The sequence below is a fragment of the Pseudomonas sp. B21-047 genome (genome assembly GCF_024748775.1).
Lineage (GTDB): Bacteria > Pseudomonadota > Gammaproteobacteria > Pseudomonadales > Pseudomonadaceae > Aquipseudomonas > Aquipseudomonas capeferrum.
On record NZ_CP087169.1, the window covers coordinates 1,878,626 to 1,936,017 of the forward strand.

The 57,392-nt window shown below is 63.9% G+C and carries 49 protein-coding genes and 1 pseudogene (2 of these 50 running past the window's edge); 18 read left to right on the forward strand and 32 right to left on the reverse strand.

The genetic code is table 11. The features are described from left to right. From glgX to LOY26_RS08645, 7 genes are all read right to left on the reverse strand, one after another. A protein-coding gene (glgX, locus tag LOY26_RS08615; protein ID WP_033696687.1) for a glycogen debranching protein GlgX crosses the window boundary here: on the reverse strand, positions 1 to 1,016 show its start. 1,138 nt of this gene lie to the left of the window's left edge; 1,016 of the gene's 2,154 nt are visible here — the first part of the coding sequence; it begins with the start codon at positions 1,014 to 1,016; the stop codon falls past the left edge of the window. A 103-nt stretch (positions 1,017 to 1,119) separates the two neighbouring features. Then, positions 1,120 to 1,368 carry a DUF2934 domain-containing protein gene (locus LOY26_RS08620; RefSeq protein WP_033696691.1) on the reverse strand — a complete coding sequence of 83 codons (249 nt, stop codon included), beginning with the start codon at positions 1,366 to 1,368 and terminating at the stop codon, positions 1,120 to 1,122. A 14-nt stretch (positions 1,369 to 1,382) separates the two neighbouring features. Then, positions 1,383 to 4,157 carry a malto-oligosyltrehalose synthase gene (locus LOY26_RS08625; protein WP_258714599.1) on the reverse strand — a complete coding sequence of 925 codons (2,775 nt, stop codon included), beginning with the start codon at positions 4,155 to 4,157 and terminating at the stop codon, positions 1,383 to 1,385. Next, complete coding sequence (malQ, locus tag LOY26_RS08630) at positions 4,154 to 6,223, reverse strand: 4-alpha-glucanotransferase (RefSeq protein WP_156310074.1); 2,070 nt, start codon at positions 6,221 to 6,223, stop codon at positions 4,154 to 4,156. The genes LOY26_RS08625 and malQ overlap by 4 nt, the downstream gene beginning before the upstream one ends. Further along, on the reverse strand, positions 6,220 to 7,962 hold the full coding sequence (gene treZ / locus LOY26_RS08635; protein WP_033696694.1) for a malto-oligosyltrehalose trehalohydrolase: 1,743 nt from the start codon (positions 7,960 to 7,962) through the stop codon (positions 6,220 to 6,222). Before treZ ends, malQ begins: the two co-directional genes overlap by 4 nt. A 14-nt stretch (positions 7,963 to 7,976) precedes the next feature. Beyond that, a complete protein-coding gene (glgA, locus tag LOY26_RS08640; RefSeq protein WP_033696695.1) occupies positions 7,977 to 9,536 on the reverse strand; it encodes a glycogen synthase GlgA in 1,560 nt (519 codons plus the stop codon). A 542-nt stretch (positions 9,537 to 10,078) separates the two neighbouring features. Next, on the reverse strand, positions 10,079 to 10,246 hold the full coding sequence (locus LOY26_RS08645; protein ID WP_077068354.1) for a DUF6026 family protein: 168 nt from the start codon (positions 10,244 to 10,246) through the stop codon (positions 10,079 to 10,081). Positions 10,247 to 10,411: 165 nt separating this feature from the next. Here LOY26_RS08645 and gnd point away from each other — a divergent pair, with 165 nt between their 5' ends. From gnd to LOY26_RS08675, 6 genes are all read left to right on the forward strand, one after another. Further along, positions 10,412 to 11,434, forward strand: a complete 1,023-nt coding sequence (gene gnd / locus LOY26_RS08650; protein ID WP_258714893.1) for a phosphogluconate dehydrogenase (NAD(+)-dependent, decarboxylating) — start codon at positions 10,412 to 10,414, stop codon at positions 11,432 to 11,434. After that, positions 11,431 to 12,936: a glucose-6-phosphate dehydrogenase gene (zwf, locus tag LOY26_RS08655; protein WP_047581814.1), complete on the forward strand. Its 1,506-nt coding sequence runs from the start codon at positions 11,431 to 11,433 to the stop codon at positions 12,934 to 12,936. The genes gnd and zwf overlap by 4 nt, the downstream gene beginning before the upstream one ends. Before the next feature lie 143 nt (positions 12,937 to 13,079). Continuing rightward, a complete protein-coding gene (locus LOY26_RS08660; RefSeq protein ID WP_047581816.1) occupies positions 13,080 to 14,876 on the forward strand; it encodes a glycoside hydrolase family 15 protein in 1,797 nt (598 codons plus the stop codon). Between the two features lie 60 nt (positions 14,877 to 14,936). Continuing rightward, positions 14,937 to 15,293 carry a VOC family protein gene (locus LOY26_RS08665; protein WP_047581818.1) on the forward strand — a complete coding sequence of 119 codons (357 nt, stop codon included), beginning with the start codon at positions 14,937 to 14,939 and terminating at the stop codon, positions 15,291 to 15,293. Continuing rightward, positions 15,293 to 15,913 (forward strand): TetR/AcrR family transcriptional regulator, encoded by a 621-nt coding sequence (locus LOY26_RS08670; RefSeq protein ID WP_033696704.1) that lies wholly within the window; start codon positions 15,293 to 15,295, stop codon positions 15,911 to 15,913. The genes LOY26_RS08665 and LOY26_RS08670 overlap by 1 nt, the downstream gene beginning before the upstream one ends. A gap of 1 nt (position 15,914) precedes the next feature. After that, entirely contained in the window at positions 15,915 to 16,310 is a 396-nt protein-coding gene (locus LOY26_RS08675) for a DUF4440 domain-containing protein (RefSeq protein ID WP_052040622.1), read from the forward strand. A 101-nt stretch (positions 16,311 to 16,411) separates the two neighbouring features. On the opposite strand, the gene preA is transcribed toward LOY26_RS08675, so the two are convergent. The 3 genes from preA to hydA form a co-directional block, all read right to left on the reverse strand. Then, a complete protein-coding gene (gene preA / locus LOY26_RS08680; RefSeq protein WP_033696706.1) occupies positions 16,412 to 17,686 on the reverse strand; it encodes an NAD-dependent dihydropyrimidine dehydrogenase subunit PreA in 1,275 nt (424 codons plus the stop codon). Then, the gene (locus LOY26_RS08685; protein ID WP_258714600.1) at positions 17,687 to 19,054 is read right to left on the reverse strand and encodes an NAD(P)-dependent oxidoreductase; all 1,368 of its coding nucleotides are present in this window, start codon (positions 19,052 to 19,054) and stop codon (positions 17,687 to 17,689) included. Between the two features lie 106 nt (positions 19,055 to 19,160). After that, on the reverse strand, positions 19,161 to 20,600 hold the full coding sequence (gene hydA, locus LOY26_RS08690; RefSeq protein ID WP_047581823.1) for a dihydropyrimidinase: 1,440 nt from the start codon (positions 20,598 to 20,600) through the stop codon (positions 19,161 to 19,163). Between the two features lie 616 nt (positions 20,601 to 21,216). On the opposite strand from hydA, the gene LOY26_RS08695 reads away from it, so the two are divergent. Further along, complete coding sequence (locus tag LOY26_RS08695; RefSeq protein WP_033696709.1) at positions 21,217 to 22,707, forward strand: NCS1 family nucleobase:cation symporter-1; 1,491 nt, start codon at positions 21,217 to 21,219, stop codon at positions 22,705 to 22,707. A 45-nt stretch (positions 22,708 to 22,752) separates the two neighbouring features. Further along, on the forward strand, positions 22,753 to 24,036 hold the full coding sequence (locus LOY26_RS08700) for a Zn-dependent hydrolase (RefSeq protein WP_033696711.1): 1,284 nt from the start codon (positions 22,753 to 22,755) through the stop codon (positions 24,034 to 24,036). A 120-nt stretch (positions 24,037 to 24,156) separates the two neighbouring features. On the opposite strand, the gene LOY26_RS08705 is transcribed toward LOY26_RS08700, so the two are convergent. From LOY26_RS08705 to nhaB, 5 genes and pseudogenes are all read right to left on the reverse strand, one after another. Beyond that, positions 24,157 to 25,116 carry a ribonuclease Z gene (locus LOY26_RS08705; protein ID WP_258714601.1) on the reverse strand — a complete coding sequence of 320 codons (960 nt, stop codon included), beginning with the start codon at positions 25,114 to 25,116 and terminating at the stop codon, positions 24,157 to 24,159. 17 nt (positions 25,117 to 25,133) lie between these two features. Beyond that, on the reverse strand, positions 25,134 to 25,580 hold the full coding sequence (locus LOY26_RS27015; RefSeq protein WP_050506093.1) for an NUDIX hydrolase: 447 nt from the start codon (positions 25,578 to 25,580) through the stop codon (positions 25,134 to 25,136). Further along, positions 25,575 to 25,874 (reverse strand): annotated as a pseudogene (locus LOY26_RS27020) (NIPSNAP family protein); the annotation flags it as partial. The pseudogene LOY26_RS27020 and the gene LOY26_RS27015, both read right to left, overlap by 6 nt. An 81-nt stretch (positions 25,875 to 25,955) precedes the next feature. Continuing rightward, the gene (locus tag LOY26_RS08715) at positions 25,956 to 26,507 is read right to left on the reverse strand and encodes a lipocalin family protein (protein ID WP_077068357.1); all 552 of its coding nucleotides are present in this window, start codon (positions 26,505 to 26,507) and stop codon (positions 25,956 to 25,958) included. A 172-nt stretch (positions 26,508 to 26,679) separates the two neighbouring features. Continuing rightward, positions 26,680 to 28,182, reverse strand: a complete 1,503-nt coding sequence (nhaB, locus tag LOY26_RS08720) for a sodium/proton antiporter NhaB (protein ID WP_258714602.1) — start codon at positions 28,180 to 28,182, stop codon at positions 26,680 to 26,682. A gap of 151 nt (positions 28,183 to 28,333) precedes the next feature. Between nhaB and LOY26_RS08725 the strand changes: the two genes are divergently transcribed. Continuing rightward, on the forward strand, positions 28,334 to 29,146 hold the full coding sequence (locus tag LOY26_RS08725; protein WP_186663856.1) for a crotonase/enoyl-CoA hydratase family protein: 813 nt from the start codon (positions 28,334 to 28,336) through the stop codon (positions 29,144 to 29,146). A 34-nt stretch (positions 29,147 to 29,180) separates the two neighbouring features. Continuing rightward, the gene (nudC, locus tag LOY26_RS08730; RefSeq protein WP_258714603.1) at positions 29,181 to 30,011 is read left to right on the forward strand and encodes an NAD(+) diphosphatase; all 831 of its coding nucleotides are present in this window, start codon (positions 29,181 to 29,183) and stop codon (positions 30,009 to 30,011) included. Here nudC and LOY26_RS08735 read toward each other — a convergent pair. The 13 genes from LOY26_RS08735 to LOY26_RS08795 all read right to left on the reverse strand — a co-directional run bounded on the left by LOY26_RS08735 (position 29,979) and on the right by LOY26_RS08795 (position 45,123). Next, complete coding sequence (locus LOY26_RS08735) at positions 29,979 to 30,758, reverse strand: TSUP family transporter (protein WP_033696718.1); 780 nt, start codon at positions 30,756 to 30,758, stop codon at positions 29,979 to 29,981. The genes nudC and LOY26_RS08735 overlap by 33 nt on opposite strands. A gap of 143 nt (positions 30,759 to 30,901) precedes the next feature. Then, positions 30,902 to 31,732 carry an alpha/beta fold hydrolase gene (locus LOY26_RS08740; RefSeq protein WP_047581828.1) on the reverse strand — a complete coding sequence of 277 codons (831 nt, stop codon included), beginning with the start codon at positions 31,730 to 31,732 and terminating at the stop codon, positions 30,902 to 30,904. Between the two features lie 112 nt (positions 31,733 to 31,844). Next, the gene (locus LOY26_RS08745) at positions 31,845 to 33,191 is read right to left on the reverse strand and encodes a glutamine synthetase family protein (protein WP_186663901.1); all 1,347 of its coding nucleotides are present in this window, start codon (positions 33,189 to 33,191) and stop codon (positions 31,845 to 31,847) included. Between the two features lie 15 nt (positions 33,192 to 33,206). Continuing rightward, complete coding sequence (locus LOY26_RS08750; protein ID WP_033696721.1) at positions 33,207 to 33,758, reverse strand: helix-turn-helix domain-containing protein; 552 nt, start codon at positions 33,756 to 33,758, stop codon at positions 33,207 to 33,209. Next, positions 33,751 to 35,040, reverse strand: coding sequence for an FAD-binding oxidoreductase (locus tag LOY26_RS08755; protein ID WP_258714604.1), 1,290 nt, complete (start codon positions 35,038 to 35,040; stop codon positions 33,751 to 33,753). Before LOY26_RS08755 ends, LOY26_RS08750 begins: the two co-directional genes overlap by 8 nt. Positions 35,041 to 35,148: 108 nt before the next feature. Next, positions 35,149 to 37,107, reverse strand: coding sequence for a DNA topoisomerase III (locus tag LOY26_RS08760; protein WP_186660204.1), 1,959 nt, complete (start codon positions 37,105 to 37,107; stop codon positions 35,149 to 35,151). A 155-nt stretch (positions 37,108 to 37,262) separates the two neighbouring features. Then, positions 37,263 to 37,697: a GNAT family N-acetyltransferase gene (locus LOY26_RS08765; protein ID WP_033696724.1), complete on the reverse strand. Its 435-nt coding sequence runs from the start codon at positions 37,695 to 37,697 to the stop codon at positions 37,263 to 37,265. Beyond that, on the reverse strand, positions 37,690 to 38,856 hold the full coding sequence (locus tag LOY26_RS08770) for a cupin domain-containing protein (RefSeq protein WP_186663854.1): 1,167 nt from the start codon (positions 38,854 to 38,856) through the stop codon (positions 37,690 to 37,692). The genes LOY26_RS08765 and LOY26_RS08770 overlap by 8 nt, the downstream gene beginning before the upstream one ends. Positions 38,857 to 38,937: 81 nt before the next feature. Beyond that, a complete protein-coding gene (purB, locus tag LOY26_RS08775; protein WP_033699922.1) occupies positions 38,938 to 40,308 on the reverse strand; it encodes an adenylosuccinate lyase in 1,371 nt (456 codons plus the stop codon). A 189-nt stretch (positions 40,309 to 40,497) separates the two neighbouring features. Continuing rightward, the gene (gene hflD, locus LOY26_RS08780) at positions 40,498 to 41,124 is read right to left on the reverse strand and encodes a high frequency lysogenization protein HflD (protein ID WP_186660163.1); all 627 of its coding nucleotides are present in this window, start codon (positions 41,122 to 41,124) and stop codon (positions 40,498 to 40,500) included. After that, complete coding sequence (gene mnmA, locus LOY26_RS08785) at positions 41,121 to 42,245, reverse strand: tRNA 2-thiouridine(34) synthase MnmA (protein WP_186660161.1); 1,125 nt, start codon at positions 42,243 to 42,245, stop codon at positions 41,121 to 41,123. Before mnmA ends, hflD begins: the two co-directional genes overlap by 4 nt. 59 nt (positions 42,246 to 42,304) lie before the next feature. Next, positions 42,305 to 42,745 (reverse strand): NUDIX hydrolase, encoded by a 441-nt coding sequence (locus LOY26_RS08790; protein ID WP_186663853.1) that lies wholly within the window; start codon positions 42,743 to 42,745, stop codon positions 42,305 to 42,307. A 152-nt stretch (positions 42,746 to 42,897) separates the two neighbouring features. Continuing rightward, entirely contained in the window at positions 42,898 to 45,123 is a 2,226-nt protein-coding gene (locus tag LOY26_RS08795) for an NADP-dependent isocitrate dehydrogenase (RefSeq protein WP_095064360.1), read from the reverse strand. Positions 45,124 to 45,537: 414 nt separating this feature from the next. Between LOY26_RS08795 and icd the strand changes: the two genes are divergently transcribed. Further along, complete coding sequence (gene icd, locus LOY26_RS08800) at positions 45,538 to 46,794, forward strand: NADP-dependent isocitrate dehydrogenase (RefSeq protein WP_033696730.1); 1,257 nt, start codon at positions 45,538 to 45,540, stop codon at positions 46,792 to 46,794. Positions 46,795 to 46,863: 69 nt separating this feature from the next. Here the strand turns inward: icd and cspD are convergent, their stop codons facing one another. Continuing rightward, complete coding sequence (gene cspD, locus LOY26_RS08805; RefSeq protein WP_033696731.1) at positions 46,864 to 47,124, reverse strand: cold shock domain-containing protein CspD; 261 nt, start codon at positions 47,122 to 47,124, stop codon at positions 46,864 to 46,866. Positions 47,125 to 47,354: 230 nt separating this feature from the next. On the opposite strand from cspD, the gene clpS reads away from it, so the two are divergent. Both clpS and clpA read left to right on the forward strand, forming a co-directional pair. After that, entirely contained in the window at positions 47,355 to 47,717 is a 363-nt protein-coding gene (gene clpS, locus LOY26_RS08810) for an ATP-dependent Clp protease adapter ClpS (RefSeq protein WP_003251220.1), read from the forward strand. A 30-nt stretch (positions 47,718 to 47,747) separates the two neighbouring features. Beyond that, positions 47,748 to 50,018 (forward strand): ATP-dependent Clp protease ATP-binding subunit ClpA, encoded by a 2,271-nt coding sequence (gene clpA, locus LOY26_RS08815; RefSeq protein WP_186660157.1) that lies wholly within the window; start codon positions 47,748 to 47,750, stop codon positions 50,016 to 50,018. Between the two features lie 155 nt (positions 50,019 to 50,173). Here clpA and infA read toward each other — a convergent pair whose 3' ends face one another. The 3 genes from infA to aat form a co-directional block, all read right to left on the reverse strand. Further along, positions 50,174 to 50,392, reverse strand: a complete 219-nt coding sequence (gene infA / locus LOY26_RS08820; protein WP_002553999.1) for a translation initiation factor IF-1 — start codon at positions 50,390 to 50,392, stop codon at positions 50,174 to 50,176. Positions 50,393 to 50,494: 102 nt separating this feature from the next. Beyond that, on the reverse strand, positions 50,495 to 51,202 hold the full coding sequence (locus LOY26_RS08825; RefSeq protein WP_033696734.1) for an arginyltransferase: 708 nt from the start codon (positions 51,200 to 51,202) through the stop codon (positions 50,495 to 50,497). A 57-nt stretch (positions 51,203 to 51,259) separates the two neighbouring features. After that, entirely contained in the window at positions 51,260 to 51,940 is a 681-nt protein-coding gene (gene aat, locus LOY26_RS08830) for a leucyl/phenylalanyl-tRNA--protein transferase (protein WP_047581837.1), read from the reverse strand. Between the two features lie 361 nt (positions 51,941 to 52,301). On the opposite strand from aat, the gene LOY26_RS08835 reads away from it, so the two are divergent. From LOY26_RS08835 to serS, 5 genes are all read left to right on the forward strand, one after another. Beyond that, entirely contained in the window at positions 52,302 to 54,770 is a 2,469-nt protein-coding gene (locus LOY26_RS08835) for a DNA translocase FtsK (RefSeq protein ID WP_258714605.1), read from the forward strand. A gap of 61 nt (positions 54,771 to 54,831) precedes the next feature. Continuing rightward, the gene (gene lolA, locus LOY26_RS08840) at positions 54,832 to 55,455 is read left to right on the forward strand and encodes an outer membrane lipoprotein chaperone LolA (RefSeq protein WP_033696739.1); all 624 of its coding nucleotides are present in this window, start codon (positions 54,832 to 54,834) and stop codon (positions 55,453 to 55,455) included. Between the two features lie 12 nt (positions 55,456 to 55,467). Continuing rightward, positions 55,468 to 56,793, forward strand: coding sequence for a replication-associated recombination protein A (locus LOY26_RS08845; RefSeq protein WP_033696740.1), 1,326 nt, complete (start codon positions 55,468 to 55,470; stop codon positions 56,791 to 56,793). Beyond that, on the forward strand, positions 56,790 to 57,164 hold the full coding sequence (crcB, locus tag LOY26_RS08850; RefSeq protein WP_033696741.1) for a fluoride efflux transporter CrcB: 375 nt from the start codon (positions 56,790 to 56,792) through the stop codon (positions 57,162 to 57,164). The genes LOY26_RS08845 and crcB overlap by 4 nt, the downstream gene beginning before the upstream one ends. Before the next feature lie 30 nt (positions 57,165 to 57,194). Further along, positions 57,195 to 57,392, forward strand: the start of a protein-coding gene (gene serS / locus LOY26_RS08855; protein WP_033696744.1) for a serine--tRNA ligase. The gene runs 1,083 nt beyond the window's last position; only the first 198 of its 1,281 coding nucleotides appear in the window; the start codon lies at positions 57,195 to 57,197; the stop codon falls past the right edge of the window.

Sequence of the window (57,392 nt, forward strand, 5' to 3'; positions counted from 1 at the left end):
ACCAGTTGCAGCACGCAAGGGTGGCTCAGGTCCAGGGTATTGCCGGTGCCCGAATCGTTGATGTAGTAACGCTTATCATCGGGCATCAGGCGGTAGTAGGAGGCGTTGTCGATGCCGCGCATGGACAGCGTCGGGCCGCGCTCGTTGCCTTCGGCAGTGTGGTTGTAGACCACATCCAGAATCACCTCCAGGCCGGCGTCATGCAGGTGCGCAACCATCTCCTTGAATTCGGCGATCTTGCCGCTGGCCAGGTAGCGGGGGTGGGGGGCGAAAAAGGCAATGCTGTTGTAGCCCCAGTAATTGTTGAGGCCCTTGTCCAGCAGGTGCTGGTCGTTGACGAAGGCGTGGATCGGCAGCAGTTCGATGCTGGAAACGCCCAGGTCCTTGATGTGCTTGAGCAACTCGTCATTGGCAAGGCCGGCGAAGGTCCCGCGCAGCGCTTCGGGCACCGCCGGGTGGCGCATGCTGATGCCGCGGGTATGGGCTTCGTAGAGGATGGTGCGCTCCCACGGTATCTGCACGCGCTGATCGCGGCCCCAGGTGAAGGCCGGGTCGATAACCTTGCATTTGGGCACGAAGGGCGCGCTGTCACGCTCATCGAACGACAGGTCGCCGTCGGGGTGGCCGATGGTGTAGCCGAACAGGGCCTCGGACCATTTCAGGCTGCCGACCAGTTGCTTGGCGTAGGGGTCGATCAGCAGTTTGTTGGGGTTGAAGCGGTGGCCGTTCTCGGGCTCGTAAGGGCCGTAGACGCGGTACCCGTAGACCAGGCCCGGGTGCGCGTCGGGCAGGTAGCCGTGGTAGATCTCGTCGGTGTACTCGGGCAGTTCGATGCGTTCGATTTCCTGTTCGCCGCTGGAGTCGAACAGGCACAGCTCAACCTTGGTGGCATTGGCCGAGAACAGGGCGAAGTTGACCCCAAGCCCGTCCCAGGTGGCGCCGAGGGGGAAGGGCATACCTTCGCGAATGCGCGATGGGGCGACTGAGCGGGTTTTCTTCGGGATGCGGGGGCTCATGGCGGTCCTCGTGTGGCCGTGGTGAAGGGGGAAACAGTGCAGCGTCTGTGCCGTCTTCTTCGCGGGGCGATCCGACTTGCCCCGCGAAGAGGCCGGTACAGGTTTAACCAGCAGCCGGCTTCTTCACCGCGCGGGGCTTCTTCACCGCTGCAGGTTTCTGAACCGGCTCTGCCGCTACCTTAGGCTTGGCCGGCGCTTTCTTGCGTGGCGCTGCCTTGGGTGCGAGCGCTTCAGCCTCGGCGAGCTTGCGCGCCATGTCCCAGTGGCGCTCCTCCTCACCGACCGGCTTACCTTCCGATTCCCAGATCTGGTAGGCAAATTCACGAATACGTTTTTCATCGACACTCATCATGACGCTCCTGATGCTCAAGATTGTTGTATCAACACATTGACTGGAAATTCCGACAGTACGGCGCTCAACGGCAGCTCCTTTGAAAGGCTGACCGCAGCACAGGGGAAAAGTCCCGTCGAGTTGGCAGACGACAAGGCAAACGGCAGTATCAGCCGGGTGTCGTCCCAGTTATGGGCCGGGATCAACGGTGTAGGGGCGCTACCGAGCAGGCCGCTGGCCAGGCGCGGCGCGATCACGATGGCGCGCTCGTCGTCACCCAGGCGGGCGAAAGCCAGCACCTTGTCGGCATGCCGGCCCTGCACGGTCAGCGGCAGGTAGGCGCCACGGCGGAACAGTTCGGCATGCGCCTGGCGACAGTCCAGCACCCGCGCCACCAGCGCTTGCTTGATGCGGCCATCGCGCCAGTGCGCCAGCAGTTCGGCGACCGGCGTGGCGTCGTCCAAGGTGCGGCGCCTGCTGGCGTAGTCGACTGGGCGGCGGTTGTCCGGGTCGACCAGGCTGAAGTCCCAGTATTCATTGCCCTGGTACAGGTCGGGCACGCCGGGCACGGTCATGCGCAACAGCGCCTGGACCAGGCCGTTGAGCGCACCTGGGCAGGCGATGAGCTGGGCGGCATCGGCCAGCGACTTGCGAAACTGCTGGTTTTCGCCATCGAGCAGCAGGCCATCGATGTAGCGTGCGCAGGCGGCCTCGTAGGCGTCGTTCGGGGCGCTCCAGCTGCTGCGCAGCTTGGCTTCGCGCAGGGCCTTCTGCTGCCATTGCCGCAGGCGCTCGGCGTACTGGCGCAGTGCGCCGTCATCGTGTGGCTCAAGGCCCAGCGGCCAACTGCCCAGCAGCGTCTGCAGCAGCATCAGCTCATCACCGGGGCTGGGTGCCAGGCCATCGTCCAGTTGCGCCCGCAGGGGCGCCGCCAGCTCGCGCCAATGCTCCACGCGGCTGGCCAGCCACGGCCCGCGTTCGCTGAGCACCGCCAAGCGGGCGCGGGTGTCTTCGCCGCGTTTATGGTCGTGGGTAGCGGTGGCCAGCAGGCTGTCGGGGAAGTCGCGCAGGCGCCGCTGTGCCTCGTTATGGAAATACGCTGGGCCCGCGCTGAAGCGCTCGGCCTCGAAGCCCACGTCGTTACGCGACAGCAGCCGCGCACTGCGGTAGAAGGCGGTGTCTTCCACTGCCTTGGCGGCGCTGGGTGCGGTCAGTTGCTGGAACCGCACGCAGGCATGGCGCAGGTGCTTGCGCGGCCGGCCCGGTGGTAGGCCACGCCAAGGCTGGCCACCCAGCCATCGTTCGAGCTGTTCGAGCAGTGGCCAGTCTGCCTCGCCAAGGTCCTGGCGGGCAGCGGCCAAGGCCTGCTGGAAGAACGCTTCGTCCTCGGCTGGGCGGCCGCAGGCGTTGAAGTAGGTGCGGTACACCGGGTAATGCGCGACCAGCGCCTGCAAGGCCCGGCGGATGGCGCCAAGGGTCAGGTCACGGGTCATCAGGTCGTCGCGAGCCACTTGCAGCAACGCCTGGGCCACCGATTCGCAATCACCGGCCAGGCTGGCGTTGAGCACCAGGTGGCGGGCCAGGCGCACCTCCTCGGTGAAGTCCGGGCGTTCGCTGACGTTGGCCCAGAGCTCGGTCAACGGCGCTTCGCCCGCCGGGTCGTGTTGCAGCAGCGAGACCTGGTTCATGAACTCGTAGCCGGTGGTGCCGTCGGTGAGCCAGTCGCGGTGCAGGTGTTCGTTGGCCCCGAGAATCTTCTCCACGTAGATCGGGAAGTGCTCCAGCGCCGCATGCAAGGGCCGCCGGGCCAGCAGGCCATCGACCCTTCGGCGCAGTTTGCGGCAATAGCCGCGTGGGTCGGCCAGGCCGTCGATATGGTCGATGCGCAGGCCGTCCACCAGGCCGCGTTCGATCAGTTCGAACAGCTTGGCGTGGGTGGCTTCGAATACCACGGCGCGCTCGACCCGCAGGCCGCCCAGCTCGTTGATATCGAAGAAGCGCCGCCAGTTGATGTCGTCGGCGGCGGTGCGCCAGCTGGCCAGGCGGTAGGTCTGGCGTTCGAGCAGCAGGTGCAGGCGCTTGAAACCGGCCTCGCTGCGGCTATCGAAAGCGAGCAGGGCCGCGTCGAGGTCGGCGCCGTCTTTTACCAGGCGCGCCAGTTCAGCCTGCAAGGGCAGGGCGTCGGCCAGCGGTTGGGCGCTGTCGTGCAGGGCAGTGAAATGCGCGGCCAACGCCTGCAAGGCGGGTTCGGGGCTTTGCGCGACGATCCAGCCGTAGTCGATCGGGCAGATGGGGAACCGGTGTTCGTAGTGGGCAATCTGCAGCACACCGTGGTGCTTGTCGAAGGTCAGCGGCATATCGCCTTGCTTCAAGGCCGCCCCGTAATCGCTGCCCAGGAAGGGCAGCAGCAACTGGCCGGCCAGCAGCGGGTCGCTGGAGTGCCACTGGATATCGAAGAACGCCGCATACGGGCTACGCCGGCCCCAGGCCAGCAGGCTTTGCCACCACGGGTTGTCGGCGCCGCCCACGGCCATGTGGTTGGACACCGTGTCGAGGATCAGCCCCATGCCGTGCTGGCGCAGTGCGGCCACCAGGCGCTCCAGTGCAGCCTCACCGCCAAGCTCCGGGTTGACCTGGGTCGGGTCGACCACGTCGTAACCGTGGCGGGAGCCGGCGCGGGCCTTGAGAATCGGCGAGGCATACAGGTGGCTGATGCCTAACTGGGCAAAATACGGCACCAGCGGCACGGCGTGATCAAGGGTGAAGTCGCTGTGAAATTGCAGGCGCAGGGTCGCGGTCAAGGGCTTCATCGGTCACGCTCCCAGGCTTGTTCACGGGCCTGGGCCAGCAGCTCCAGGCGCCGTGCGGCGTCTTCGTCGTCGAGCAGTTCGCGCACCGGCAGGGCGAAGCGCCGGCGCCAATTGGGGTGCCCTTCGGTGGTGCCGGGCAGGTTGGGTTGTTCGTCGCAGCCCAGCAGGTCTTCAAGTGGCACCAGCACCAGCGGGGCGCGGGTATGGCCGACGTAGCGCAGGGCGGCATCGATAACCGCGTCGTTGTCGGGCAAGGGGCCGTAGTTGGCCTCCAGGGTGCGGCGCAGGCCGTCGTGTTCTTGCTGGCGCTCCTGGCGCCAATGGAGTTCGGTGGCGGCGTCGATCAACTGCAGGCGATGGCTCCAGTCGATGTCGCGGTTCTGCAGCCAGCCGGCCAGCGGGGCCAGGTCGTGGGTGCCGGTGGTGGCCAGGGCGCTGTCCGGCCAGTCGAGAATGGGCCTGAAGTGGCCGGGTTGGGTCTGCTCGAAGGGCAGCACACGCATGCCCAGCACGGCCTTGTCGGCCAAGTGTTCGCGCAGGCCTTCGGGCACGGTGCCGAGGTCTTCGCCGAGGATGATCGCCTGGTGGCGCACCGACTCCAGCGCCAGCAGGCGCAGCAGGTCTTCGAGGGGGTAGTTCAGGTATGCGCCCTCGCTGGGCTTGGCGCCCCGGGGGATCAGCCACAGCCGACGCAGGCCCATGACGTGGTCGATGCGCAGGCCACCGGCATGGGCCATGTTGGCCCTCAGCATCTCGATGAAGGCGCGGTAGCCATTGCGCTTGAGGCCTTCTGGGGAGAACGCGCAAATGCCCCAGTCCTGCCCCGAGCGGTTGAGAATGTCGGGCGGCGCGCCGACCTTGAGGTTGGCCAGCAACTCGTCTTGGCGGCTCCAGGCCTGGCTGCCGGCACCGTCGGCGCCTACCGCCAGGTCGGCGATCAGGCCGACGGCCATGCCATTGCCACGGGCGGCCTCCTGGGCTCGTTGCAGGCTGCGTTCGGTCAGCCATTGGCAGAAGGCGTGGAACTCGACCTTGGCCGGGTAGGCATTGGCGAAGGCTTCGACCTCGGCGTGGTAGGGGTCGTGCCAGGCACTGGGCCACTTGCGCCAGTCGGCGCCCAGGCCATGCTCCACCGCTTGTGCCTGCAGCACCTCGAAGCGGCAGTGGTGCTCCAGGGCCTGGCCGGCGGCTTCGCGGTAGCTGTCGAAGTCCTTGCGCAGCGGGTGATCGCCCTGGCTGAAGTCCTGGTACAGCGCTTCGAGCAGGCGCAGGCGGGCACTGGCAGCGCGGGGCCAGTCGACCAGCGGGCGTTGCTCCAGGTCTTCGAGCTGCTGCTGCAGCCCGCAGGCTTCGATGGCCATGCGCACGGCGCGCTCGCCAAACAGCGCGGCCGGGCTGGCATAAAGGCTGTTGAGCAGCAGGCGGCTGGAGGGCGAGTAGGGGCTGTAGTGCTGCTGGTCGATGGACGACAGGGCGTGGATCGGGCTGATGGCCAAGGCGTCCGCACCGCGCTCGGCGGCCGTACGCGCCAGTTGCTCCAGCGCCAGGCAATCGCCGTAGCCGCCATCGCCGCTGCGGCGCAGGCTGTACAGCTGCACGGCCAGGCCCCAGCAGCGCGGCGGCGGTTGCGGCACGCTGTCTTCGAGGCTGTAGCAGCGCGACGGCGCCACCGCCACGGTGAAGGTGCGGCCGTCGATTTCCAGGCTGTGGTAGCCCAAGGGCAGTTCGCCGGGCAGGCGAGCCTGGCTGTCCAGTGCCAGGCTGTGCTGGCTGTGGTCTTCCAAGGTGCAACGCACCGCGCTGCCTGCGCTGAAATAGCGGTGCAGGGCCAGCGGTTGGCCCAGCTCGACGGTCAGCAAGGGCGGCAGGTGCTCGCTGTCCTCGGCGGCCTCCACAGCGCGCAGGCTGGCCTGGATGGCGGTCTCGTCGGCGGCGGGGTGGCCCAAACCTTCGAGGACGTTGCGCAGTACGGCGTCACTGACTTGCTGGGGCCGGGCGTTGGCATCGATCCAGTCACGGCTGAGCCCGACGCGGGCCGCCAGACGGTGCAGGGCGGTTTCGCTCATGGGCGCTCCTGGCCAGGGGGAATCAGGCTGACCACGCAGCTGTACGCGGCCAGATGGGTATCGGGGTGGCGGTTGTCACTGCTGTCGAACAGCCGTGTTGCGGCAGGGGGTAGTTCCACGGCTTGGGGGCTTGCGGCCAGGTTCAAGTCGATGCGCAAGGTGTTGCCATCGCCCAGCCGCCAGCGTGCGCTGAGCGCTTTGTCGCCGTGCACGTCGGCGCCCAGCGCACGGCTGCCAGGCAGGTGCGGGATGACATGGCGACGGCGCAGGTCGAGCAACTGCTGATAGAGGCCGTGCCAGCCGGCAATGACCTCGTTGTGCTGCGGGCGTGATGACTCGAATGTCTGCTCGGCGTTGGGGTCGGGAATGCGCTCACGCTGCGCGGGGTCGGCAAATGCGGTGAAGTGGGCGAATTCGCCGCGTCGGCCTTCGCGCACGGCATCGGCCAGTTCATCGTGGAAGTCGGTGAAGAACAGGAACGGGCGGCAACTGCCGTCATCGTCGCCCATGAACAGCAGCGGGATCATCGGCGCCAGCAGCAGCAGGCCCGTGGCCGCACGCAGGGCTGGCGGCGGGCACAGGCGGGTCAGGCGTTCACCCAGGGCGCGGTTGCCGATCTGGTCGTGGTTCTGCAAGAACAGCACGAACGCGCTCGGCGCCAGGTGCCCACTGGGTTCACCGCGCGGCTCGCCATGGCGGTTGGCCTGGCCCTGGAACACGAAGCCTTCCGACAGGCAGCGGGCGAGCTGGTCGATGGGGCGCTGTTTGTAGTCGGCGTAATAGCCTTCGGTTTCGCCGGTCAGCAGCACGTGCAGGGCGTTGTGGCCGTCGTCATTCCACTGCGCGTCGAAACCTTGCTCCAGCAAAAAGGCCTGGTTGTGCTCGTTCTCCAGCACCAGCCACACATGCCGGCCAGGCTCCACCGCAGCGCGTACCCGTTGCGCCAGCTCGACGAGAAAGTCTGGCTGGTCGATGGCGTGCACCGCATCCAGGCGCAGGCCGTCGCAGCGGTAGTCGCACAGCCACATCAGGGCGTTCTGGATGAAGAACTCGCGCACCTCGGCGCGGCGGAAGTCGATGGCCGCGCCCCACGGCGTCTGCTGGTCTTCGCGGAAAAACGGGCTGGCGTACTGGTGCAGGTAATTACCGTCCGGGCCGAAGTGGTTGTAGACCACGTCCACCAGCACCATCAACCCTTCGCCATGGGCCTTGTCGACCAGCGCGCACAGCTGCTGCGGACTGCCGTAGGTATTCTGCGGCGCGAACGGCAGCACGCCGTCGTACCCCCAGTTGCGTTCACCCGGAAACTGCCCCAGCGGCATCAATTCGACAGCACTGATTCCGATGGCGGCCAGGCGTGGCAGTTGCCGGGCAACCCCGGCATAGCCGCCCAGCACGCCGACGTGCAATTCCTGAATGACCGCTTCGTGCCACGGGCGGCCCTGCCAGGGGTGTTGCCAGTCGTAGCTGGCCACATCCACCAGTTCGCTCGGCCCCTGCACGCCCTCGGGCTGGTAGCGCGACGCGGGGTCCGCTACCTGCAGTTTGCCGTCGATCCGATAGTGATAGCGATCGCCGGCCTGGCACGGGGCGGTGCCGGTGTACCAGCCATCATTGTCGGGCAGCAGCTCGACCGGCGGCTGCTGCTCGATTTCCACGCTCACGCTGCGCGCATCCGGCGCCCAGAGGGCGAAGCGCGCCGACGTGGCGTCCAACAACTGTGCGCCATGCCTGTGCATCTTCGATTCTCCGCTCAGTTGTGGCTGAACTGTGCCTGCTTGACCAAGTCCTCATAGAGGCGAGCGTAGGGTTCCACCGCCTGGCACCAGTTGAACGGCTGGGTCATCGACAGGCAGCGCATGGCGTTGAGCAAGTCTTTCTTGCCGTACACATAGAAGGCGCGGCTCAGCGCTTCGCGGTAGCTCTCGACGGTCGATTCGTTGAACAGAAAACCCGTGACCCCACACTCGATGGTATCGGCCAGGCCGCCGGTGTTGCGCGCCACCGGCAGTGAACCGAAGCGCTGCGCGTACATCTGGCTCAGGCCGCATGGTTCATAGCGCGACGGCATCAGCAGGAAGTCGCTGCCGGCGAACATGCGCCGCGCGTCGGTCTCGTTGAAACCGATGCGCACGCCGATACGGCCCGGGTGGCGCAGCGCCAGTTCGCGCATGGCCTGTTCTTCTTCCGGCTCACCACGGCCGATGATCGCGATCTGCCCGCCTTGCTCGACGATGTAGTCGGCCACACCCAGGGTCAGGTCGAGGCCTTTCTGGTAGACCAGGCGCGAGACCACGGCAAACAGCGGCCCCTCGGAGGGTTCGAGCTCGAACAGCTGGCGCACGGCTTCGGCGTTGCGCGCCTTGCCGTCCCAGTCATTGATGCTGAAGTTGTGTTGCAGGTGCTTGTCGGTGGCCGAGTCCCAGCTTTCGTCGATGCCGTTGGGGATCCCGCCCAGCAGGCCTTGCTGGGCCTTGGCCGCAAGGAAGCCGTCCAGGCCGCAGCCAAACTCGGGGGTGGTGATTTCCCGGGCATAGGTGGCGCTGACCGTGGTGATGTGGCTGGAGTAGGCCAGGCCGGCCTTGAGGAACGACAGCTTGCCGTAGAACTCCATGCCTTCCTGCTGCATGGCGTGCTCGGGGATTGCCAGCTCCGGGCTGCAGCCACGGCTGTAGACGCCCTGGTAGGCCAGGTTGTGGATGGTGAACAGGGTCGGCGTGTTCAGCCCGCGCCAGTGCATGTAGGCCGGGGCCAAGCCTGCAGGCCAGTCGTGGGCGTGCACCACTTCGGGCTTCCAGTGGATCATGCCTTCGCCGGCAGCAATCTCGGCTGCAGCCAGGCCCAGGCGGGCGAAGCGGATATGGTTGTCGGGCCAGTCGCGGCCATTGTTGGCACCATAGGGAGTGCCGTCACGCTGGTACAGCTCAGGGCAGATCAACACATAGATGACCAGGCCATCGGCCAGGTCCATACGGCCGATCTTGCACGGCGGCAGTGCGGCGTGGCCGCCCAATTCGCCGACGATGTGAATCGGGTTGTCGCTCTCCATCACCTGGCGATAGCCGGGGATCAATACGCGCACATCGTGCAGGTGCGCCAAGGCGCGGGGCAGGGCGGCAGAGACGTCGCCCAGGCCGCCGGTCTTGACCAAGTCGGCGATTTCAGAGGTGACGAACAGGATCTTGCGTTTGTTCGGGTTGTGCTGGCGCTGTGCGCCGGGTGCCTTGCCTGTCGTGGCGAATTCCGGGGTAAGCGGCTCGCGGTTGTCCGGTTTGAATGACTCTACGTGAGGCTCGACAGCGGCACTGATCATACTTCTCTCCGTCCCTATGCTTGGCCGGGTGCTGGCACCCGCGGCGTTATCTCGTGTTGGTTCTCTCTGGTTCAAATCCGTGTAGTGCTATCCATGCCCCTGAGTCGTGCGCGCAGGCACAGCGCGATCAGCATTCCGGCCGAAGGCGATTGGACTGAATGGGGTTGGTGGGCCGAAGCGGGGGAGGTCCCTTTGCATTTGGCCTACTTAGTTCCTGACCCACCGCCGTTTGTGAAAGTTCGACTTTTTTACGTCACTCTTCCTATGAGCAAATGGCGGGCCGAAAGCTGAGTGTAGGAGAGAAGAAGTAAAAAAGGTGACCCACTGGTCACTTTCGTTATGGCCGGTTTAGACGCAAACGTTGGCGTCTGCGACCCGATGTGAACGGGGTGCTCGAGGGTAGGGCACAGGGTTTCAGACGCGCATCATTTCGTCGCGCAGAGAACGGGGTTGCCCTGTTTTGGTGCGCGCGCAGAGGCAAGCGGAGAGGGGGAGGTACAGCAGCGTGGGAGCCGGTCAGCCCCCACCAGGGAAGGTCACGATCAGAGATTGATAGCTTTGTCGCCAGAGCGAGCTTGCTCAAGCATCATGTGCAACTGAGCGACCTGCTGACGCAACTGGTCACGTTCGTCTTTCAACTTACGCAGCTCATCACGGCGTACGGAGACATAGAGGGTCTGGGTTGGAGTAGCAGGCATCAAGGTACCCATGAGCACACCTCGCGGTTTTGGCTGGTGACAGTTAAAGCGTAGTCGCTTCACGCGGGGCGCATTCTGAATTCTTTCGCCGCCCATGGGAACTTTTTTGTTTATCGTGGTCTCGCCGTTCGTCGCTGAACCCTTAGGCGGTACGCTGGACTAATCTGAAACGCTTAACTGCATCATCATCCATTTTCGAAACGGGAGCATCGGCTCATGCAACTGGGAATCGTCGGGCTGGGCCGCATGGGCGGCAATATCGCAAGGCGCCTGATGGGCGTCGGCCATCGCACCGTGGTGCACGACCGCAACCGCGACGCCGTCGTCGGGCTGGAGGGCGAGGGCGCACAAGGTGCCCACGACCTCGGCGCCCTGGTGCAAAAACTCAAGGCCCCGCGTGCGGTGTGGGTGATGTTGCCGGCCGGTGACCCTACCGAGCAGACCATTGCCCAACTGGCCGACCTGCTGGAACCGGGCGATGCGATCATCGACGGTGGCAACACCTTCTATAAAGACGACATGCGCCGTGCCGCCGATCTGGCCAAACGTGGCCTGCACTATCTGGACGTGGGCACCTCTGGCGGCGTGTGGGGGCTGGAGCGTGGCTACTGCATGATGATCGGGGGCGAAAAGGACGTGTTCGAGCGCCTCGAGCCGCTGTTCAAGGCCTTGGCGCCCGGCGTCGGCGACATCCCGCGTACCCATGGCCGCGAGGGCGAGCACCAGCGCGCCGAGCATGGCTACATCCACGCAGGCCCACCCGGTGCCGGGCACTACGTGAAAATGGTGCACAACGGCATCGAGTACGGCCTGATGCAAGCCTACGCCGAAGGCTTCGACTTGCTGCGCAGCAAGGGCGGCAACGAGCTGCCCGAAGACCAGCGCTTTGACCTCGATGTGGCCGAGATCGCTGAAGTCTGGCGCCGCGGCAGTGTGGTCACGTCCTGGTTGCTGGACCTTACCGCCGACGCGCTGGTGGCCGACCCGCAGTTGGCGCAGTTCAGTGGTTCGGTGTCCGACAGTGGCGAGGGCCGCTGGACCATCGATGCCGCCGTGGAGCAGGCCGTGCCAGTGCCGGTGCTGTCCAGCGCGCTGTTCGCTCGCTTCCGTTCGCGTCAGCAGCAGGGCACGTATGGCGACAAGATGCTCTCGGCCATGCGCCTGGGCTTTGGTGGGCATGTCGAGAAGAAAGGCGAATGACTAAACAGACGATCCCTGCAGCGCCTCCCTGCACCCTGTTTCTGTTCGGCGCCAATGGCGACCTGGTCAAGCGCCTGCTGATGCCGGCGCTGTACAACCTCAGCCGTGACGGGTTGCTGGACCGCAACCTGCGCATCGTTGGCGTCGATCACAATGCCGCCACCGCCGAGGCGTTCGCCGAGCGCCTGCACGCCTTCATGCTGGAGCGTGACAAGGGCGGCGAGGGCAGCGCCAAGTGCCTGGACGAAAAACTGTGGGCGCGGCTGGCCAAACGGCTGGACTACCAGACCGGCGACTTTCTTGATCCGGCCACGTACCAGGCGATTGCCAAGCGCATCGAAGCGACCCGTCATGGCAACGCGATCTTCTACCTGGCCACCTCGCCACGTTTCTTCCCCGAAGTGGCCCTGCGCCTGGGCCAGGCCGGCCTGCTCGACGAGTCGGCCGGTGGCTTTCGTCGCGTCGTGGTGGAGAAACCCTTTGGCACTGACCTTGCCAGCGCCGAGGCACTCAACGCCTGTTTGCTGAAGGTGATGGGCGAGCGGCAGATCTACCGCATCGACCATTACCTGGGTAAAGAGACGGTGCAGAACATTCTGGTCAGCCGCTTCTCCAACGGGCTGTTCGAGTCGTTCTGGAACAACCACTACATCGACCATGTGCAGATCACCGCCGCCGAGACCGTCGGCGTCGAAACCCGCGGTGCGTTCTATGACAACACCGGGGCCCTGCGCGACATGGTCCCCAATCACCTGTTCCAGTTGCTGGCGATGGTCGCCATGGAGCCTCCGGCCGCCTTTGGCGCCGATGCCGTGCGCGGCGAAAAGGCCAAGGTGGTCGGCGCCATTCGCCCGTGGTCGGCGAAGATGGCGCTGAAAAACTCGGTGCGAGGCCAGTACACGGCGGGCAAGCTGGGGCGCAAGCGCTTGCCCGGCTATCGCCAGGAAGCCAATGTCGGCGAAGACAGCCAGACCGAGACCTACGTGGCACTCAAGGTGATGATCGACAACTGGCGCTGGGCCGGCGTGCCGTTCTACCTGCGTACCGGCAAGCGCATGAGCGTGCGCGACACCGAGATCGCCATCTGCTTCAAGCCCGCGCCCTATGCGCAGTTCCGCGAGTCGGAGCTGGAGCGGCCCAAGCCCAACTACCTGAAGATCCAGATCCAGCCCAATGAGGGCATGTGGTTCGACCTGCAGGCCAAGCGCCCGGGGCCTGAGCTGGTGATGGAGAACGTCGAGCTGGGCTTTGCCTACAAGGACTTCTTCAAGATGACCCCGGCGACGGGCTACGAAACCTTGATCTACGACTGCCTGACCGGTGACCAGACGCTGTTCCAGCGGGCCGACAACATCGAGAACGGCTGGCGCGCGGTGCAGCCCTTTCTCGATGCCTGGGCCAAGGATGGCGAAGTGCACGAATACCCGGCAGGTGAAGATGGGCCAGAGGCTGGCAATGAACTGCTGACCCGTGACAGGCGGGAATGGCACCGTTTGGGGTGACCTGATCAAGTTGGGTTGCCAGTGCCGGCCTCTTCGCGGGGCAAGCCCGCTCCCACTGGTGCGGTGTTGTACCTGTGGGAGCGGGCTTGCCCCGCGAAGAGGCCGACCCAGGCGACCAACCGGCTCAACCGAAAGGAGACTCAATGCCCGCCCACATCGAAGACTACGCCTTGCTCGGCAATTGCCGCAGCGCCGCCCTGGTCAGCCGCGATGGCTCCATTGACTGGCTGTGCCTGCCCCGCTTCGACGCCCCCGCCGTGTTTGCAGCCCTGCTGGGCAATGAAGAAAACGGCCGCTGGCGCCTGGCCCCTTGCGACCCGGTCGAGCACACCAGCCGGCAATACCTGGAGGACACCCTGGTGCTTGAAACCACCTGGGTCACCGCCTCTGGCCGGGCGCGCGTGCTCGACCTGATGCCCCTGGGCGAGGTCAACTCGGTCGTGCGCATCGTCGAAGGCCTGGCCGGCGAAACCAGCTTCGAGATGGACCTGGTGCTGCGTTTCGACTACGGGCGCAGCGTGCCTTGGGTAGAAAAGCTCGACCCCCTGACCCTCAGCGCCGTAGCCGGCCCTGACCGCCTGATCCTGTGCAGCACGGTCCCCTCGCACGCACGTGACCACCACACTGTCGCACGCTTTCGTGTCGGTGCCGGTCAACGTCAGGTGTTCAGCATGCGCCACCAACCCTCGCACCTGCCTGTGCAGCCCGATTGCGATGTCGAGGCGGCGCTGGCGCAAACCATCAACCAATGGCAGGCCTTTGCCGCCCGCTGCCCGGAGGTCGGTCCCTACACCGCCCTGGTGCGGCGCTCGCTGCTCACGCTTAAGGCCATGACCTACGCGCCCACCGGCGGCATCGTCGCCGCTGTCACCACCTCGCTGCCCGAGCGCATAGGTGGCGAACGCAACTGGGACTACCGCTTCTGCTGGCTGCGCGACGCCACCATGACCCTGCTGGCGTTCATGAACCTGGGCTACTTCGACGAAGCCCAGGCCTGGCGCGAATGGCTGTTGCGTTCGGTGGCAGGCAACCCCGAACAGATGCAGATCATGTACGGCCTGGCCGGCGAGCGTGACCTGCAGGAGTACACCCTGCCATGGTTGGCCGGTTACGAGCACTCGCAGCCGGTGCGGGTGGGCAACGCGGCGGCCGGGCAGATGCAACTGGATATCTACGGCGAGCTGGCCGATGCCATGACCCAGGCGATCAAAGGCGGCTTGCCTCGGCACCCACGCAGCGCCGCGATTGCCCGTTTGATCCTGCCGTACGTGGAGCGCATCTGGCGAGACCCGGACGAAGGTATCTGGGAAGTTCGCGGTGGCAGGCAGCATTTCGTGCATTCCAAGGTCATGGCGTGGGTGGCGTTCGACCGCGCGGCGGGGTTGGCCGAAACCACCGAAGAGGATCGCGAGCGCGGGCGGCACTACCGCCAGGTGGCAGACGAGATTCGCCGTGAGGTGTGCGAGCGCGGGCTGGACCCGAGTGGGGCGTTTTTTGTCCAGGCCTACGGCGCCAACGAAATGGACGCCAGCCTGTTGCAGATTGCATTGACCGGCTTTCTGCCGGCGGAAGACCCACGGTTTTTGCGCACGCTGGCAGAAATCGAAAAGCGGCTGCTGAAAAATGGCCTGTTGTCGCGCTATGACACCGACAGCTGCAGCGACGGCCTGACACCCGGGGAGGGTACGTTCCTGGTGTGTTCATTCTGGCTGGCCGATGTCTATGTGCTGCTAGGCCGGCAAGCCCAGGCACAGGCCCTGTACGAACGCTTGAGCGGCCTTTGCAACGACCTGGGGTTGCTGGCGGAGCAGTATGACCCGGCAGGCAAGCGAATGCTGGGCAACTTCCCCCAGGCGTTCAGCCATATCGGCATCATCAACACGGCGCTGAACCTGCACCGCGCGCAGTGCCCGGTGCGCGATCGGGCGCGTTGTGGTTAGGTCTGCGTGTGTGCACTGACTCAAGTAGACTGGGCCATTACCCATTGGCAAGGAGCACGCATGAGCGTTCGTGGCCACGATCGACAGATCGACAACATCGAATTCAATGTCAGCGATATCGCACGGAGCAAGGCCTTTTATGGCAGCGTCTTCGGCTGGCGCTTCACCGATTACGGCCCTGCCTACACCGAATTCAGCGATGGGCGGCTGACGGGTGGCTTTACTACAGGCGAGCCGGTACGCCCGGGTGGCCCGCTGGTCATCCTGTACGCCGACGATCTCGACGCCACGCAGCAGCGGGTCGAGGCCGCCGGTGCGCAGATCAGCCGTGCCACGTTTTCGTTCCCCGGCGGGCGACGGTTCCACTTCGTCGACCCGGACGGCTATGAACTGGCGGTGTGGACGGCCCAAGCTTGATGGCCAACCACAAGATCGAGATCCGCCGGCGTAACATCGAGAAGATTCTCCAGGCTGCAGAAAAGGTGTTCGCCGAGAAAGGCTATGGCGCCACCTCGATGGGCGATATCGCCGAGCAGGCCGAGTTGCCGCGCTCCAACCTTCATTACTACTTCAGCACCAAGGACGACCTGTTCCGCGCCGTGCTGCAGGACCTGCTGGATGTGTGGAAGCAGGATGCGCTGTGTTTCGAGAACTTCGATGACCCACGTGTGGTGCTCACCAGCTACATCCGCGCCAAGATGGGCCATTCGCGTTCACGCTCGCTGGGCTCGAAAATCTGGGCTGAAGAAATGCTGCACGGCGCGCCCGTGCTGGGCGTGAGCCTGGACGAAAGCCTGGTGCCCTGGGCGAAGCTGAAGGAGACCAAGATTCGCCGTTGGGTGGAAGACGGGCGCATCCTGCCGGTAGAGCCGTCTGCGCTGTTGTACATGATCTGGGCATCGACCCAGCACTATGCCGACTTTGGCTATCAAGTGGCGTTGCTCAATGGCGGCGAGCCCTTGTCGGACATGGCATTCGAAAACGCGGTGCAGACGGTGACCAGTGTCATCCTGCGTGGCATTGGTTTGGAACCTTGATATGACCTTGAGTGAACGGGCTGCACGCAGCATCCACGATGTACATGATCTGATCCATGCAGTATTCACCCGGCCCGCTGCGCGAACCGAGGCGCTTCGCAGCGAGTTGATGGCGGTGTTTGCCGACAACTTCAGTATGGTCACCACGGCGGGCGCGATCGTTGATCGGCAGCAGGTGGGGCAGTTGTTCGAGCGGGGGGCCGGGGCTCGGCCAGGGCTGGAAATCGAGGTCAGTGACGTGCAGGTAGTGTGGCAGGCGGGGGCGAGTGTGGCGGTGCGCTACAAGGAGACGCACCGGTTGCAGGGGCAGGAGACTGCGCGGTATTCGTTGGCCATTGTGGAGTGTGACGAGCAGCGGGTGGTGTGGGTGTACCTGCATGAGACAGCGGTGGCTTGACCAGAGATGGGGCCGCTTCACAGCCTTTCGCGGGGCAAGCCCGCTCCCACAGGATTTCTGCCTGCCTGAAAAAGCAAACAACGCCTGTGGGAGCTTCAGCCTCAGCTCGCCTCGCGATAGGGGTTACGCGGGTCTTGTGTCCAGTTCAGGTAAGGCTTGCCGGTATCCTGCGCCACCATGTCGATGCAGTTTTCCACCGGGCAGGTGATCTGGCACAGGTTACAGCCCACGCATTCCTCCTCGATCACGCTGTAGATGTGGGTGCCATCAGCCTTGGCCGTGCTGGCAATGGCCTGGTGCGACGTATCTTCGCAGGCGATGTGGCAGCGCCCGCAACCGATGCAGGCGTCCTGGTCGATGTGTGCCACTGACTTGTAGTTGATGTCCAGGTACTTCCAGTCGGTGGTATGCCCCACGGCCTGGCCTCTGAACGCCTCCAGGTTGCGGTGCCCATGCTGGTCCATCCAGCGGGCCAGGCCGTCTTTCATGTCTTCGACGATACGGAACCCATGCAGCATCGCGGCCGTGCACACCTGCACGGCGCCGCTGCCCAGGGCGATGAACTCGGCAGCGTCACGCCAGTTGCCGATACCGCCGATGCCGCAAATCGGCAAGCCACGTGTCTCGGGGTCGCGGGCAATCTCCGCGACCATGTTCAGCGCGATCGGTTTGACCGCCGAACCGCAGTAACCGCCATGGGTGCTCTGGTCGCCGACGATGGGGTGGGCCACCATGCGGTCCAGGTCAACGCTGGTGATCGAGTTGATGGTGTTGATCAACGACACCGCATCCGCCCCGCCGCGGTGCGCGGCGCGGGCCGACTGGCGAATGTCGGTGATGTTCGGCGTGAGCTTGACGATCACCGGCAGGGCGCAATAAGTCTTGCACCAGCGGGTGACCATCTCCACATACTCCGGCACCTGGCCGACCGCCGCGCCCATGCCACGTTCAGGCATGCCGTGGGGGCAGCCGAAGTTCAGTTCGATGCCATCGGCGCCCGTGGCCTCCACCAGGGGCAGGATGAACTTCCACGATTGTTCCTCGCACGGCACCATCAGCGACACGATCAACGCGCGGTCGGGCCAGTCCTTCTTCACCTGGGTGATCTCACGCAGGTTGATCTCCAGCGAGCGGTCGGTGATCAGCTCGATGTTGTTGATACCCTGCACCTGGCGGTTGGCGCCGTAGTGCGCTGAGTAGCGCGACGACACGTTGACCGCCGCCGGGTCCTCGCCCAGGGTCTTCCAGACCACGCCGCCCCAACCGGCCTCGAACGCGCGGACCACGTTGTAGGCCTTGTCGGTGGGTGGCGCCGATGCCAGCCAGAAAGGATTGGGCGCCTTGATACCGGCGAATTCGATAGACAAGTCGGCCATTTACGCAGCCTCCACATTGAGCATGAGTTGGGCATGGATGGCTTCAGCGGCCAGCTTGCCGTGTTGCACGGCCTGGACGGTGAGGTCCTGGCCCAGGGCGGTGCAGTCGCCCCCCGCGTAGACACCCGCAAGGCTGGTGCGCATGTGCGCATCGACGTGGATGCGTTCACCGTCGCGGGCCAGTTGCGCGGCCACGGGGTCGATGAGGCTGGCGTCGTCGAAGCGCTGGCCGATGGCCTTGAAGATCGCATCGGCGGCCAGTTCGAAGGTTTCGCCGGTGTCGCGCAGGCGCCCATCCGCCAGTGCCGTGCGGGCGAAGCGCATGCCGCGCACCTTGCCGGCGTCATCCAGCAACACGGCATCGGGGCGCGCCCAGGTGTGCAGGCGCACCTGGTTGGCCTTGGCGATGTCCTGCTCGTGGTCGGTGGCGCCCATGTCGGCGTGGCCGCGGCGGTACACCAGGTTGACGTCACGGGCGCCCAGGCGGCTCATCTGCACGGCCATGTCGATGGCGGTGTTACCGGCGCCGATCACCAGGCAGCGGTCGGCCAGCGGCAGTTGGCTCAGGTCGTCGGCCTGCCGCAGTTCGCGGATGTATGCAGTGGCGGCGAGCACGCCGGGCGCCTCTTCATCGGCCAGGCCGAGCTGACGCAGCGCATTCAGGCCAAGGCCCAGGAATACTGCATCGTACTGATCGCGCAGCTCGCCCAGGCTGAGGTTGCTACCCAGGCGTTGACCGTGGCGGATTTCGATGCCGCCAATACCCAACAGGAATTCCACCTCGCGCTGGGCGTAGTCGTCCACCAGCTTGTAGCGGGCGATGCCGTATTCGTTGAGGCCACCGGCCTTGTCGCACGCTTCGAAGACCACTACGTCGTGCCCATGCATGGCCAGGCGGTGCGCGCAGGACAACCCGGCCGGGCCTGCGCCGACCACGGCGATGCGCTTGCCGGTGGCCGGCGAGCGGGTGAAGGGGTGCTCGGTGAAGTGGGCGTTGTCCAAGGCATAGCGCTGCAGTTGGCCGATCAGCACCGGTGCGCATTCCTGGGCGTTGTTGCGCACGCAAGCTTGCTGGCAGAGGATTTCGGTCGGGCACACACGGGCACAGCTGCCGCCGAGGATATTCGCCGACAGAATGCGTTCGGCAGCGCCTTGCAGGTTCTCGTCACTGATGCGGTGGATGAACGAGGGGATGTCGATTTCGCTTGGGCAGGCATTGACGCAGGGGGCGTCGTAGCAATACAGGCAGCGGGCGCTTTCCACGGCGGCCTGGCGGGCGGTGAGGGGCGGGGCGAGGTCGCCGAAGCGCTCGGCCAACTGGTCGGCGCCGGCCCGGGGGCGCGGCAAGTGGTTCAGGGCATCGATCACGGTTGTTAGCCTCTCTTTTCTTTTTTGGATGTGGCAGTCAACGGCAATACGGCGCCGCCCGGCCTCTTCAGGGCCGGTACGGCAGTGCGGGTGCTGTGGGTAAGGCTCAGCGCTGGACGGGTGTCGGGCGCTGCTGCTCGGCGCGTCGGCCCAACACCTCGTACACCGAGGGGTAGGCCGGGCGCTCCACGTAACGGCCGGCGCCAGGTTCGGCGCGCAGGTCGCCATCGGCCCAGACCACACGGCCCTGGCTGATGGTGTGGCTGGGGATGCCGCGCACGGTGCGGCCTTCGAAAATGTTGAAGTCCACGCGCTGGTGGTGGGTCTGCGCCGAGATCAATCGCGTGCCCTCTGGGTCCCACAGCACCAGGTCGGCATCGGCACCGACGCGGATGGCGCCCTTGCGCGGGAACAGGTTGAAGATCTTCGCGGTGTTGGTGGAAGTCAGTGCGACGAACTCCTGCATCGACAGGCGCCCACTGTTGACCCCGGCATCCCACAGCACGGCCATGCGGTCCTCGATACCGGCGGTGCCATTGGGGATGCGGCTGAAGTCGTCGCGGCCCATAGCCTTCTGCTCGGCGCAGAAACAGCAGTGGTCGGTGGCGGTGGTGTGCAGGTTGCCCGATTGCAGGCCGCGCCACAGGGCTTCCTGGTGTTCCCGTGGGCGGAAGGGCGGGCTCATCACGTAGCCGGCGGCGGTGGCCCAGTCCGGGCTGCGGTAGACGCTGTCATCGAGCAGCAGGTGGCCGGGCAGTACTTCACCGTACACCGGCTGGCCTTTGGCCCGGGCATAGGTGATCTCGTCCAGCGCTTCGCGGCTTGATATGTGCACCACATACAGCGGTGTACCGATGGTTTCGGCAATGCGGATGGCGCGGCTGGCGGCTTCGCCTTCGACCTGCGAAGGGCGCGACAGGGGGTGTGCCTCGGGGCCCGTCATGCCCTGGGCCAGCAGTTTTTTCTGCAGGTGGTAGACCAGTTCGCCGTTCTCGGCATGCACGGTGGGCACCGCGCCCAGTTGCAGGCAGCGCTCGAAGCTTGCCACCAGCGTGTCGTCGGCGGCCATGATGGCGTTCTTGTAGGCCATGAAGTGCTTGAAGCTGTTGACCCCGTGCTTGGCCACCAGCTCGCCCATTTCTTCGGCGACCTGCTCGCTCCACCAGGTGATGGCGACGTGGAAGCCGTAGTCGCAGGCGCTCTTCTGTGCCCAGCCACGCCAGGTGTGGAAGGCCTCCAGCAACGACTGCTGCGGGTTGGGGATGACGAAGTCGATGATCGAGGTGGTACCGCCGGCCAGGCCTGCAGCAGTGCCGCTGAAGAAGTCCTCGCTGGCCACGGTGCCCATGAAGGGCAGTTGCATGTGGGTGTGCGGGTCGATGCCGCCGGGCATCAGGTACTGGCCAGTGCCGTCGAGGATTTCGCAGTCGGTGGGGGGGGCGAGGTTTTCGCCAATGGCGCGGATCACACCCTCGACACACAAAACATCGGCGGGGTAACGCTCTTCGTGGGTTATCACGGTGGCACCACGGATCAACAGGGACATGCCGTCTTCCTCGCAGGCTGACCGGTCTGGGCCGGTTCTTGAATTGTTATCGGCCAGTGGCTGAAGGGTGACTTGCAATCCTGTCAGGCCTGACAAGAATGAAATTTAGATGGTGATTTGAGATTGTTCAAGAAAATAATTTATTAGCTTATATCATTCATAAGTTATTGATATTAAAGGTAAAAATATAGAAATCACCAAAATGGTGAGGCCCTTCACCATTTTGACGCACTTGACAAGAAGCCAAATTGGTCAAGATTTTCCATGCAAAATCAGCTGCTTGATAACCGGTTCGAAGGGCCGGCTATCCTGCTCAAAAAACCAGGCTGCACCAGATTGAAACCAAAGGCAGGGTGCAGGGGCGGCCGAAGGTGGTATGCGCAGCAGGCGAGGGGAACACCGTACTTTCGCCAGGCGCAGATAAATGCTTTGCAGTTCAGTTGATTACCTCCGGTAGGCGGCGGCCACCCGGGACGGCGCAGGCCAACCCGGCACGCAATTTGAGTACGGCCACAACCGCCAGGCCGGACCGGAGGAGCAGTACTGGTGGTGTGTGTACTCCGGCCATCGCGTTAGCCCGATGAGCAAACAATTAGAAAAACCTGGAGAAGGCCCCATGCAACAGAGCAGATCGCAAGTGATCGAGCAGGAAGGCCTGTTCGAGCTGGAGGCGGGCAGTGACGTGCTCGACAGCCCGCGCTACAACCACGACATCGCGCCCACCAAGGTGCACCAGCGCACCTGGAACAAGTGGCACATCACCGCCTTGTGGGTGGGCATGTCCATCTGCGTACCCACCTACACCCTGGGCGGTGTGCTCACGGCCTACTTTGGCCTGAGTGTGGGTGAAGCGTTGCTGGCGATCCTGCTGGCCAACCTGATTGTGCTGATCCCGCTGACCCTCAACGCGTTCCCCGGCACCAAGTACGGCATCCCCTTTCCGGTGCTGCTGCGTTCCTCGTTCGGCATCCTTGGCTCTAACGTGCCGTGCTTGATCCGCGCCGTCGTCGCCTGTGGCTGGTTCGGCATCCAGACGATGTTTGGCGGTCTGGCCATTCACCTGTTCCTCGGTTCGATGTTCGATGGCTGGAAGGCCCTGGAGGGCACCGGTGAGGTCATTGGCTTCATGATCTTCTGGGCCCTCAACCTGTGGGTGGTGCTGCGCGGGGCGGAGTCGATCAAATGGCTTGAAACCCTTTCAGCGCCATTGCTGGTGGCGGTCGGCATCGGCCTGCTGGTGTGGGCTCTGCCGCACATGTCGATGACCGAGTTGCTGGCGCAACCGCCCAAGCGGCCCGAGGGCGCCAGCGTGGTCAGTTACTTCTGTGCCGGGCTCACCGCCATGGTCGGTTTCTGGGCCACGTTGTCGTTGAACATTCCCGACTTCAGCCGCTACGCGAAAAGCCAGAAGGATCAGATTCTGGGGCAGATCTTCGGCCTGCCGCTGACCATGTTCCTGTTCGCCGCCCTGGGTGTGGTGCTGACCGCCGCTTCGGCGTCGCTGGTGGGCGAAACGGTGTCGGACCCGGTGAGCCTGATCGGCAAGATCCAGAGCCCAGGCTGGGTGGCCCTGGCCATGGCACTGATCGTGATCGCCACACTGTCGACCAATACTGCGGCGAACATTGTGTCGCCAACCAATGACTTCCAGAACATCGCCCCACGCCTGATCGGGCGTAGCCGTGCGGTGTGGCTGACCGGCCTTATCGGCTTGGCGCTGATGAGTCACGAACTGCTCAAGAAACTGGGCTTGATCGTTTCTGACCTGAGCCTTGAGAGCGTCTATTCCAACTGGTTGCTGGGCTATTCGAGCCTGCTTGGGCCCATTGCCGGGATCATGGTGGTGGACTACTTCCTGATCCGTCGCCAGCGTCTGGACCTGGCCGGGCTGTACCGTGACGACGTGTATCCGGCCTGGAACTGGGCGGGGTTTGCGGCCTTCGCACTGCCGGTGGCGCTGACTGTCATGGCCATCGGCAACAGCAGTTTCAGCTGGTTCTACGACTACGGCTGGTTCACCGGTTCGCTGCTGGGTGGGGCGCTTTACTACGTCCTCGGCGGCGTGGCGGCGCGCAGCCCGACGCGGCTGGCCAAGCCTTTGCCGTGACCGCTTGCCAGTACCGACAACTAGAAATGCCTGAGGAGAACGATCATGACCCCAGCCAAGCAAGTGCTGCATTCCACCCAACGCCACGTCGACAGCGCGCGCCTGTGGCAATCGTTGATGGACCTGGCCCGCCTCGGCGCCACGGCCAAGGGCGGCGTCTGCCGCCTGGCGCTGACCGACCTCGACCGCCAGGCCCGTGACCTGTTCGTCCAGTGGTGCGAGGCGGCCGGTTGCAGCGTCAGTGTGGACGCGGTCGGCAACATCTTTGCCCGCCGCCCGGGGCGCAACCCCAAGCTGCCCCCGGTGATGACGGGCAGCCACATCGATACCCAGCCCACCGGCGGCAAGTTCGATGGCTGCTTCGGGGTGATGGCTGGGTTGGAGGTGATCCGTACACTCAACGACCTGGGCGTGGAAACCGAAGCACCGCTGGAAGTGGTGGTGTGGACCAACGAAGAAGGTTCGCGCTTTGCGCCTTGCATGATGGGCTCGGGGGTGTTTGCCGGGAAGTTCACCCTGGAAGACACCTTGGCCAAGCGCGATGCCCAGGGCGTCAGTGTTGGCGAGGCGCTCAACGCCATCGGCTACGCGGGCCAGCGCGCCGTGCTAGGCCACCCGGTGGGGGCTTATTTCGAAGCGCATATCGAGCAGGGGCCGATTCTTGAAGACCAGGCCAAGACCATCGGCGTCGTGCTTGGGGCCTTGGGCCAGAAGTGGTTCGACCTGACCTTGCGCGGTGTAGAGGCCCACGCAGGCCCGACGCCCATGCACCTGCGCAAGGATGCCCTGGTGGGGGCGGCGGCGGTGGTCGAGGCGGTCAACCGCACCGCCCTTGGCCATCAGCCGCATGCCTGTGGCACGGTGGGTTGCTTGCAGGCCTACCCTGGATCGCGCAACGTGATTCCGGGTGAGGTGCGCATGACCCTGGATTTTCGCCACCTTGAAGGTGAGCAGCTGGATGCGATGATCGCCGAGGTGCGTGGGGTGATCGAAAGCACTTGCGCCAAGCATGGCCTGGCGCATGAGCTGACCCCCACGGCGGATTTCCCGGCGTTGTACTTCGACAAGGCGTGTGTCGATGCGGTGCGGGATTCGGCAGATACACTGGGGCTGGCGCACATGGATATTGTCAGCGGCGCCGGGCATGACGCGATCTTTTTGGCTGAGCTGGGGCCGGCGGGGATGATTTTTGTACCGTGCGAGAATGGCATCAGCCATAACGAAATCGAGAATGCCACGCCGGAGGATCTGGCGGCGGGGTGTGCGGTGTTGTTGCGGGCGATGCTGGCGGCTTCGGAGGCGATTGCCAGTGGGCGGTTGGCGGCTTAAAGCCGCTAGGCCCTTGGTTTGAGGTTTCAGCGCCCATGAGATCGAGCGCCGCGCGGGCGGCGCCCGATCTCATGGGCGCCACACCCCCAACGGCATGCACCTGTCAGCCCAACCCCAAATCTACCCAACCGCCACCAGACACCCATCGCGCCCAATGTGATACCGCTGCAGGTCCCGCGCCAAGGTCAAATGCCCGTGGTAATGGGCCAGCGCCTCGACCCGAACATCATCAATGGATGGGCTACGCCGCGAATCACTCTGATACCGCGCACTGAAATGCGTCAGCACCAGGTTACGTACACCCGCGGCCTCGGCAAACCGTGCCACTTGCGCCGCCGTGCTATGGCCGAATGTAGCCCCCGTGCGTTCGACGATCGCCTGGGTGAAGGTCGCCTCATGCACCAGGACATCCACGCCCTTGGCGACCTCCGCCAGCAGTTCGGGCCTGTCGTTGTCACCGCACACAATCACTCGCCGTGCCGCTCGCGACGCGCGCAGGTAATCATGCCCGTGCAGGGTTCGCCCCTCATGTTCCACCAGCAGCCCCTTGGCCAGGTCACCCCACAACGGCCCGCGAGGGATGCCCTCGGCATCCAGGCGTTGCACGTCCAGGCGCGGCCCAGGGTTGAGCTCGGTAAACACGAAGCCAACGCTCGGCACCCGATGCGACAACTGCACGGTACTGACCTGCAGCGTCTCGCTACGCCAGTCAGCCAGGCTCTCTACTGCCAGCAGGCGCACTTCGAAAGGCAGGTAGCTGTCGCTGGCAGCCAGGCTCAGCCTCACCCAATCATGCAGCGCAGCGGGCAGGATCAGGTCCAGCGGCTGGGTACGCCCGCTCATTCCGGCACTGGCCAGCAAGCCCGGCAGGCCGAAGCAATGGTCGCCATGAACGTGGGTGATGAAAATGCCGCGCAGGCCGCGTATCGATAACGGCGTGTGCAGTAGCCGGTGTTGCGTGCCTTCGCCGCAATCGACCAGGTACCACTGGCTGCCGCTGGCTTCGATCACGGCGGTGGCACTGACGTTGCGGGCCTTGGTCGGCACACCGGCACTGGTGCCTAGAAACAGCAGGTCCATGATCTGCCTCCTTCAGTTCAACCGAGCAGCGACAGGTCGCGCAGCATGGCTTGCAACCCTTCGGGGACAAGCGGGCCGATACTGTCGAAGTCGGCGCTGTCGCACCACTTGGCGCGAAAAGGGTTGCCGTTGGATTCGCGGCCTTCCAGCCACGGCTGCTGGTACAAGCTGGCGTCATCGAAGCGGGCATCGAAAACCTGCACAATCTCATGCCCCGGTGCACCGGCATAGGTGAACAGGCTCTCCAGCGTACCAAGCAAGCGCACATCGCTGATCGACTGCCCCAGTTCTTCTTCGATTTCCCGGGCGATGGCTGCACTGCCCCGTTCACCAAACTCGATACCGCCACCGAGCGGTCGGCACAGTGTCCGTTGCGTCACAGGGTCATCGAAGACGTTGACCAGGATCTTGCCCTGGTGATGGAACACGCACAGGGCAAGTGAGCGAATGCGCGGCTCGAGCAGTGGCTTGAGGAAGCTGCGCTCATAGCTGAGGATAAACCGTTGCTCAGTGGCCAGGGCCACCGCGGCGATGCATTCGGGGTCGGTCTCCGCCTGTTTGCGGTATTGCTCGTAGGCCGCCAGGCTGGGAAAACTGAACAGGCAGTAGGCAACATTGTTGGCGCCTTCGGCAGGCAGGAAGTAGCCGTGGTGCTTGCCGCCCATGCGCGTAACCAGGCCCATCCACAGGCGCGAATAGGCCTCGAACGCTGGCAACTGGTAAGGGTCGACGGTGTATTTGACGTGGCAGGTGATCAACGGCTCGTTCCTTCGAGGGGATGCGGGGCGCACACCTTAGCTTGATTGCCCCGCGTCGTCGACGAGCAGCCGTGCGGCGGTCTAGCCCTCCTGGCGCCAGATCAGCTTGCTGGTGTCATAGCCTTGCTTGCGGGCTATCGACAGCAGCTGTTCGCGCTCCTGGTCGGTGACCGCCGGTGTGCGCGAAAGCAGCCACAGGTACTCGCGGTTAGGGTGCCCGACCAGGGCTACGCGGTAGTCCTTGTCGTGGTAAAGCACCCAGTAGTCACCCTTGGTCAGGCCCGGTGCCAGGCGGCTGAACCAGTTGTCGAACTGCACCCAGAGCTTGTCGGTCTTGCCTGGCTGCTGGGCTTCGGCGATGCCCTTGGCTTCATTCCATTGGCCGTCCTTTTCCTTGCAGCGGTTGTTGACGTCGATGCGGCCGTCCTCGCGCAGGCCGTAGTGCGCTTCGGATTGCACGCAGTTGCGCTGGAAGAACATCGGCAGGCGTGCCAGCTCGTACCAGGTGCCTTGGTAGCGTTGCAGGTCGACCTGCTGCGTGGTGGGGGGCGTCTTGTGTTCGTCGTTGGACCCGGCGCAACCGATCAGGGCAAGGGTCATGCAGGAAAGCAACAGTGCCGAGCGCATCGCCATGGCGAACCTCCTTGAAGCGGATGGGGACTTACTGTGATTCGATGCTGGGTAGGGGGAAAAGTTGTATCGGGTTGGGTGTGGGATGTTTGTCTTTAGGATTGCAGCGTCTGAGATCGAGCGCCGCGCGGGCAGCGCTCGATCTCACAGACGCAGCAAAACCCAAGCCAGGCCCTCACAACCAGTAGGTCACCGCCCACCACCCCAGCCCACCCATGACCACGGTATAAGGCAAGGCCATCCACACCATTCGGCCATACGACAGCCGGATCAGCGGCGCAACCGCCGAGGTCAGCAGAAACAGGAACGCCGCCTGCCCATTAGGGGTCGCCACGCTCGGCAGGTTGGTACCGGTGTTGATCGCCACCGCCAGCGTCTCGAAATGCTCGCGGCTCATGCCACCATTGAGAAACGCCTGCTTGACCTCGGTAATGTAGATGGTAGCGACAAACACGTTGTCGCTGATCGCCGACAGCAAACCGTTGGCCAGGTACAGCATGCCGGGTTGTTGTTCGGCGGGTAGCGCCAGTACCCAGGCGATCAGCGGGCTGAACAGCTGCTGTTGATGGATCACCGCGACCACGGCGAAAAACACCACCAGCAGCGCGGTGAACGGCATGGCGTCCTGGAAGGCACGGCCTAGGCGGTGCTCATCGGTAATGCCGGTAAACGCGGTGATCAGCACGATCACCAGCAGGCCCACCAGGCCAACCTCGGCAATGTGCAGGCCCAGGCAGATGATCAGGATCAGCGCGGCGCTGCCTTGCACCCACAGCGCGGCTCGCTGTGCCGCGGTGCGCGCGGCATCGTCTTCGGCGGCGTAGGCGGCCAGTACCTGGCGCACACGCTCGGGCATCAGCGTGCCGTAGCCGAACAGGCGCAGTTTTTCCAGCAGCACACAGGTCAGCAGCCCGGCGCCGAGCACCGGCAACGACACGGGCGCGACCTTGAAAAAGAAGTCGGCGAAGTGCCAACCCATCTCATGGCCGATCAACAGGTTCTGCGGTTCGCCCACCAGCGTGCACACGCCGCCCAACGCGGTACCTACCGCACCGTGCATCAGCAGGCTGCGCAGGAAGGCGCGGAACTGGTCGAGGTCTTCACGGTGCAGTTGGGGGATCTGCTGGTCGCTGTCGAGCGCGCTGTCTTCGCGCGGGTTGGCCCCGGAGGCGACACGGTGAAAGACCGCGTAGAAGCCTACCGCAGCACTGATGATCACCGCCGTAACGGTCAGGGCATCGAGAAAGGCCGAGAGAAACGCCGACAGCACGCAGAACAGCGCCGACAGCAGCGCTTTCGAGCGCACGCCAAGCAGGATCCGCGAGAACAGGAACAGCAGCAGTTCCTTCATGAAGTGAATACCGGCAACCATGAACATCAGCAGCAGGATCACCGGGAAGTTGTGCTGCAGTTCTTCGTACAGCGCCTGAGGCGTGGTCATCTCCAGCAGCAGTGCTTCAACCAGCAACAATCCGCCAGGCATCAGCGGGTAGCACTTGAGCGCCATGCCCAGGGTGAAGATGAATTCGATCACCAGCACCCAGCCCGCCGTGACCGGGCCTGCAGTCAGCAACAGCAATGGGTTGAGCACCAGGAACAGGCCGATGACGGCCTTGTACCAGAGCGGTGACTGGCCCAGGAAATTGTGCGCGAGCGCGCCGGCCACGGAGCGTGACATGAATATGTATCCTTATAATTCGGCAATGCCGCACGGTGCCGGATCGGGCCGCCTTAGGCAAGGTGTGCAGTCCCGTTTTTGGCACAAGTGCGGCCTCGCGGCTGGGTTACCATCCTGCGCTATGAACCCTTCAACCGCAGGAGTGCCGCACGTGACCGAGTACAGCGCGTTCAAGGTCGAACTGACCGACAACATTGCCCACGTTCAGATCAACCGCCCGGAAAAGGTCAACGCCATGAACGCGGCCTTCTGGGAAGAGATCATCGACATCTTCCAGTGGGTCGACGACACCGTTGCCGTGCGTGCCGTGGTCATCAGCGGTGCGGGCAAGCATTTTTCCGCCGGCATCGACTTGATGATGCTGGCCTCGCTCGCTGGCCAGATGGGCAAGGACGTCGGCCGTAATGCGCGCTTCCTGCGCAGTACCATCCTGCGCCTGCAGGGCTCGTTCAACGCCGTGGACAAATGCCGCAAGCCGGTGCTGGCGGCGGTGCAGGGCTACTGCATTGGGGGCGCCATCGACCTCATCTCGGCGTGCGACATGCGCTACTGCAGCCAGGATGCGCAGTTCTCGATCAAGGAAATCGACATGGGCATGGCCGCCGATGTCGGCACGCTGCAACGTTTGCCACGTATCATCGGCGACGGCATGATGCGTGAGCTGGCATTCACCGGGCGCAACGTCGAGGCCGATGAGGCGCTGCGCATCGGCCTGGTCAACCGCGTCTATGATGATCAGGCCGCGCTGCTCGACGGGGTCTTTGCCATTGCCCGCGAGATTGCCGCAAAATCGCCGATCGCCGTGGCCGGCACCAAGGAAATGCTCAGCTACATGCGTGACCATCGCATTGACGATGGCCTGGAGTACATCGCCACCTGGAACGCCGCGATGCTGCAGTCCGAAGACCTGCGCGTGGCAGTGGCGGCGCACATGAGCAAACAGAAACCGACGTTCGCCGACTGACAGCTCGGGGGGCGCTCAGCAAGGAACCCCCAACATGTCAGTACGCTGGACTACCGCAGTACTCGACCCGCAGATCACCGGGGGCTGGGCCGTCGCCCGCAGTCCGGAAGGGTTCCTGGTGGACGACAACGGCGCGCTGTTCCCCCGCGAGTGGCTCAAGCGCCAGGACCTGGACGTACTGTGCGAGCATGGCATCGGTCACTTCGATGGCCAGCCGGTGTTCCTGCTCGAATTGCGCACCGCCACCGACGTGCCGGGGTGTGCCTGGCGTGGGTTGCGTGCGTTCATGCTCGAAGGCGACTTCGACCTGTACAAGGTGCTGGGCTACGCCGCGCAGATCGGCACCTGGGCCCGCGAACACCGGTTCTGCGGCAGTTGCGGCCAGGCGATGACGCAAATCCGTTGGGAGCGGGCAATGTATTGCCAGCCGTGTGACCTGCGCAGCTACCCACGCATTTCGCCGAGCATGATCGTGCTGGTCACCCGCGGTGACGAGATTCTGCTGGCGCGCTCGCCGCGTTTTGTCACCGGTGTCTACAGCACCCTGGCGGGCTTTGCCGAGCCAGGCGAGTCGGCCGAGGACTGCCTGGTACGCGAGGTGCGTGAAGAGGTGGCGGTCGAGGTGCAGAACATCCAGTACGTTGGCAGCCAGTGCTGGCCATTCCCCCATTCGATGATGCTGGGCTTCCATGCCGAGTACGCGGGCGGGGAGATTGTGATGCAACCGGACGAGATCGAGGACGCCCAGTGGTTCAGCGTGCACGACCTGCCGCCGCTGCCGGCCGGGCGTTCCATCGCCCGCTACCTGATCGACCTGTATGTGGCTCGGCGTCTAGGCCTGCCCGAACCAGTGCTGCCACGCTAGGCGCACGGTCAAGGCCAGCACCACGGTGATGAACACCGGGCGGATGAACTTGCTGCCGCCGCTGATCGCCGTGCGTGCGCCGAAGAAGGCGCCGACCATCACCGACAGGCCCATGGCCAGGCCGACGATGTAGTCCACCTGCCCGGAAATGATGAACACCGTCAGCGCCGCGATGTTGCTGACGAAGTTCATGCTGCGCGCCACGCCGCTGGCGCGCACCAGGTCGATGGGGTACAGCAGCAGGGTGCTTACGGTCCAGAACGCGCCGGTCCCGGGGCCGGCCACGCCATCATAGAAGCCCAGGGTGAAGCCTTGCGGCACTTGCCATTTCTTCTTGATCGGCGCATTGGCATCCAGCGGTGCCTTTGGCGTGCCGCCGAACAGCAGGTAGACCCCGCAGGCGAAGACCACCACCGGCAGCATCTTGTTCAGCCATTCGGCGGGCAAATAGTGGGCGATCACTGCGCCCAGCGAGGCGCCGACCAAGGTGGCGAACAGTGCCGGGCGCCACTGCGCAGGGTGGAACAGTTTGCGCTTGTAGTAGGTGAAACCGGCGGTGGCCGAGCCAAATGTGGAGCTGAGCTTGTTGGTGCCCAGCACCAGGTGCGGTGGCATGCCGGCCGTCAGCAATGCCGGCGTGGTGAGCAGGCCACCACCGCCGGCGATGGCGTCGATGAAGCCGGCGACGAAGGCGACCAGGGCCAGGATCAGCAGCGTGAGGGGTTCTACGGTGAGTTCGAAGGGCATTGGTATCTGGCAGGCAGGGAGGCAAGGGTGCGGCAAACGGCCGCGCTAGAAGTGGGACATGGTAATCCTGACGAGTGGGGGTTGCCAGTGCGGGCCGTTTCGCGGGTAAACCCGCTGCCATAGGGGCCCGCACTGGCACCGCTTCAGTTGCGGATGAACGCCAGCAAATCGGCATTGATCACATCGGCATGGGTGGTGGGCATGCCGTGCGGGTAGCCTTTGTAAGTCTTCAGCGTGCCGTTAGGCAGCAACTTAGCTGACAACGGGCCGGAATTCTCGTAGGGCACGATCTGGTCATCGTCGCCATGCATCACCAGAACCGGTTGGTTGATGCCCTTCAGGTCTTCGGTGAAGTCAGTCTGCGAGAACGCAACGATGCCGTCGTAGTGCGCCTTGGCGCTGCCGATCATGCCCTGGCGCCACCAGTTGCCGATGATGCCTTCGGCAGGTTCGACGCCAGGCCGGTTGTAGCCATAAAACGGCCCTGTCGGCACGTCGCGGTAGAACTGCGCCCGGTTATCTGCCACCTGGGCCTGGAAACCGTCGAACACCGACTTGGGCAGGCCGCCCGGGTTGGCAGGTGTTTGCACCATCAGCGGTGGCACGGCGGCAATCAGTACCGCCTTGGCGACCTTGTCGCCGGGGTAGCGCGCCATGTAGCGCACCACTTCGCCGCCGCCGGTCGAGTGGCCGACATGCACCGCGCCCTGGATGCCCAGGTGTTCGACCACGGCGGCCACGTCATCGGCGTAGTGGTCCATGTCATGGCCGTCCCACACCTGGCTGGAGCGCCCATGGCCGCGGCGGTCGTGGGCGACCACGCGAAAGCCCTCGGCCAGGAAAAACAGCAGCTGGGCGTCCCAGTCGTCGGCACTCAGCGGCCAGCCGTGGTGGAAGTGGATGACCGGCGCATCGCGCGGGCCCCAGTCCTTGTAGAAGATCTGAACGCCATCCTTCGTGGTTACGTAGCTCATGGTCGCGGCTCCTCTGTGCAGGGGGATTGCCAAGTGAGCTATTGAGAATAGGAGAGATTTTGGTCTTGTCAGTACCGGCCCTTTCGCGGGGCCAGCACTGACAATTAAGTCATTACAGGAACCATCGATATTCTCTGGCACTGACCTCCTGCATGAACGCCAAATGGTCCTGACGCTTGTTCTCGCAATACACCATCACGAACTCTTCGCCCAGCCCCTCATTCACCGCCGGGTGATTGCGCATCGCGGCTACGGCGCTGAGCATGTCCTTCGGAAAGTCGATACCGCTGCCACGGTCTTCGTTCAGCGGCGCAATCGGCTCCCGCGCCGCATCCAGCCCATGCTCCATGCCACACAGGATCGCCGCTAGCACCAGGTACGGGTTGGCGTCCGCACCCGCCAGACGATGCTCGATGCGTAAATTGCGCGCATCGGACTCGGGAATGCGGATGCACGCATCGCGGTCCTCGAAGCCCCAGCTCGCACGGCTGGCAGCGTTGACCATGGCGCCATAGCGGCGAAAGGCATTGTGGTTGGCGGCAAAGATCGGCATGCAGTGCGGCAGGGTCGCCAGGCAGCCTGCCACCGCATGGCGCAGCGGGCGCTGCCCGTCGGCGGCCAGCAGGTTGTTGCCGTCGTTGTCATACAGGCTCACATGCACATGCATGCCGCTGCCCGGGGCTTGCAGGTAGGGTTTGCTCATGAATGAGGCGCGCAGGCCATGCTTGAGCGCCACGCCACGGGTGCTGCGGCAGAACAGGGCTGCCCAGTCGGCGGCGCGCAGGCCGTCGTCGCAGTGGCCGAAATTGATCTCGAACTGGCCCGGCCCCAATTCCGCCGTGATGACGTTGGCGTCGACGCCCTGCGCGTTGGCCGTTTCGACCATGTCGAGCAGCACGTCGCTGAAGCGCGACAGCCGCTCGATATGCATGTTGGGCTGATCGTCCGGGTCGTCGCTGAACGGGTCGCGCGGAAACTGCGGCAGGCCTTCCTTGAGTGCCCGCTCAAACAGGTAGAACTCCAGCTCGAATGCCACGACCGGGCGAATGCCACGCCGGGCCAGGCGCTGCAACACGCGGGCGAGCACTTCTCGTGGCTCGAACTCGATGGGCGCTGCGGTGCCATCGGAGCTGATCAGCATCTGGCCCAGCGGCTCGCGCTCCCAGGTGACCGGCTTGAGGGTGCCGGGGATCAGGCGCCGCAGCGCATCCGGATCTCCATCGTTGAAGCAATAGTCGCCAATCGGGAACAACCCGCCCTGTACCCCCAGCAGCACGCAGTTCTGTGGCAGTTTCAGCGGGCTGCCGGCGGCGACCTTTTCCAGCATGTCGATGGGGTAGCGCTTGCCGTAGAAATGCCCGGGGATATCCAGGCTCAGCAGGTCGACGTGGCGTACGCCGGGGTAGCGGGCACGGAACGCGCGTACTTCACTGAGCAGATCGGGAAAACCTGTGGTGATGGTCATGCTGTGCTCTCATCGGAAGACCCAGAGGACCCGGGTCGTCTGGTCGGTCAGGTTGGCGTAGCGGAACTGGTTGTGCGGGGGGAGCTGAAAGCTGTCGTTGCGCCGCAGCGTCACCGCCTCGGCGTGGCCTTCGCGCCAAAGCGTCAGCTCGCCTTCGAGGACGAAGCCGCCTTGCTCGGAACTGTCGTTCAGGTGCCCCTCGCCACTGCTGGCGCCAGGCGCCAGGTGGCTTTCGAGCATGGAGAAGCCGCCATTGAGGGTAGGCGATACCAGCACGTCGCTGATGCCCTCGGCGTAGTAGATCGTGCGCCGTTCACCGGGCCGGGTGACCCAGTCCAGCGGGCGCGGCTGGCCGGCCTGGTAGAAGTAGGTGGTCGGCACGTGCAGGGCTTCGCTGATGGCCGTCAGGTCGGCCACGGTCGGGCGCGACAGGCCGCGCTCGACCTGCGAGAGAAAGCCCAGTGAGCGCTTGACCTTGCCGGCCAGCTCGTCAAGCGTCAGCCCGCGGTGCTTGCGCAGGTCGCGGATCAGCACCGCCAGTGTTTGAACTTCATCAGACATGGTCGCGCAACCTGTACCAGGCTTTGGCTGCGGCCTCCAGCGGTGCGGCCATCAAGTCGCCACCAGGGAAGCGACCGTTGTCGATGCCTTGGTACAACGTCAGCAGGTCGTCGTTGCCGAGGATCGCATCGCTGACCGCCCGCGCCCCAGCCAGGGTCGGCAGCACGCCATGACCGGAGAAACCCTGCAACCAATAGCGCTGGCCGTCACGGCCGATGTCGGGCGTGCGCTGGATGCTGCAGTCGATGTGGCCGCCCCAGGCAAAGTCGATGGCCACCCCAGCCAATTGCGGGAACACCCGTTCAAGGTAGGGGCGGGTGGCGCCGGCCACGTCCTTGGGGATGCCGCCCAGGTAGGTGCAGCCGCCGCCGAACAGCAGGCGGTTGTCGGGGGTAAGGCGGAAATAGTCGGGCACGAACTGGTTGTCGATCACGCAGCTGTTGCGCGGCAGTAATGATTTGGCGAAGTCGGTTTCCAGTGGCGCGGTCGTTACCTGGTAGGAGCCAACGGGCAGCAAACGGCGCGACAGTGCCGGGTCGAGGCGGTCGATGTAGGCGTTGCAGGCCAGCACCAGGACCTGGCTGTGCACCTCGCCATGGCCGGTGCGGGTGACATACCCGTTGCCGGTCTGCTGGTAGTCGAGCACCTGGCTTTGCTCGAAGATGTGCCCGCCGGCTGCCTCGATAGTGCTGGCCAGGCCTTGGGCCAGCTTGAGCGGGTTGAGGTGTGCACCTTTGGCGTCATACAGCGCAGCCTGGTAGCGCGGGCTGTCGATCCACTGGGGCAGCTCATCGCGCCCAATCAGGCGCAGGGCGTCATAGCCCCACTTGGCCTGGGCGTCATGCAGGGCATCCTCAAGCATCTTCACCCGCCGTGGCAACACGGCGGTCCACAAGCTGCCAAGCCGATAGTCGACATCGAAACCATGGCGTTGCGGCAGTTCACGCATTTCATCGGCGGCCCAGCACATGCTGTCCCACAAGCGCCTAGTGCGTTCGATGCCGAGGGTTTTTTCCAGCGGCGGCATGTCGCATGACCAGCCCAGCAACGCCTGGCCACCGTTGCGCCCGGACGCAGCCCAGGCCACACGGCTGGCTTCCAGCAGCGTCACTCGCTTGCCGGCCATGGCGAGGCGCAGGGCGGTGTGCAGGCCGCTGAACCCGGCGCCGACAATCAGCACGTCAGTGTCGTGTCGGCCTTGCAGAGTAGGGCGCAGAGGAATAGGGGTGGGGTAGGTCTGGGCGTAGTAGGTGGCAATGTGTTGCGCGGATTGCTTGAACATACCGGGGCCTCATGAAAATTTTTATCATTATTTTCATGAAAATTTAGCAGGTAAATTTCACGGCGCCAGTTTGTTTGTCGGGTTTTGTGGTTTTGGCATTGCCAGGGTTCAGGTTGCCGCCTTTTTCCTCGGTTGCCTTGGCTTGGCTGCGGCCGCCTTGCCTGCGGTGGTTTTGCCTTTCCCGCCGCCCCGGCGCTTCTTTTTCCAGGGCGGCGCGGCGCCGGCTGCCGGCCCTGTGATGGTCATGCGCATGCCGCTGCAGCGCTCGACCAGCTTGCCCATCCAGGCCGACTGCCGGGCGACGAACTCTTCCAGGCTCATTTCACCGCTCTGCACCATGTCCAGGGCCTGCTCCCAGATTGCCGTGGTGCCGGGGTCGGCGATAGCGCGTGGCACGGCGTCGATCAGGCTGAAGGCCGCAGGCGTCGCGGCCAAGGCCTTGCCGTGCTTGACCAGGTAGCCGCGGTCGAGCAGGCCCTGGATGATGCTGGCCCGGGTCGCTTCAGTGCCGATGCCGGTGGTTTCCTTGAGCTTCTGTTTCAGCCGAGGGTCATCTACCAGTTTGGCGACGTTCTTCATCGCCTTGATCAGGTCGCCTTCGGTGAAGGGCTTGGGTGGCTGGGTCCACATGTCCTTGAGCTGCAGGCCTTGCACGTTGCAGTCCTGGCCTTCGCGCAAGGCTGGCAGGACCTGGGCTGGCGCTGCCTCGCGGCCTTTGGCCGGGGTCAATGCCTCGGGCAAGGCACGCCGCCAGCCAGGCTCGACGATCTGCTTGCCCACGGCGCGCAGGGCATGGCCCGCACAGTCGAAATCGGCCTGGGTGCGGTCGTACTCGTGGTTGGGCAGAAACTGCGCCAGGTAACGGGCACGTATCAAGGTGTAGACCGCTTTGTACTTGGCGGGCAGGCGCGCGGGGTCGCTGGCCGCTGCTGTGGGGATGATGCCGTGGTGGGCACTGACCTTGGCATCGTTCCAGGCACGGGAGCGGCGCTGTGGCTCAAGGTAAGGCTGCAGCGGCGCAAGGCTGCTATCGGCGCGCTGCAACGCTGCGAGAATGGCGGGCGCCTCGGCGTGCTGGCTCAGTGGCAGGTAGCCGCAGTCGCTGCGCGGGTAGGTGATCAGCTTGTGGGTTTCGTACAGGGCCTGGGCGATGTCGAGGGTTTCCTGGGCGCCGAGGCCAAACTTTTTCGAGCACAGCTCCTGCAGGGTGCCCAGGTCGAAGGGCAGGGGGGCAGCTTCGCGCACGCGTTCTGTCGCCACCTTGACCGCTCGGGCCGTGCCCGCGTTACTCATATCGGCGGCAGCCTGTTGCGCCAAGGCCGGGTTGAGGCACCGGCCCTGGTCGTCACAGGCGTCCTCCGGGGCCCGCCATTGGGCATTGAAGCCTTGGCCGGCATGTTCGAGTTGCACGTCGATGGCCCAGAACGGCACTGGCACGAAGTCGGCGATGCTGCGATCGCGGTCCACCACCAGGCGCAGGGTCGGCGTCTGCACCCGGCCTACCGGCAACACCCCTTGGTAGCCGGACTGGCGGCCGAGCAAGGTAAACAGCCGGCTCATGTTCATGCCGATCAGCCAGTCGGCACGGGAGCGACCCAGCGCCGAGTGGTAAAGGCTGAACGTCTCTTGGCCGGGCAGCAGGCGCGCCAGGGCCTTGCGGATGGAGGCATCGTCGAGTGCCGACAGCCACAAACGCTGGATCGGCCCGCGGTAACGGCAGTGCTCGACCAGTTCGCGGGCGATCATCTCGCCTTCGCGGTCGGCGTCGGTGGCGATCACCAGTTCGCGCGCCTCGCCGAGCAGGCGCTTGACGGCCTTGAACTGGCTGGCGGTCTTGGGTTTGACCAGCATCTTCCATTTTTCGGGAATGATCGGCAGGTCGGCGAGGTTCCAGCGCTTGTAGCGTTCGTCGTAACTGTCGGGCGGGGCGGTTTCGAGCAGGTGGCCAATGCACCAGGTCACGCAGACATCGGTGCCTTGCCAGCAGCCGTCGGCCTTGCGAGTGGCGCCGAGTACTTTGGCGATGTCTTTTGCCTGGGAGGGTTTTTCGCAGAGGAACAGGCGCATGGCCGCAAACGCTTCATCGGGGGTGATGGGCACTAGGATGCGCAAGCAGGGGCGCAGAGGCAAGTTTTATCTGGATGGATGTACAGGTTTTGTCGGTCGACATGTTTTGCCTGCACTGCCCCTTTCGCGGGGCAGTGCAGGCAAACACTTAGGGATCAGGCGATTTCGCGAGAGTCGCGCACCATGTCCACATGCGGGATGCCGGCTTCAAGGAACTCTTCGCTGACGACGCGAAAGCCCAGGCGCTCGTAGAACGGCGTGGCGTGCACCTGGGCACTGAGTGTCTGCTGCTTCAGGTCGCGCTGCTGGGCTTCGATGATGACCGCATTCATCAGTGCATCGCCCACCTTCAGCCCGCGCCAGTCCTTGAGTACCGATACTCGGCCGATAGTGCCGTCGGGCAGCAGGCGGGCGGTACCGATCGGGTAGTCACCCTCCAGGGCCAGGAAGTGCACCGCAGTCGGATCGTCCGAGTCCCACTCGAGCTCTGGCGGTACGTGCTGTTCGGCAATGAACACCGCTTCACGGATACGCCGGATGTCGGCGTTGTCCTTATGCCAGTCGGCGAGGCGCACACGAATCTTATTCATTGGCGAATCCCAGGCTTCCTTGTTTGATCAGCTGCTGTACCAGCATAAGGCCATCTTCATCCTCCAACCACTCTGCAAGGTTTTCGATGTGTAACGCGTCCGCCGCACAGACCAGCTTCAGCAGCTCACGCAGCTTGGCGGGCAGTGGGCAGCTACGGCCGCTGGCGAACAGCATCAGGTCGTCATTGAGCTCGGACCAGGCCATGCGCGCACTTGGGTTACGGATCAGGATGGCGCCATCCTCAAGGGCTTCGATCAGCTCTTTCTCGCTCAGCTCTTCACCCACCACCTGCTCCGGGTAGCGCGGCTCGGTCATGAACTGGCCGAACCAGGTCAGCAGCAGGTCCTTGTCACCCATGTGCTTGTCGAGCAGGCCCTTGAGGCGGTCGAGGGCATCGTGCTGGATCTGGTGCGGGTCGCTGACCGGCTGCGCGTCGGCGTCGCTGTAGCGCTCTTCGTCCGGCAGGAACTGGCCGAGGAAGTCGGTGAAGTGGGTCAGCACTTCGGCGGCGCTCGGGGCACGGAAACCGACCGAGTAGGTCAGGCAGTCGTCCTCGGCTACGCCGTAGTGGGCCAGGCGCGGCGGCAGGTAGAGCATGTCGCCGGGCTCCAGGGTCCACTCACCGCTCTGTTCGAAGTCGGCCAGGATGCGCAGGTCGGCGTGCTCGATCAGCGGGCTGTCGCTGTTGCACATCTGGCCGATCTTCCAGTTGCGCTTGCCGTGGCCTTGCAGCAGGAACACGTCATAGTTGTCGAAGTGCGGGCCGACGCTGCCACCGGGGGCGGCGAAGCTGACCATCACATCGTCGATGCGCCAGCTGGGCAGGAAACGGAACTCTTGCAGCAGTTCGGCCACTTCCGGGACGAACTGGTCCACGGCCTGTACCAGCAAGGTCCAGTCACGCTCGGGCAGGGTGGCGAAGACATCTTCCTCGAACGGGCCGCGACGCAGTTCCCAAGGGCGTTCGCCGTGCTCGAGCACCAGGCGCGATTCAACTTCTTCTTCCAGCGCCAGGCCGGCCAGTTCGTCGGGTTCGATCGGGCTGATGAAGTCGGGGAAGGCCTGGCGTACCAGCAGGGGCTTCTTCTGCCAGTAGTCGCGCATGAATTCGCGGGCAGAGATGCCGCCCAGCAGCTGCAGTGGAGTATCAGGATTCATGTTCAACCTATTGAAAAAACGTAATTTTCGTCCGGGAATAAAAACGCCCGGCTAAGCCGGGCGTTGAACGCGACGGTCAGCTTAGATGCGTTTGGCCTGTGCTGCCGCGTTACCGATGTAGGTAGCAGGGGTCAGCAGCTTGAGCTCGGCCTTGGCGTCGGCTGGCATGTCCAGGCCGTCGATGAAGGTCAGCAGCGCTTCAGGGGTGATGCCCTTGCCACGGGTCAGCTCTTTGAGCTTCTCGTAGGGGTTTTCGATGTTGAAGCGGCGCATGACCGTCTGGATCGGCTCGGCCAGCACTTCCCAGCAGGCGTCCAGGTCGGCGGCGATGCGTGCGGTGTTGACTTCCAGCTTGCCGATGCCCTTGAGGCTGGCTTCGTAGGCGATGACGCTGTGTGCGAAGCCCACGCCCAGGTTGCGCAGCACGGTGGAGTCGGTCAGGTCACGCTGCCAGCGCGAGATCGGCAGCTTGCTGGCCAGGTGCTGGAACAGCGCGTTGGCGATACCCAGGTTGCCTTCGGAGTTTTCGAAGTCGATCGGGTTGACCTTGTGCGGCATGGTCGACGAGCCGATTTCGCCCGCGACGGTCTTCTGCTTGAAGTAGCCCAGGGAGATGTAGCCCCACACATCGCGGTCGAAGTCGATGAGGATGGTGTTGAAGCGGGCGATCGCATCGAACAGCTCGGCAATGTAGTCGTGCGGCTCGATCTGGGTGGTGTACGGGTTGAACTGCAGGCCCAGCTCGTCTTCGATGAAGGCGCGGGCGTTGGCTTCCCAGTCGATCTGCGAATAGGCCGACAGGTGGGCGTTGTAGTTGCCTACGGCGCCGTTGATCTTGCCCAGCAGCGGCACGGCGGCCACCTGGGCGATCTGGCGCTCCAGGCGGTACACGACGTTGGCCAGCTCTTTACCCAGGGTGGTCGGCGAAGCCGGTTGGCCGTGGGTGCGCGACAGCATCGGCACGTCGGCCAGGGCGTGGGCCTGGGCGCGGATGGCGTCGGCGATCTGGCGCATCAGCGGCAGCAGCACTTCGTCACGGCCGGCGCGCAGCATCAGGGCGTGGGACAGGTTGTTGATGTCCTCGCTGGTGCAGGCGAAGTGGATGAACTCGCTGACCTTGGCCAGCTCAGGCAGCTGGGCAGCCTGCTCCTTGAGCAGGTACTCGATGGCCTTGACGTCGTGGTTGGTGGTGCGCTCGATTTCCTTGACGCGTTCGGCGTGCTCAAGTTTGAAATCGGTGGCCAGGGTGTCCAGCACGGCGTTGGCTTCGGCGGAGAACGCCGGCACTTCGCCGATTTGCGGGTGGGCGGCCAGGCGCTGCAACCAGCGGACTTCGACCAGGGCGCGGAAACGGATCAGGCCGTATTCGCTGAAAATGGGGCGCAAGGCCTGGGTTTTGCCGGCATAACGGCCGTCTACAGGGGAAACCGCAGTGAGCGAGGAAAGCTGCATGGGGTGTTCTCGGACAGTCAGGCTTTTGGAAGGGCGCATATCATACATGAAAAATGCCTGTAGGAGCGGCCTTGCGTCGCGAAAGGGCTGCGCAGCGGCCCCGGCAATCTATGCTGGGGCGGCGATTCTGGGGCTGCTGTGCAGCCCTTTCGCGACGCAAGGCCGCTCCTACAGGTCCGGCGTTTTTCTTCAGGACGGCGTGCGCATCATGTCGTACAGTTCGTTGAGCAGCTTGCGGCGGCTGAACACCAACTGCCAGCGATGGCCGCCCAGTTGGCGCCACAGGCGCGCGGCGCGGATGCCGGCCAGCAGCAGGGCGCGGATCTTCGAGGCGTTGCTGGGCTGCTGCAGGAAACGCATGTCGCCGTGTACCTGAATACGCTGGCGCAAAGTGCTCAGGGTGTCCTGGTACAAGGCTCCACTGGAAGCGATGACGTTTTCATGAATCAGGCCGAAATGGTCGGCCTGCGACTGAATCTGCGGCAAGCGGTTGCCGATGGTGTCGAGCAGGTCGCCGCGCTTGGCCAGCTGGCGTTCCAGGCCCAGCATCGACAGGGCATAGCGCAGCGGCTCGCGCTGCAGGCTGCTGGGGTCGCGCTCGAGCGCGCCGACCAGGGCGCGGTAACCGTCGCGCAGGTTGAGGTCGTCACCGCCGAACACCTCCAGGGTGTCCTTGGGGTCGCGTACCAGCAGGCTGCCCAGCATGCAGCCGATGTTGGCCTCGCTGGCCTGGCCGGTGCGGGCGATGCGGTCGACCAGCACGGCGGCCTGGAACACACCGCCCAGGGCAATCAATTGCTCCTGCAGGTTGCTCATGCGCGCGGGCTCCAGGGCTCGGCGGTCTCGATCACGCCGCCACCCAGGCATACCTCGCCGTCGTAGAACACCACCGACTGGCCGGGCGTCACGGCCCGCTGCGGCTCGTCGAACACCGCGCGGTAGCCGTTATCGCTGCGCTCAAGGGTACAACCCTGGTCGCCCTGGCGGTAACGCACCTTGGCAGTCAGGCGGCGTGGGCTGGACAGGTCGATTGGGTTGACCCAGTAGATGTCCGAGGCCAGCAAGGCGCGGGAGAACAGCCACGGGTGCTCATTGCCCTGGCCGACCACCAGCACGTTGCGCGAGAGGTCTTTGTCGAGCACGTACCACGGCTCGTCACCGGCATCCTTGAGGCCGCCGATACCCAGGCCCTGGCGCTGGCCGATGGTGTGGTACATCAGGCCATGATGGCGGCCGATGACTTCGCCGTCGGTGGTCTGGATTTCACCTGGCTGGGCCGGCAGGTACTGCTTGAGGAAGTCGCTGAAGCGGCGCTCGCCAATGAAGCAGATACCGGTGGAGTCCTTTTTCTTGGCCGTGGCCAAGCCGTGCTTTTCGGCAATGGCGCGGACCTCGGGTTTTTCCAGTTCGCCGACCGGGAACAGGGTGCGGGCGATTTCCTTGCCGCCGACGGCATGCAGGAAGTAGCTCTGGTCCTTGTTCGGGTCCAGGCCCTTGAGCAGCTCGGTGAGCTCACCGGTGTCGCGGCGGCGCACGTAGTGGCCGGTGGCGATCAGGTCGGCACCCAGCGACAGGGCGTAGTCGAGAAACGCCTTGAACTTGATTTCGCGGTTGCAGAGGATGTCGGGGTTGGGCGTGCGGCCGGCCTTGTATTCTTCGAGGAAGTGCTCGAACACGTGGTCCCAGTACTCGGCGGCGAAGTTGGCGGTGTGCAGCTTGATGCCGATGCGGTCGCACACGGCCTGGGCGTCGGCCAGGTCTTCGCGGGCGGTGCAGTATTCGGTGCCGTCGTCCTCTTCCCAGTTTTTCATGAACAGCCCTTCCACCTGGTAGCCCTGCTCCATGAGCAGAAGGGCGGAGACGGAAGAGTCCACGCCGCCGGACATGCCGACGATGACGCGGGTCTTGGCGGGGTCTTTGAGTGCTGGGCTGGTCATGGCTACCGATGTGTATCAGAGGGGAAAAACGCCGATTCTATCAAACCCGAGGCCGCGCGTCAGTCGCGCAGCAGGGCGAGGCTGTGCAGCGGGCCGGCCAGGTAGTCGTCGAGGCAGCGCGGCACCAGCTCGCTGCGCCAGCGGCTAGGGTCGGCGAGCAGCTCGTCGCGGGTCAGCCAGACGGCGCGGACGATGTCGCTGTCCAGCCCCAGGTCGGCGTGATGGCGCACCGGGCGCGCGGCGAAGCAGATGCGCTGGTAGGTCACACCATTGCTGGGTGCGGTGTACAGGTAGATGCCGACCACGCCGGTCAGTTCGACTTCCCAGGCGGTTTCTTCGAGGGTTTCGCGCAGGGCGGCCTGGGGCAGGGTTTCGTTGGGTTCCAGGTGGCCAGCGGGCTGGTTGAAAACATGCTGGCCAGCTTTGAACTCTTCGACGAAGAGGAATTTGCCCTCGTGCTCGACGACGGTGGCGACGGTGATATGGGGTTGCCAGGACACGGTCGATTCTCTCCCTAAGTAGCAAGTTTCAAGCTGCAAGCCACAAGTCGAAGCAGTACGCGGGCTGCTTTGACTTGTGGCTTGCAGCTTGCGGCTAAAAAGCACAAACCCCGGTGCGTGGCCGGGGTTTGTGGTGTTACATCAAGCGTACCTTACAGAGCGGCAATGGCGCTGTTGAAGGTCTGGCTTGGGCGCATTACCTTGGCGGTCAGCTCGGCATCCGTGGCGTAGTAGCCACCGATGTCGGCCGGCTTGCCCTGAACGGCGTTGAGCTCGGCGACGATGGTCGCTTCGTTCTCGGCCAGGGTTTTAGCCAGCGGGGCGAAGCGCGCCTGCAGGGCGGCGTCGTCAGCCTGGGCGGCCAGGGCTTCGGCCCAGTACAGGGTCAGGTAGAAGTGGCTGCCGCGGTTGTCGATGCCACCGACTTTGCGCGAAGGCGACTTGTTGGTGTCGAGGAACTTGCCGGTAGCTTGGTCCAGGGTGTTGGCCAGGACCTTGGCACGCGGGTTGTCGTAGGTGTTGCCCAGGTGCTCCAGGGAAGCGGCAAGGGCCAGGAACTCACCCAGCGAGTCCCAACGCAGGAAGTTCTCTTCGACCAACTGCTGCACGTGCTTGGGTGCCGAACCGCCAGCGCCGGTTTCGAACAGGCCACCGCCGTTCATCAGCGGTACGATCGACAGCATCTTGGCGCTGGTGCCCAGCTCCATGATCGGGAACAGGTCGGTCAGGTAGTCGCGCAGCACGTTGCCGGTCACCGAGATGGTGTCCTTGCCTTCGCGGATGCGGGCCAGGGAGAACTTGATGGCGTCGACCGGGGCCAGGATACGGATGTCCAGGCCGGTGGTGTCGTGATCCTTCAGGTACTGCTGCACCTTCTCGATCATCACGCCGTCGTGGGCGCGCGCCGGGTCCAGCCAGAACACCGCCGGGGTGTTGCTCAGGCGGGCACGGTTGACGGCCAGCTTGACCCAGTCCTGGATCGGCGCGTCCTTGGTCTGGCACATGCGGAAGATGTCACCCGCTTCGACGTTCTGCTGCAGCACGACCTGGCCTTTGCCATCGACCACACGCACCACGCCATCGGCCTGGATCTGGAAGGTCTTGTCGTGGGAGCCGTACTCTTCGGCTTTCTGCGCCATCAGGCCGACGTTCGGTACGCTGCCCATGGTGGTCGGGTCGAAGGCGCCGTTGGCCTTGCAGTCTTCGATGGTGGCCTGGTAGATGCCGGCGTAGCAGCGGTCCGGGATGATCGCCTTGGCGTCCTGCAGCTCACCTGCGGTGTTCCACATCTTGCCCGAGTCACGGATCATGGCCGGCATCGAGGCGTCGACGATGACGTCGCTCGGCACGTGCAGGTTGGTGATGCCTTTGTCGGAGTTGACCATGGCCAGGGCCGGGCGAACGGCGTACAGGGCCTGGATGTCGGCTTCGATCTCGGCCTGCTTGTCAGCTGGCAGGTCCTTGATGCGGGCGTACAGGTCGCCGATGCCGTTGTTGGCGTTGAAGCCCACTTCAGCCAGTGCGGCGGCATGCTTGGCCAGCACGTCGTTGTAGAACGCTTCGACGATGACGCCGAACATGATCGGGTCGGAGACCTTCATCATGGTGGCTTTCAGGTGTACCGACAGCAGCACGCCAGAGGCCTTGGCATCGGCGATCTGCTCGGCGATGAAGGCTTGCAGGGCCTTGCGGCTCATGGTGGCGCAGTCGACGATCTCGGCAGCTTTGACCGCAGTCTTGGCTTTCAGAACGGTGGTGGTGCCGTCTTTACCGACCAGCTCGATGCGCAGGCTGTCGTCAGCCTCGATCAGCGCGGCCTTTTCGCTGCCGTAGAAGTCGCCTTGGGTCATGTGGGCAACGTGCGACTGCGAGTCGGCAGCCCAGGCGCCCATCTTGTGCGGGTGCTTGCGTGCGTAGTTCTTGACCGACAGCGGGGCGCGGCGGTCGGAGTTGCCTTCGCGCAGTACTGGGTTGACGGCGCTGCCCTTGATGCGGTCGTAGCGGGCGCGGGATTCTTTCTCGGCCTCGGTGGACGGCTCGTCGGCGTAGTCGGGGATGTTGAAGCCTTTGCCTTGCAGTTCCTTGATCGCGGCCTTGAGCTGCGGTACCGAGGCGCTGATGTTTGGCAGCTTGATGATGTTGGCTTCAGGCGTGGTAGCCAGTTGGCCCAGTTCCGCCAAGTGATCGCCTACTTGCTTCTCGGCGCCCAGTTGCTCCGGGAAAGCCGCGAGGATACGGCCAGCCAGGGAAATGTCGCGAGTTTCGACGGCGATGTCAGCCGAGGCGGTGAACGCTTCGACGATCGGCAGCAGCGAGTAGGTGGCGAGGGCAGGGGCTTCGTCGGTGAAGGTATAGATGATCTTGGAACGGGTGGGCATGCGGTTTAACTCTCTATGTGCTGAGCGTACTCGAGTCTCGAGGTGCGCAGGGTAGGCGCTTCGCCCTGGCGACGCCATGAGCGGAAAGTCGAGAGGCTGCGAGCGGTGATGGTGGATGCATCAGTCGAGCGTCAAGTGCTGAACTGCGGTAACAGCCCAGGCTTCGTGGCCGTTCTTGGCCAAGGGCGAGCCGCATTTTCCAAGGGTTCGCCCCGATGACCCTACGGTCGCGGCGCAGTATATCAAACCAATCGGGCTATTCAGCAAGGCGAAGTGACATCGGCGCCATTTATAAGACCAAAGACGTAGGGGCAATGTGGCGCGTTGTCGCAGTGCTTGCAGGTCAGCAGATGTGGTTTAGGCTCAGTGGATCGCACGATGTCCAATCACACCCGAAAGCGGAGTAGTGCAAGCATGGGATACCAGAAAATCAAGGTTCCGACCGACGGCACCAAGATCACCGTCAATGCAGACCATTCGCTCAATGTGCCCGACAACCCCATCATTCCCTATATCGAAGGCGACGGGATCGGCGTCGATGTCTCGCCGGTGATGATCAAGGTGGTGGATGCTGCCGTACAGAAAGCCTACGGCGGCAAGCGCAAGATTGCCTGGATGGAGGTGTACGCGGGCGAGAAGGCCACACAGGTCTATGACCAGGACACCTGGCTGCCGCAGGAAACCCTCGATGCGGTGCGTGAGTACGTGGTGTCGATCAAGGGGCCGCTGACCACACCGGTCGGCGGTGGCATCCGCTCACTCAACGTTGCCTTGCGCCAGCAGCTTGACCTGTACGTGTGCCTGCGCCCGGTGGTGTGGTTCCAGGGCGTGCCGAGCCCGGTGAAGAAGCCTGGCGATGTCGATATGGTGATCTTCCGTGAGAACTCCGAAGACATTTATGCGGGCATCGAATGGAAGGCCGGCTCGCCCGAGGCGAACAAGGTGATCAAGTTCCTCAAGGAGGAAATGGGCGTCACCAAGATCCGCTTCGACCAGGACTGCGGCATTGGCGTCAAGCCCGTCTCCAGGGAGGGCACCAAGCGCCTGGTGCGCAAGGCGTTGCAATACGTGGTGGACAACGACCGCGAATCGCTCACGCTGGTGCACAAGGGCAACATCATGAAGTTCACCGAAGGTGCCTTCAAGGACTGGGGTTACGAGGTGGCCCGCGACGAGTTTGGCGCCGAGCTGCTCGACGGCGGCCCCTGGATGAAGTTCAACAACCCCAAGACCGGTCGCGAGGTCATCGTCAAGGATGCCATCGCCGACGCCATGCTCCAGCAGATCCTGCTGCGCCCGGCCGAGTACGACGTGATCGCCACCCTCAACCTCAACGGTGACTACCTGTCTGACGCCTTGGCGGCGGAAGTGGGCGGTATCGGCATCGCGCCGGGCGCCAACCTGTCCGACACCGTGGCCATGTTCGAAGCTACCCACGGCACCGCGCCCAAGTATGCCGGGCAGGACAAGGTCAACCCGGGCTCGGTGATTCTGTCGGCAGAGATGATGCTGCGCCACATGGGCTGGACCGAGGCGGCCGACCTGATCATCAAGGGCACCAACGGCGCGATTGCCGCCAAGACCGTGACCTACGACTTCGAGCGCCTGATGGAAGGGGCGAAGTTGGTGGGCAGTTCAGGCTTTGGCGATGAGATGATCAAGCATATGTGAGGCAAGAGAAAACCGGTCGCCTGGCTAAAGAGGCGACCGGTTTTTTCGTATACCGACACGGAGCAGGGTTCAGGCTCTGGCGGTTTCGCTCGCGGTCTGGCTTTGGGCCTTGGCAGCCGCAGCGGTAACGGCGTCCATTATCTTGACCGCGTGCAGGCCTTTGGGGCCCTGGATGATTTCGAATTCCACGGCCTGGCCAGCCTTGAGCGTTTTGTATCCGTCCATCTGGATGGCCGAGTAATGAGCGAACAGGTCATCGGATTTACCATCCTCGTTGATGAATCCGTAGCCCTTGGCATTGTTGAACCACTTGACTTTACCGCTTGCCATCCCTATGTCCCTCTGCAAAGGACTCCATCACTGGAGTATCATCCACTTCATCCGCATACGAACCATGCGAAAAATCTGGTTGACTGCGCGGATCTTTATCGACCACGGTGGGTTCTTATTGGTTGTAACACCGTTTTGCCGATAGTCAAGGTCAGGCGGCGCGTGCGCCGTAGGCGAACTTTGCGCTCAACCGACAACTTTAACCTGTCGATCATGATGAAATTCTTTCCATGCATGCACCCAGTGAGATTCGACTAACATTCAATCAGGATCGCCCGCAATCGAATGAGGACGACGGCTCAGGTCTTGCTGTCCAGGAAGCCAAGCCGATCCTGCAGGCGCCACCGATGTACAAGGTGGTTTTGTTCAACGATGACTACACACCGATGGATTTCGTCGTCGAAGTGCTCGAGACGTTCTTCAGTCTGAACCGCGAGCTGGCGACCAAGATCATGCTGACCGTCCATACCGAGGGGCGGGCAGTGTGCGGATTGTTTACCCGTGACATCGCCGAAACAAAGGCCATGCAGGTCAACCAATACGCCAGGGAAAGCCAGCATCCGCTACTCTGTGAAATCGAGAAGGACGGTTAATCGCCGACCACTTGGGTATGAGGTGAAGCTATGTTAAACCGCGAGCTCGAAGTCACCCTCAATCTGGCCTTCAAGGAGGCTCGTTCGAAACGTCATGAATTCATGACCGTCGAACATCTGCTGCTGGCACTCCTTGACAACGAGGCTGCCGCGACCGTTCTGCGCGCCTGTGGCGCCAATCTCGACAAACTCAAGCACGACCTGCAAGAGTTCATCGATTCCACCACGCCCCTGATTCCGGTCAACGATGAAGACCGCGAGACCCAGCCAACCCTGGGCTTCCAGCGTGTGCTGCAGCGTGCCGTGTTCCATGTGCAAAGCTCCGGCAAGCGCGAAGTGACCGGCGCCAACGTGCTGGTGGCGATCTTCAGCGAACAGGAAAGCCAGGCCGTGTTCCTGCTCAAGCAGCAGAGCGTGGCCCGGATCGACGTGGTCAACTACATCGCCCATGGCATTTCCAAGGTGCCGGGCCATGGCCCGAACACTGAAGGCGACCAGGAAATGCAGGACGAGGACGGTGGCGAAGCGTCATCGTCGAGCAACCCGCTGGATGCTTACGCCAGCAACCTGAACGAGCTGGCCCGCGCCGGGCGCATCGACCCGCTGGTCGGGCGCGAGCAGGAGGTCGAGCGCGTCGCGCAGATTCTGGCGCGTCGGCGCAAGAACAACCCGCTGCTGGTGGGTGAGGCCGGGGTGGGCAAAACTGCCATTGCCGAAGGCCTGGCCAAGCGTATCGTCGACGGTCAGGTGCCTGACCTGCTGGCCCAGAGCGTGGTGTACTCCCTCGACCTGGGTGCGCTGCTGGCCGGCACCAAGTACCGTGGCGACTTCGAGAAGCGTTTCAAGGCGCTGCTCGGCGAGCTGCGCAAGCGCCCGCAGGCGATCCTGTTCATCGATGAGATCCACACCATCATCGGTGCCGGTGCGGCGTCTGGTGGGGTCATGGATGCATCCAACCTGCTCAAGCCGCTGCTGTCGTCTGGCGACATTCGCTGCATTGGCTCGACTACCTTCCAAGAGTTTCGCGGCATCTTCGAGAAGGACCGTGCCCTGGCGCGACGCTTCCAGAAGGTCGATGTCAGCGAGCCTTCGGTGGAGGACACCGTGGGCATCCTGCGCGGGCTCAAGGGCCGGTTCGAGAGCCATCACAACATCGAGTACAGCGACGAAGCCCTGCGCGCCGCCGCCGAGCTGGCCTCGCGCTACATCAATGACCGGCACATGCCGGACAAGGCCATCGACGTGATCGACGAGGCGGGTGCCTACCAGCGCCTGCAGCCAGAGGCGAACCGGGTCAAACGCATCGACGTGCCGCAAGTTGAAGACATCGTCGCCAAGATTGCACGGATTCCGCCGAAGCATGTCAGCAGCTCCGACAAGGAACTGTTGCGTAACCTGGAGCGTGACCTGAAGCTGACCGTGTTCGGGCAGGACCCTGCCATCGACTCGCTGTCGACCGCGATCAAGCTGTCCCGTGCCGGGCTCAAGGCGCCTGACAAGCCGGTCGGCTCGTTCCTGTTCGCCGGGCCTACCGGTGTCGGCAAGACCGAAGCGGCGCGGCAGCTGGCCAAGGCGCTGGGCGTAGAGCTGGTGCGCTTCGACATGTCCGAGTACATGGAGCGGCATACCGTTTCGCGCCTGATCGGTGCCCCGCCCGGTTATGTCGGGTTCGACCAGGGTGGCCTGTTGACCGAGGCAATCACCAAGCAGCCGCATTGCGTCCTGCTGCTGGACGAAATCGAGAAGGCCCACCCGGAAGTCTTCAACCTGCTGCTGCAGGTGATGGACCACGGCACGCTGACCGACAACAACGGGCGCAAGGCGGACTTCCGTAACGTGATCCTGATCATGACCACCAACGCCGGGGCTGAAACCGCGGCGCGGGCTTCGATCGGGTTTACCCATCAGGACCATGCGTCCGATGCCATGGAAGTCATCCGCAAGAGCTTCACGCCGGAGTTCCGCAACCGTCTGGACACCATCATCCAGTTTGGCCGCCTGAGCCACGAGACGATCAAGAGCATCGTCGACAAGTTCCTCATCGAGCTGCAGGCCCAGCTGGAAGACAAGCGTGTGCTGCTGGAAGTCAGTGATGACGCCCGCGGCTGGCTGGCGGCCTCGGGCTACGATGTGCAGATGGGCGCGCGGCCAATGGCGCGGCTGATCCAGGACAAGATCAAACGGCCACTGGCCGAGGAGATCCTGTTTGGCGAGCTGGCCGAGCATGGTGGCGTGGTGCACGTCGACCTGCGCGATGGCGAGCTGGTGTTCGACTTCGAGACCACGGCTGAGGTGGCGTGACAGTGGGGCCGCTATGCGGCCCTTTCTCACCGTACCTGCAGGTTACCGCGATCCTGTAGGAGCGGCCTTGCGTCGCGAAAGGAGGGCAAAGCCCTCCCAGTTCTTCAACCCCAAAAAAAGCCCGGCACATGGCCGGGCTTTTTCATGGCTTGGGCTTAGCGCGCACGGTAAGTGATGCGGCCTTTGCTCAGGTCGTAAGGTGTCAGTTCGACGCGGACCTTGTCGCCAGTGAGAATACGAATGTAGTTCTTGCGCATCTTTCCGGAGATGTGCGCGGTTACGACGTGCCCGTTTTCCAACTCCACGCGGAACATGGTGTTGGGCAGGGTGTCGACGACAGTACCTTCCATTTCGAAGCTGTCTTCTTTCGACATGCAGTTGAGCCCTCGGTGTCCAGTGTTGGCCCGACGCATAACCGCACCGGGCAAAAAAGTGGCGTGGATTATGCCGGAAAATAGTGTTTCAAGCCAATGCTTTCAGTTGAGGGTGACCCAGCGCTGGTTGATCAGCAGCTCGATGGGTCGATACTGCGTCTTGTAGTTCATCTTCTTGCAGTTCTTGATCCAGTAGCCGAGGTAAACCGCCTCAAGATTCTGGCGCAGGGCTTCGGTGATCTGCCAGAGGATGGCGAAACGGCCCAGGCTGCGGCGCTCTTCATCGGGCTCGTAGAAGGTGTACACCGCCGACAGGCCGTTAGGCAGCAGGTCGCACACCGCCACCGCCAGCAGGCGCCCCGCCAGGCGGAACTCGTAGAACCAGCAGAACGGCAGGTCGCGCACCAGGAAGGTGGAGAACTGGTCGCGGCTGGGCGGGTACATGTCGCCGTCGGCGTGACGGGTCTCGATGTAGCGCCGGTACAGGTCGAAGTACTCTTCCTTGAATGCCGGGCGTGCCGCGGTCACGGTCAGGTCGGCGTTGCGCTTGAGGATGCGGCGCTGCTGGCGGTTGGGGATGAAGCGCGCCGTCGGAATGCGCGCCGGCACGCAGGCATTGCAGTTTTGGCAGTGGGGGCGGTAAAGGTGGTCGCCGCTGCGCCGAAAACCCATTTCAGACAGGTCGGCATAGACGTTCACGTCCATCGGCTGGCTGGGGTCGAGAAACAGCGTGGTGGCCTGCTCCTCGGGCAGGTAGCTGCAGGAGTGGGGCTGAGTGGCATAGAACTTCAACCGCGCCAACTCTGTCATGATCAACCCCTTCGGTGAGACTTTGCCTTTAAGTGTAAGCCAGCTCTGGGAACTCGCCTAGGGAACCCAGGTGGCGCTGTTGGGCTGGTCAAGGTAACGCGCGAGGTACCCGGCAAACTCGGCGCGGCTGATGGCGCGGGCGCCAAGGCTGTGCAGGTGGTTGGTCGGCATCTGGCAGTCGATCAGGACAAAACCGGCCTGGCGCAGGTGCGTGACCAGCGTGACGAAGCCGACCTTGGAGGCATTGTCGGCGCGGCTGAACATCGACTCGCCGAAGAACAGGCGGCCCATGGCCAGGCCATACAGGCCGCCGACCAGCTCGCCGTCCTGGCGCACTTCCACTGAATGGGCGTGGCCGCGACGGTGCAGCTCGCAGTAGGCGGCGCGCATGGTGTCGGTGATCCAGGTGCCGTCGGCATAGTCGCGGGGTGCGGCGCAGGCGGCGATCACGGCGGCGAAGTCGGTGTCGAAGGTGACCTGGTAGTGGCCCTGGCGGATGAATTTGGCCAGCGAGCGCGAGACGTGCAGCTCATCTGGCAACAGCACCGTGCGGGGGTTGGGTGACCACCAGAGGATCGGCTGGCCCTCCTGGTACCAAGGGAAGCAGCCATGGCGGTAGGCCTGCACCAGGCGTTCGGGGCTCAGGTCGCCGCCGGCGGCGAGCAGGCCGTTGGGTTCATGCAGGGCCTTTTCCAGGGGCGGGAAGGTCAGCGAGTCGCGGGTCAGCCAGGTGAGCATGGTCTATTGTGCGGTGGGGGAGGGGAGCGGCCAGCATGGCGCGGCTGAAAAGCAGGGTCAATCGCTGTCGCTCATTCGCCAAGGTACGAGCAACCGTTTAGGTAATTTCCTACACATTCATGAGGCCACAGGCACCATCCGGGACATTTGCTGTCATACCTGTGCAAAAACACAGCATAAGCCTTTGTCACAAAAGAAAATGCATGCTCAAATTGCAGCTAAGTGAAAGTAGCCCCCTCAAGCCCATGTGCGGCGCGCCGTCATGGCGGCTGACGGGCAGTAATGTTAAAAGTAGTGGTTCATTGGCCATGCATTGGCCGATCACTATTGGACGCGCAGCACGCGCAGGAATAGACGCGTTTTGAAGAAATCCACCGCAACTCCAGCTCCCTTGCCAGTGCCCCTGTGGCGGCAGCAGCTGCACTATCGCCTGAAGGAAGGTGCGTTGATCGCCGTCGGCGCCATGTGCCTGTACCTGTGGATGGCGCTGCTGACCTACGACACGTCCGACCCTGGCTTCAGCCACACCAGCAACGTCGACCAGGTGCAGAACGCCGCCGGGCGAGCAGGGGCCTACTTCGCCGACATCCTGTTCATGGTGCTGGGCTATTTCGCCTACATCTTCCCGCTGCTGCTGGCGATCAAGACCTTGCAGATCTTCCGCGAACGCCACCAGGCCTGGGAATGGAGCGGCTGGCTGTTCTCCTGGCGGCTCATCGGGCTGGTGTTCCTGGTGCTGTCGGGCGCGGCCCTGGCGCATATCCATTTCCACCCGCCGGCGAGCATACCGTTCTCTGCCGGGGGCGCCCTGGGCGAAAGCCTGGGCGAGCTGGCGCGCAACCTGCTGAACGTGCAGGGCAGCACGCTGATGTTCATTGCCCTGTTCCTGTTTGGCCTGACGGTGTTCACCGACCTGTCCTGGTTCAAGGTGATGGACCTTACCGGCAAGATCACCCTCGACCTGTTCGAACTGGTGCAAGGCGCCGCCAACCGCTGGTGGGAAGCCCGCAACGAGCGCAAGCGCCTGGAGGCCCAGTTGCGCGAGGTCGATGAACCTGACTTCGGCGCGGTGGCAATGGCCGCCCAGAAGCGCGACCCGGCCAAGCCACCGCTGCGCGAGCGCAGCGTCGAGCGTGACGATGTGCCCGCCCGGCCTGTAGCCACGCCGCCTGCTGCGCCGCGTGAACCCGTGGTGGCGCGTGAGGCCGTGGTGCCCCGCGAGCAACCTGCGGCCCCGGTAATCGTCCCGACCGCGCCGGCCAAGGCGCCGGAACCGAGCAAGCGTGTGATGAAGGAGAAGCAAGCGCCGCTGTTCGTCGACAGCGCCGTGGAAGGCACGTTGCCGTCCATTTCCATCCTCGACCCGGCCGAGCAGAAGAAGATCGAGTACTCGCCGGAGTCCCTGGCCGGCGTCGGCCAGTTGCTGGAAATCAAGCTCAAGGAATTCGGCGTGGAAGTCTCGGTGGACTCCATCCACCCAGGCCCGGTCATTACCCGTTACGAGATCCAGCCAGCGGCCGGGGTAAAGGTCAGCCGTATCGCCAACCTGGCCAAGGACCTGGCGCGCTCACTGGCAGTGACCAGCGTACGGGTGGTCGAGGTGATCCCGGGCAAAACCACTGTGGGTATCGAGATCCCCAACGAAAACCGGCAGATGGTGCGCTTCTCCGAAGTGCTGTCGTCGCCGCTGTTCGATGAATCCAAATCCCCGGTCGCACTGGCCCTGGGCCATGACATCGGCGGCAAGCCGGTCATCACCGACCTGGCCAAGATGCCGCACCTGCTGGTCGCCGGTACCACCGGTTCCGGTAAGTCGGTGGGTGTGAACGCGATGATCCTGTCGATCCTGTTCAAGTCCGGGCCCGAAGACGCGCGGCTGATCATGATCGACCCGAAGATGCTCGAACTGTCGATCTACGAAGGCATCCCGCACCTGCTGTGCCCGGTGGTCACCGACATGAAGGATGCCGCCAACGCGCTGCGCTGGAGCGTGGCCGAGATGGAGCGGCGCTACAAACTGATGGCCGCCATGGGGGTGCGTAACCTGGCCGGCTTCAACCGCAAGATCAAGGATGCCCAGGAAGCCGGCGAGGTCATTCACGACCCGCTGTACCGCCGCGAGAGCATGGACGACGAGCCGCCAGCACTGAAGACCCTGCCGACCATCGTGGTAGTGGTGGACGAGTTTGCCGACATGATGATGATCGTCGGCAAGAAGGTCGAAGAGCTGATCGCCCGTATCGCCCAGAAGGCGCGGGCCGCCGGTATTCACCTGATCCTTGCCACCCAGCGTCCGTCGGTTGACGTGATCACTGGCCTGATCAAGGCCAACATCCCGACCCGCATGGCGTTCCAGGTGTCGAGCAAGATCGACTCGCGCACCATCATCGACCAAGGCGGTGCCGAGCAGTTGCTTGGCCACGGTGACATGCTGTACATGCCGCCGGGCACCAGCCTGCCGATTCGTGTGCATGGCGCGTTCGTTTCCGACGACGAAGTGCACCGCACGGTGGAGGCCTGGAAGCTACGTGGCGCGCCGGACTACAACGACGACATCCTCAACGGCGTCGAAGAGGCCGGCAGCGGCTTCGAAGGCGGTGGTGGTGGCGGTGACGGCGACGATTCGGAAAGCGATGCGCTGTATGATGAGGCGGTGCAATTCGTGCTAGAAAGCCGTCGAGCCTCCATTTCGGCGGTGCAGCGCAAGCTGAAGATCGGTTACAACCGCGCCGCACGCATGATCGAGGCGATGGAGATGGCCGGCGTGGTCACCCCCATGAACAGCAACGGCTCGCGGGAAGTGATTGCCCCAGGCGGCCCGCGCGATTGATGAACACATTGCCGGGCGCCTCGAGGGCGCCTGGTTCATAGACTGCCCTACGAGGATTTCCATGCGCGCGATTCGCATGCTGTTGGTTTCTGCCCTGGCCATGGGCTCTGTGTCGGCCCACGCCGGCGAGCTGGACGTAAAGCGCCTGACCCAGTTGCTGGAAAAGTCGCAAACCATCGATGCCAAGTTCTCTCAACTGACGTTGGGTGCCGACGGCACCAGCCTGCAGGAAACTGCCGGGCAGATGACCGTCAAGCGCCCGGGCCTGTTCTACTGGCATACCGATGCCCCGCAGGAGCAGGTAGTGGTGTCCGATGGCAAGATGGTCACCCTGTGGGACCCGGACCTGGAACAGGCCACCATCAAGAAGCTCGATGTGCGCCTGAACCAGACCCCGGCGCTGTTGCTGTCCGGTGACGTGTCGAAGATCAGCCAGAGCTTCGATATCGACTCCAAGGAGCAGGGCGAAGTGATGGACTTCACCTTGAAGCCGAAAACCAAGGACACCCTGTTCGACTCGTTGCGTGTTTCGTTCCGCAAGGGCCTGATCAATGACATGCAACTGATCGACAGCGTCGGCCAGCGCACCAACATCCTGTTCACCGGGGTGAAGGCCAACCAGGCGGTGCCGGACAGCAAGTTCAAGTTCGATGTCCCGAAAGGCGCGGACATCATCCAGGAGTAAGCGGAGCCCGTGATGGACCTGTTTCGAAGCGAACCCGTCGCCCAGCCCCTGGCTGCTCGCCTGCGCCCGTCCAACCTGGACGAGTACGTCGGCCAGGAGCACCTGCTGGCGCGCGGCAAGCCGCTGCGCGAGGCGCTGGAGCAGGGGGCTTTGCACTCAATGATCTTCTGGGGCCCGCCCGGGGTCGGCAAGACCACCCTGGCGCGGTTGCTGGCGCAGTTCTGTGATGCCCACTTCGAAACCGTCTCGGCGGTGCTGGCGGGGGTCAAGGAAATTCGCCAGGCGGTCGAGGTGGCCAAGCAGCAGGCGGCCCAGTATGGCCGTCGGACCATCCTGTTCGTCGACGAAGTGCACCGCTTCAACAAGTCCCAGCAGGACGCTTTTCTGCCCTATGTGGAAGACGGCACGCTGATCTTCATCGGCGCCACCACCGAAAACCCCTCCTTTGAGCTGAACAATGCCTTGCTCTCGCGGGCGCGGGTGTACGTGCTCAAGAGCCTGGACGAGCCGGCCCTGCGTAAGTTGGTCGACCGGGCCCTCAGCGAGGAGCGCGGCCTGGGCCAGCACAACCTGCGGGTTGGCGACGAGGCCTTCAAGATGCTCATGGCTGCCGCCGACGGCGATGGCCGGCGCATGCTCAATTTTCTCGAAAATGCCTCGGACCTGGCTGAAGATGGCAGCGAAATTGCTGTCGAGCTGCTGCAAAGCCTGCTCGGCGACAGCCGCCGCCGTTTCGATAAAGGGGGCGAGGCGTTCTATGACCAGATCTCGGCGCTGCACAAGTCGGTGCGCGGCTCCAACCCCGATGCGGCCTTGTACTGGTTCGCGCGCATGCTCGATGGTGGCTGCGACCCGCTGTACATCGCCCGTCGCGTGGTGCGCATGGCCAGCGAAGACATCGGCAACGCCGACCCTCGCGCCTTGAGCCTGTGCCTTTCGGCCTGGGACGTGCAAGAGCGCCTGGGCAGTCCCGAGGGTGAGCTGGCAGTCGCCCAGGCCATCACCTATATCGCCTGCGCGCCGAAGAGCAACGCGGTGTACATGGGCTTCAAGACCGCCCTGCGCGAGGCCGCCGAGCACGGCTCGCTGGAGGTGCCGCTGCACCTGCGCAACGCCCCGACCAAATTGATGAAGCAACTGGGCTATGGCGATGAGTACCGCTACGCCCATGACGAGCCCGATGCCTACGCGGCGGGTGAAGATTACTTCCCCGACCAGCTTGAACCCCGCCAGTACTATCAGCCCGTCCCCCGTGGCCTGGAGCTGAAGATCGGCGAGAAGCTTCGGCACCTGGCCGAGCTGGATCGCAGCAGCCCCCGACAACGGAGAAAACCGTGATTGCACTGATCGCCGCCGTCAGTGCGGGCGGTGTCGCCGGCACGTTGCTGCGCTTTGCCACCGCGAACTGGGTGGTTGCCCACTGGCCACGGCACTTCTATCTCGGTACGCTGGCGGTCAACCTGATCGGCTGCCTGCTGATCGGCCTGCTCTACGGCCTGTTCTTGCACAAGCCGATGGTGCCGGCCGAGCTGCGCGCCGGCCTGATGGTCGGCTTTCTTGGCGGCTTGACGACGTTTTCCTCTTTTTCGCTCGATACCGTACGCCTCATGGAAAGCGGGCAGATGCCCCTGGCTTTGGGCTATACCGGTATCAGCGTGGTGGGCGGGCTGCTCGCGACCTGGGCCGGCCTGTCCCTGACCCGATTCTGAACCAACACTTACATATAACGAGAGAACGATATGCTCGATTCCAAACTGTTACGCGGCCAACTTCAGGAAGTGGCGGATCGCCTGGCCTCCCGTGGCTTCAGCCTGGATGTCGCGCGCATCGAATCACTGGAAGAGCGCCGCAAGGCGGTGCAGACCCGCACCGAGCAGCTGCAGGCCGAGCGTAACGCCCGCTCCAAGTCCATCGGCCAGGCCAAGGCAAAAGGCGAG

Bases quoted from the DNA above. Each gene is read 5' to 3' on its own strand.
- LOY26_RS08620 (WP_033696691.1), bottom strand. From the start codon at position 1,368: ATGATGAGTGTCGATGAAAAACGTATTCGTGAATTTGCCTACCAGATC.
- LOY26_RS08625 (WP_258714599.1), bottom strand. From the start codon at position 4,157: ATGAAGCCCTTGACCGCGACCCTGCGCCTGCAATTTCACAGCGACTTC.
- malQ (WP_156310074.1), bottom strand. From the start codon at position 6,223: ATGAGCGAAACCGCCCTGCACCGTCTGGCGGCCCGCGTCGGGCTCAGC.
- treZ (WP_033696694.1), bottom strand. From the start codon at position 7,962: ATGCACAGGCATGGCGCACAGTTGTTGGACGCCACGTCGGCGCGCTTC.
- glgA (WP_033696695.1), bottom strand. From the start codon at position 9,536: ATGATCAGTGCCGCTGTCGAGCCTCACGTAGAGTCATTCAAACCGGAC.
- LOY26_RS08645 (WP_077068354.1), bottom strand. From the start codon at position 10,246: ATGGGTACCTTGATGCCTGCTACTCCAACCCAGACCCTCTATGTCTCC.
- zwf (WP_047581814.1), top strand. From the start codon at position 11,431: ATGACTAAACAGACGATCCCTGCAGCGCCTCCCTGCACCCTGTTTCTG.
- LOY26_RS08660 (WP_047581816.1), top strand. From the start codon at position 13,080: ATGCCCGCCCACATCGAAGACTACGCCTTGCTCGGCAATTGCCGCAGC.
- LOY26_RS08665 (WP_047581818.1), top strand. From the start codon at position 14,937: ATGAGCGTTCGTGGCCACGATCGACAGATCGACAACATCGAATTCAAT.
- LOY26_RS08670 (WP_033696704.1), top strand. From the start codon at position 15,293: ATGGCCAACCACAAGATCGAGATCCGCCGGCGTAACATCGAGAAGATT.
- LOY26_RS08675 (WP_052040622.1), top strand. From the start codon at position 15,915: ATGACCTTGAGTGAACGGGCTGCACGCAGCATCCACGATGTACATGAT.
- preA (WP_033696706.1), bottom strand. From the start codon at position 17,686: ATGGCCGACTTGTCTATCGAATTCGCCGGTATCAAGGCGCCCAATCCT.
- hydA (WP_047581823.1), bottom strand. From the start codon at position 20,600: ATGTCCCTGTTGATCCGTGGTGCCACCGTGATAACCCACGAAGAGCGT.
- LOY26_RS08695 (WP_033696709.1), top strand. From the start codon at position 21,217: ATGCAACAGAGCAGATCGCAAGTGATCGAGCAGGAAGGCCTGTTCGAG.
- LOY26_RS08700 (WP_033696711.1), top strand. From the start codon at position 22,753: ATGACCCCAGCCAAGCAAGTGCTGCATTCCACCCAACGCCACGTCGAC.
- LOY26_RS08705 (WP_258714601.1), bottom strand. From the start codon at position 25,116: ATGGACCTGCTGTTTCTAGGCACCAGTGCCGGTGTGCCGACCAAGGCC.
- LOY26_RS08715 (WP_077068357.1), bottom strand. From the start codon at position 26,507: ATGGCGATGCGCTCGGCACTGTTGCTTTCCTGCATGACCCTTGCCCTG.
- nhaB (WP_258714602.1), bottom strand. From the start codon at position 28,182: ATGTCACGCTCCGTGGCCGGCGCGCTCGCGCACAATTTCCTGGGCCAG.
- nudC (WP_258714603.1), top strand. From the start codon at position 29,181: ATGTCAGTACGCTGGACTACCGCAGTACTCGACCCGCAGATCACCGGG.
- LOY26_RS08735 (WP_033696718.1), bottom strand. From the start codon at position 30,758: ATGCCCTTCGAACTCACCGTAGAACCCCTCACGCTGCTGATCCTGGCC.
- LOY26_RS08740 (WP_047581828.1), bottom strand. From the start codon at position 31,732: ATGAGCTACGTAACCACGAAGGATGGCGTTCAGATCTTCTACAAGGAC.
- LOY26_RS08750 (WP_033696721.1), bottom strand. From the start codon at position 33,758: ATGTCTGATGAAGTTCAAACACTGGCGGTGCTGATCCGCGACCTGCGC.
- LOY26_RS08755 (WP_258714604.1), bottom strand. From the start codon at position 35,040: ATGTTCAAGCAATCCGCGCAACACATTGCCACCTACTACGCCCAGACC.
- LOY26_RS08760 (WP_186660204.1), bottom strand. From the start codon at position 37,107: ATGCGCCTGTTCCTCTGCGAAAAACCCTCCCAGGCAAAAGACATCGCC.
- LOY26_RS08765 (WP_033696724.1), bottom strand. From the start codon at position 37,697: ATGAATAAGATTCGTGTGCGCCTCGCCGACTGGCATAAGGACAACGCC.
- LOY26_RS08770 (WP_186663854.1), bottom strand. From the start codon at position 38,856: ATGAATCCTGATACTCCACTGCAGCTGCTGGGCGGCATCTCTGCCCGC.
- purB (WP_033699922.1), bottom strand. From the start codon at position 40,308: ATGCAGCTTTCCTCGCTCACTGCGGTTTCCCCTGTAGACGGCCGTTAT.
- hflD (WP_186660163.1), bottom strand. From the start codon at position 41,124: ATGAGCAACCTGCAGGAGCAATTGATTGCCCTGGGCGGTGTGTTCCAG.
- mnmA (WP_186660161.1), bottom strand. From the start codon at position 42,245: ATGACCAGCCCAGCACTCAAAGACCCCGCCAAGACCCGCGTCATCGTC.
- LOY26_RS08795 (WP_095064360.1), bottom strand. From the start codon at position 45,123: ATGCCCACCCGTTCCAAGATCATCTATACCTTCACCGACGAAGCCCCT.
- icd (WP_033696730.1), top strand. From the start codon at position 45,538: ATGGGATACCAGAAAATCAAGGTTCCGACCGACGGCACCAAGATCACC.
- cspD (WP_033696731.1), bottom strand. From the start codon at position 47,124: ATGGCAAGCGGTAAAGTCAAGTGGTTCAACAATGCCAAGGGCTACGGA.
- clpS (WP_003251220.1), top strand. From the start codon at position 47,355: ATGCATGCACCCAGTGAGATTCGACTAACATTCAATCAGGATCGCCCG.
- clpA (WP_186660157.1), top strand. From the start codon at position 47,748: ATGTTAAACCGCGAGCTCGAAGTCACCCTCAATCTGGCCTTCAAGGAG.
- infA (WP_002553999.1), bottom strand. From the start codon at position 50,392: ATGTCGAAAGAAGACAGCTTCGAAATGGAAGGTACTGTCGTCGACACC.
- LOY26_RS08825 (WP_033696734.1), bottom strand. From the start codon at position 51,202: ATGACAGAGTTGGCGCGGTTGAAGTTCTATGCCACTCAGCCCCACTCC.
- aat (WP_047581837.1), bottom strand. From the start codon at position 51,940: ATGCTCACCTGGCTGACCCGCGACTCGCTGACCTTCCCGCCCCTGGAA.
- lolA (WP_033696739.1), top strand. From the start codon at position 54,832: ATGCGCGCGATTCGCATGCTGTTGGTTTCTGCCCTGGCCATGGGCTCT.
- LOY26_RS08845 (WP_033696740.1), top strand. From the start codon at position 55,468: ATGGACCTGTTTCGAAGCGAACCCGTCGCCCAGCCCCTGGCTGCTCGC.